The sequence below is a fragment of the Cupriavidus sp. GW823-FHT06D04 genome (genome assembly GCF_058795055.1).
The window spans coordinates 1-55664 of the sequence record NZ_JBXAHL010000008.1; the positions used below are offsets into that span (position 1 = coordinate 1).

52 protein-coding genes and 2 pseudogenes (1 of these 54 running past the window's edge) are annotated in these 55664 nt (G+C 68.3%); 23 read left to right on the top strand and 31 right to left on the bottom strand.

The genetic code is table 11. The annotated features are described in order from the left end of the window. From AC1Q7H_RS12835 to argG, 4 genes and pseudogenes are all read right to left on the bottom strand, one after another. Positions 1-300: pseudogene (locus AC1Q7H_RS12835) on the bottom strand (IS110 family RNA-guided transposase); the annotation flags it as partial. 124 nt (positions 301-424) lie between these two features. Then, positions 425-1018, bottom strand: a complete 594-nt coding sequence (locus tag AC1Q7H_RS12840) for an RBBP9/YdeN family alpha/beta hydrolase (protein WP_211979500.1) — start codon at positions 1016-1018, stop codon at positions 425-427. Positions 1019-1035: 17 nt separating this feature from the next. Continuing rightward, positions 1036-2376 carry an MFS transporter gene (locus AC1Q7H_RS12845; RefSeq protein ID WP_013954051.1) on the bottom strand — a complete coding sequence of 447 codons (1341 nt, stop codon included), beginning with the start codon at positions 2374-2376 and terminating at the stop codon, positions 1036-1038. Positions 2377-2607: 231 nt separating this feature from the next. Beyond that, complete coding sequence (argG, locus tag AC1Q7H_RS12850; protein WP_013954052.1) at positions 2608-3933, bottom strand: argininosuccinate synthase; 1326 nt, start codon at positions 3931-3933, stop codon at positions 2608-2610. 302 nt (positions 3934-4235) lie between these two features. Here argG and AC1Q7H_RS12855 point away from each other — a divergent pair, with 302 nt between their 5' ends. The 3 genes and pseudogenes from AC1Q7H_RS12855 (at position 4236) to AC1Q7H_RS12865 (ending at position 7207) form a co-directional block, all read left to right on the top strand. Beyond that, positions 4236-5399: a CaiB/BaiF CoA transferase family protein gene (locus AC1Q7H_RS12855; protein WP_013954053.1), complete on the top strand. Its 1164-nt coding sequence runs from the start codon at positions 4236-4238 to the stop codon at positions 5397-5399. A gap of 49 nt (positions 5400-5448) precedes the next feature. Continuing rightward, a pseudogene (locus tag AC1Q7H_RS12860) lies at positions 5449-6415 on the top strand (tripartite tricarboxylate transporter substrate binding protein). Positions 6416-6430: 15 nt separating this feature from the next. Next, positions 6431-7207: an enoyl-CoA hydratase gene (locus AC1Q7H_RS12865; protein WP_013954055.1), complete on the top strand. Its 777-nt coding sequence runs from the start codon at positions 6431-6433 to the stop codon at positions 7205-7207. Between the two features lie 15 nt (positions 7208-7222). On the opposite strand, the gene AC1Q7H_RS12870 is transcribed toward AC1Q7H_RS12865, so the two are convergent. Beyond that, positions 7223-8170, bottom strand: coding sequence for a LysR family transcriptional regulator (locus tag AC1Q7H_RS12870; protein ID WP_011617941.1), 948 nt, complete (start codon positions 8168-8170; stop codon positions 7223-7225). Positions 8171-8433: 263 nt separating this feature from the next. Between AC1Q7H_RS12870 and AC1Q7H_RS12875 the strand changes: the two genes are divergently transcribed. The 3 genes from AC1Q7H_RS12875 to AC1Q7H_RS12885 all read left to right on the top strand — a co-directional run bounded on the left by AC1Q7H_RS12875 (position 8434) and on the right by AC1Q7H_RS12885 (position 9809). After that, on the top strand, positions 8434-8859 hold the full coding sequence (locus AC1Q7H_RS12875) for a VOC family protein (RefSeq protein ID WP_013954057.1): 426 nt from the start codon (positions 8434-8436) through the stop codon (positions 8857-8859). An 86-nt stretch (positions 8860-8945) separates the two neighbouring features. Continuing rightward, complete coding sequence (locus AC1Q7H_RS12880; RefSeq protein WP_010811191.1) at positions 8946-9149, top strand: SlyX family protein; 204 nt, start codon at positions 8946-8948, stop codon at positions 9147-9149. Between the two features lie 105 nt (positions 9150-9254). After that, a complete protein-coding gene (locus AC1Q7H_RS12885) occupies positions 9255-9809 on the top strand; it encodes a DUF1439 domain-containing protein (protein ID WP_013954058.1) in 555 nt (184 codons plus the stop codon). A 40-nt stretch (positions 9810-9849) separates the two neighbouring features. Here the strand turns inward: AC1Q7H_RS12885 and AC1Q7H_RS12890 are convergent, their stop codons facing one another. The 5 genes from AC1Q7H_RS12890 to AC1Q7H_RS12910 all read right to left on the bottom strand — a co-directional run bounded on the left by AC1Q7H_RS12890 (position 9850) and on the right by AC1Q7H_RS12910 (position 12860). Next, positions 9850-10749: a DMT family transporter gene (locus AC1Q7H_RS12890; protein WP_492379703.1), complete on the bottom strand. Its 900-nt coding sequence runs from the start codon at positions 10747-10749 to the stop codon at positions 9850-9852. Positions 10750-11109: 360 nt separating this feature from the next. Then, complete coding sequence (locus AC1Q7H_RS12895) at positions 11110-11973, bottom strand: NAD-dependent protein deacetylase (RefSeq protein WP_153954289.1); 864 nt, start codon at positions 11971-11973, stop codon at positions 11110-11112. Continuing rightward, positions 11970-12152 carry an oxidoreductase-like domain-containing protein gene (locus tag AC1Q7H_RS12900; protein WP_153954290.1) on the bottom strand — a complete coding sequence of 61 codons (183 nt, stop codon included), beginning with the start codon at positions 12150-12152 and terminating at the stop codon, positions 11970-11972. The genes AC1Q7H_RS12895 and AC1Q7H_RS12900 overlap by 4 nt, the downstream gene beginning before the upstream one ends. Positions 12153-12250: 98 nt before the next feature. Beyond that, positions 12251-12577, bottom strand: coding sequence for a hypothetical protein (locus AC1Q7H_RS12905; protein ID WP_013954063.1), 327 nt, complete (start codon positions 12575-12577; stop codon positions 12251-12253). A gap of 46 nt (positions 12578-12623) precedes the next feature. Beyond that, positions 12624-12860: a hypothetical protein gene (locus tag AC1Q7H_RS12910; RefSeq protein WP_013954064.1), complete on the bottom strand. Its 237-nt coding sequence runs from the start codon at positions 12858-12860 to the stop codon at positions 12624-12626. 234 nt (positions 12861-13094) lie between these two features. On the opposite strand from AC1Q7H_RS12910, the gene AC1Q7H_RS12915 reads away from it, so the two are divergent. From AC1Q7H_RS12915 to AC1Q7H_RS12930, 4 genes are all read left to right on the top strand, one after another. Continuing rightward, a complete protein-coding gene (locus AC1Q7H_RS12915) occupies positions 13095-15389 on the top strand; it encodes a patatin-like phospholipase family protein (RefSeq protein ID WP_492379705.1) in 2295 nt (764 codons plus the stop codon). A 246-nt stretch (positions 15390-15635) separates the two neighbouring features. Then, positions 15636-15770 (top strand): hypothetical protein, encoded by a 135-nt coding sequence (locus AC1Q7H_RS12920; protein WP_256449231.1) that lies wholly within the window; start codon positions 15636-15638, stop codon positions 15768-15770. A 156-nt stretch (positions 15771-15926) separates the two neighbouring features. Beyond that, positions 15927-16052 carry a hypothetical protein gene (locus AC1Q7H_RS12925; protein WP_013954067.1) on the top strand — a complete coding sequence of 42 codons (126 nt, stop codon included), beginning with the start codon at positions 15927-15929 and terminating at the stop codon, positions 16050-16052. Positions 16053-16180: 128 nt separating this feature from the next. Continuing rightward, positions 16181-17029 (top strand): IclR family transcriptional regulator domain-containing protein, encoded by an 849-nt coding sequence (locus AC1Q7H_RS12930; protein ID WP_013954068.1) that lies wholly within the window; start codon positions 16181-16183, stop codon positions 17027-17029. Between the two features lie 104 nt (positions 17030-17133). Here the strand turns inward: AC1Q7H_RS12930 and AC1Q7H_RS12935 are convergent, their stop codons facing one another. Together AC1Q7H_RS12935 and AC1Q7H_RS12940 are read right to left on the bottom strand one after the other, a co-directional pair. Beyond that, entirely contained in the window at positions 17134-17892 is a 759-nt protein-coding gene (locus AC1Q7H_RS12935) for a flagellar brake protein (protein WP_041228754.1), read from the bottom strand. 174 nt (positions 17893-18066) lie between these two features. Then, positions 18067-18960: a LysR substrate-binding domain-containing protein gene (locus AC1Q7H_RS12940; protein ID WP_153954292.1), complete on the bottom strand. Its 894-nt coding sequence runs from the start codon at positions 18958-18960 to the stop codon at positions 18067-18069. Positions 18961-19092: 132 nt separating this feature from the next. Here AC1Q7H_RS12940 and AC1Q7H_RS12945 point away from each other — a divergent pair, with 132 nt between their 5' ends. Further along, positions 19093-19716, top strand: a complete 624-nt coding sequence (locus AC1Q7H_RS12945) for a LysE family transporter (protein WP_153954293.1) — start codon at positions 19093-19095, stop codon at positions 19714-19716. Here the strand turns inward: AC1Q7H_RS12945 and thpR are convergent. Genes thpR through AC1Q7H_RS12960 form a run of 3 tightly spaced genes read right to left on the bottom strand, consistent with a single transcriptional unit; the run spans position 19700 to position 22267 of the window. Next, positions 19700-20269 carry an RNA 2',3'-cyclic phosphodiesterase gene (thpR, locus tag AC1Q7H_RS12950; protein WP_013954072.1) on the bottom strand — a complete coding sequence of 190 codons (570 nt, stop codon included), beginning with the start codon at positions 20267-20269 and terminating at the stop codon, positions 19700-19702. The genes AC1Q7H_RS12945 and thpR overlap by 17 nt on opposite strands. 19 nt (positions 20270-20288) lie before the next feature. Further along, positions 20289-20789, bottom strand: a complete 501-nt coding sequence (locus AC1Q7H_RS12955) for a methylated-DNA--[protein]-cysteine S-methyltransferase (protein WP_013954073.1) — start codon at positions 20787-20789, stop codon at positions 20289-20291. Continuing rightward, on the bottom strand, positions 20786-22267 hold the full coding sequence (locus tag AC1Q7H_RS12960) for an AlkA N-terminal domain-containing protein (protein ID WP_492379707.1): 1482 nt from the start codon (positions 22265-22267) through the stop codon (positions 20786-20788). The genes AC1Q7H_RS12955 and AC1Q7H_RS12960 overlap by 4 nt, the downstream gene beginning before the upstream one ends. A gap of 163 nt (positions 22268-22430) precedes the next feature. Here AC1Q7H_RS12960 and AC1Q7H_RS12965 point away from each other — a divergent pair, with 163 nt between their 5' ends. Further along, positions 22431-25277, top strand: a complete 2847-nt coding sequence (locus AC1Q7H_RS12965) for a M16 family metallopeptidase (protein WP_492379708.1) — start codon at positions 22431-22433, stop codon at positions 25275-25277. A gap of 171 nt (positions 25278-25448) precedes the next feature. Then, a complete protein-coding gene (locus AC1Q7H_RS12970; RefSeq protein ID WP_010811174.1) occupies positions 25449-25823 on the top strand; it encodes a hypothetical protein in 375 nt (124 codons plus the stop codon). A gap of 102 nt (positions 25824-25925) precedes the next feature. On the opposite strand, the gene AC1Q7H_RS12975 is transcribed toward AC1Q7H_RS12970, so the two are convergent. From AC1Q7H_RS12975 to AC1Q7H_RS12985, 3 genes are all read right to left on the bottom strand, one after another. Then, positions 25926-26501, bottom strand: coding sequence for a hypothetical protein (locus tag AC1Q7H_RS12975; protein WP_041228757.1), 576 nt, complete (start codon positions 26499-26501; stop codon positions 25926-25928). Between the two features lie 32 nt (positions 26502-26533). Further along, positions 26534-27691 carry an acyl-CoA dehydrogenase family protein gene (locus tag AC1Q7H_RS12980; RefSeq protein ID WP_013954077.1) on the bottom strand — a complete coding sequence of 386 codons (1158 nt, stop codon included), beginning with the start codon at positions 27689-27691 and terminating at the stop codon, positions 26534-26536. Between the two features lie 123 nt (positions 27692-27814). Continuing rightward, positions 27815-29602: an OPT/YSL family transporter gene (locus AC1Q7H_RS12985; RefSeq protein ID WP_013954078.1), complete on the bottom strand. Its 1788-nt coding sequence runs from the start codon at positions 29600-29602 to the stop codon at positions 27815-27817. A 194-nt stretch (positions 29603-29796) separates the two neighbouring features. Here AC1Q7H_RS12985 and AC1Q7H_RS12990 point away from each other — a divergent pair, with 194 nt between their 5' ends. The 3 genes from AC1Q7H_RS12990 to AC1Q7H_RS13000 are packed head-to-tail and all read left to right on the top strand — an operon-like array spanning position 29797 to position 32163. Then, a complete protein-coding gene (locus AC1Q7H_RS12990) occupies positions 29797-31479 on the top strand; it encodes an FAD-dependent oxidoreductase (protein WP_492381378.1) in 1683 nt (560 codons plus the stop codon). After that, positions 31469-31648, top strand: a complete 180-nt coding sequence (locus AC1Q7H_RS12995) for a hypothetical protein (protein WP_013954080.1) — start codon at positions 31469-31471, stop codon at positions 31646-31648. Before AC1Q7H_RS12990 ends, AC1Q7H_RS12995 begins: the two co-directional genes overlap by 11 nt. Before the next feature lie 44 nt (positions 31649-31692). After that, entirely contained in the window at positions 31693-32163 is a 471-nt protein-coding gene (locus AC1Q7H_RS13000; protein WP_013954081.1) for a MarR family winged helix-turn-helix transcriptional regulator, read from the top strand. Positions 32164-32167: 4 nt separating this feature from the next. Here the strand turns inward: AC1Q7H_RS13000 and AC1Q7H_RS13005 are convergent, their stop codons facing one another. After that, on the bottom strand, positions 32168-32623 hold the full coding sequence (locus tag AC1Q7H_RS13005; protein ID WP_013954082.1) for a YccF domain-containing protein: 456 nt from the start codon (positions 32621-32623) through the stop codon (positions 32168-32170). Positions 32624-33009: 386 nt separating this feature from the next. On the opposite strand from AC1Q7H_RS13005, the gene AC1Q7H_RS13010 reads away from it, so the two are divergent. Further along, positions 33010-33945 carry a 2-hydroxyacid dehydrogenase gene (locus tag AC1Q7H_RS13010; protein ID WP_013954083.1) on the top strand — a complete coding sequence of 312 codons (936 nt, stop codon included), beginning with the start codon at positions 33010-33012 and terminating at the stop codon, positions 33943-33945. 123 nt (positions 33946-34068) lie between these two features. On the opposite strand, the gene AC1Q7H_RS13015 is transcribed toward AC1Q7H_RS13010, so the two are convergent. Genes AC1Q7H_RS13015 through zwf form a run of 5 tightly spaced genes read right to left on the bottom strand, consistent with a single transcriptional unit; the run spans position 34069 to position 39335 of the window. After that, positions 34069-35397 (bottom strand): sensor histidine kinase, encoded by a 1329-nt coding sequence (locus AC1Q7H_RS13015; RefSeq protein WP_153954300.1) that lies wholly within the window; start codon positions 35395-35397, stop codon positions 34069-34071. After that, entirely contained in the window at positions 35397-36110 is a 714-nt protein-coding gene (locus AC1Q7H_RS13020) for a response regulator transcription factor (protein ID WP_153954301.1), read from the bottom strand. The genes AC1Q7H_RS13015 and AC1Q7H_RS13020 overlap by 1 nt, the downstream gene beginning before the upstream one ends. 2 nt (positions 36111-36112) lie before the next feature. Next, positions 36113-37126, bottom strand: coding sequence for a glucokinase (glk, locus tag AC1Q7H_RS13025; protein ID WP_492381379.1), 1014 nt, complete (start codon positions 37124-37126; stop codon positions 36113-36115). Between the two features lie 36 nt (positions 37127-37162). Further along, the gene (pgl, locus tag AC1Q7H_RS13030; protein ID WP_211979510.1) at positions 37163-37843 is read right to left on the bottom strand and encodes a 6-phosphogluconolactonase; all 681 of its coding nucleotides are present in this window, start codon (positions 37841-37843) and stop codon (positions 37163-37165) included. A 34-nt stretch (positions 37844-37877) separates the two neighbouring features. Continuing rightward, the gene (zwf, locus tag AC1Q7H_RS13035; RefSeq protein WP_211982230.1) at positions 37878-39335 is read right to left on the bottom strand and encodes a glucose-6-phosphate dehydrogenase; all 1458 of its coding nucleotides are present in this window, start codon (positions 39333-39335) and stop codon (positions 37878-37880) included. Positions 39336-39563: 228 nt separating this feature from the next. Between zwf and edd the strand changes: the two genes are divergently transcribed. Beyond that, positions 39564-41411: a phosphogluconate dehydratase gene (gene edd, locus AC1Q7H_RS13040; RefSeq protein WP_492381380.1), complete on the top strand. Its 1848-nt coding sequence runs from the start codon at positions 39564-39566 to the stop codon at positions 41409-41411. Here the strand turns inward: edd and AC1Q7H_RS13045 are convergent. Next, entirely contained in the window at positions 41408-42346 is a 939-nt protein-coding gene (locus AC1Q7H_RS13045; protein WP_211979512.1) for a mechanosensitive ion channel family protein, read from the bottom strand. The two genes, edd and AC1Q7H_RS13045, sit on opposite strands and share 4 nt — an antisense overlap. 465 nt (positions 42347-42811) lie before the next feature. Then, entirely contained in the window at positions 42812-44059 is a 1248-nt protein-coding gene (locus tag AC1Q7H_RS13050; RefSeq protein WP_010811158.1) for an MFS transporter, read from the bottom strand. Positions 44060-44411: 352 nt separating this feature from the next. On the opposite strand from AC1Q7H_RS13050, the gene AC1Q7H_RS13055 reads away from it, so the two are divergent. Beyond that, complete coding sequence (locus AC1Q7H_RS13055) at positions 44412-46580, top strand: TonB-dependent receptor family protein (protein WP_041228759.1); 2169 nt, start codon at positions 44412-44414, stop codon at positions 46578-46580. 85 nt (positions 46581-46665) lie between these two features. Here the strand turns inward: AC1Q7H_RS13055 and AC1Q7H_RS13060 are convergent, their stop codons facing one another. Further along, positions 46666-48267: a peptide chain release factor 3 gene (locus AC1Q7H_RS13060; protein WP_211979513.1), complete on the bottom strand. Its 1602-nt coding sequence runs from the start codon at positions 48265-48267 to the stop codon at positions 46666-46668. A 173-nt stretch (positions 48268-48440) separates the two neighbouring features. Continuing rightward, a complete protein-coding gene (locus AC1Q7H_RS13065) occupies positions 48441-49514 on the bottom strand; it encodes a YihY/virulence factor BrkB family protein (RefSeq protein WP_013954094.1) in 1074 nt (357 codons plus the stop codon). 102 nt (positions 49515-49616) lie between these two features. Between AC1Q7H_RS13065 and AC1Q7H_RS13070 the strand changes: the two genes are divergently transcribed. The 3 genes from AC1Q7H_RS13070 to AC1Q7H_RS13080 all read left to right on the top strand — a co-directional run bounded on the left by AC1Q7H_RS13070 (position 49617) and on the right by AC1Q7H_RS13080 (position 50996). Next, positions 49617-49811, top strand: coding sequence for a hypothetical protein (locus tag AC1Q7H_RS13070; protein ID WP_228772433.1), 195 nt, complete (start codon positions 49617-49619; stop codon positions 49809-49811). Positions 49812-50235: 424 nt separating this feature from the next. Then, positions 50236-50460 (top strand): hypothetical protein, encoded by a 225-nt coding sequence (locus AC1Q7H_RS13075; RefSeq protein ID WP_226797972.1) that lies wholly within the window; start codon positions 50236-50238, stop codon positions 50458-50460. Between the two features lie 146 nt (positions 50461-50606). Continuing rightward, positions 50607-50996, top strand: coding sequence for a hypothetical protein (locus AC1Q7H_RS13080; RefSeq protein ID WP_153954304.1), 390 nt, complete (start codon positions 50607-50609; stop codon positions 50994-50996). Between the two features lie 130 nt (positions 50997-51126). Here AC1Q7H_RS13080 and AC1Q7H_RS13085 read toward each other — a convergent pair whose 3' ends face one another. The 3 genes from AC1Q7H_RS13085 to AC1Q7H_RS13095 all read right to left on the bottom strand — a co-directional run bounded on the left by AC1Q7H_RS13085 (position 51127) and on the right by AC1Q7H_RS13095 (position 55178). Further along, positions 51127-52494: a sigma-54 dependent transcriptional regulator gene (locus AC1Q7H_RS13085; protein WP_013954097.1), complete on the bottom strand. Its 1368-nt coding sequence runs from the start codon at positions 52492-52494 to the stop codon at positions 51127-51129. 125 nt (positions 52495-52619) lie between these two features. Continuing rightward, on the bottom strand, positions 52620-53090 hold the full coding sequence (locus AC1Q7H_RS13090) for a hypothetical protein (protein ID WP_013954098.1): 471 nt from the start codon (positions 53088-53090) through the stop codon (positions 52620-52622). Positions 53091-53801: 711 nt separating this feature from the next. Beyond that, positions 53802-55178, bottom strand: a complete 1377-nt coding sequence (locus AC1Q7H_RS13095; protein WP_153954305.1) for an NCS2 family permease — start codon at positions 55176-55178, stop codon at positions 53802-53804. Between the two features lie 419 nt (positions 55179-55597). Between AC1Q7H_RS13095 and AC1Q7H_RS13100 the strand changes: the two genes are divergently transcribed. After that, on the top strand, positions 55598-55664 hold the 5' end (the start) of the coding sequence (locus tag AC1Q7H_RS13100) for a cold-shock protein (RefSeq protein ID WP_010811149.1). The gene runs 137 nt beyond the window's last position; 67 of the gene's 204 nt are visible here — the first part of the coding sequence; its start codon is at positions 55598-55600; its stop codon lies off the right edge, out of view.

A 55664-nucleotide genomic window follows, 5' to 3' on the forward strand; every position in this document is an offset into this window, starting at 1 on the left:
GCTGGCCGGATCGATGACGTAGCACTTGATGCCGTGCGCCTGAAGCGCGCGACAGATCCAGAACCCGTCCTGGCCGGACTCGTAGCTTACGACGACGCGCACCCCGGCTGGTAGGGACCACTTCTTTTTGTGCTGTTCGATCAGGTCCAGCACCGCCTGCAGACGCGCTGAGGCTTGCGGCTGCGCGACCGTATGCACCGCAGGCTGCTCGCGGTGACCGTCGTGTAACGCGACCTTCCACTTCGCGGCCGCCAGTTCGAGCGATACCGCCAACACCCGATCCTCGATATCTGTACGCATGATGTCTCCCCTGTGAGCCAAGCACGACACGCTGATTTTAAGCATCGGTTTGTCCTGTCTCATAGGATCTTGGTTGCCCGGCCTTTGCGGCCGGATTCTTTTGTTGTGCCGCGGACGCGGCGGGTCACGAATCGTGCGTGACCAGGGTGCCCAGCTCCGCCAGCAAGTCATGGGCACGCGGCCACGGGCCGTAGCCCGCGGCAGGGTTGAGGTGGCCGACGTTGCCCAGGTCCACCAGCCGGCTGCCCCATGCGGCGGCCATCTCCGCGACACGCGCATGGCTGGCCAGTGGGTCGTTTCCGCTGGCAGCAACCAGGCTGGGGAACGGCAAGGGCGCGAGCGGCGTCGGCAGCCAGCCCCCCTGCACCAGCGTGTCCTGCGCCGGATAGCCGGGCGGCAGCGGCTGCGAAAAATCCGGCGGCGTCACCAGCAGCGCGCCCAGGATTCGGCGCTGGTGCCGCGCCGCCCAGTGCACGGTGATCATCACGCCGGCGCTGTGCGCGACCAGCACGACCGGCTTGTCGATGTCCGCCAGCGCGGCATCGAGCGCGGCGACGCGGGCCGCGCAACTGAGCTTGTCGTGCTCCAGCGGCGGCACGCAGCGGACGTCGCGCCCCTGCGCCTGCAGTTCGGCTTGCAGCAGCGTTTGCCAGTGCTCGGCGACGTGGTCGCGCAGGCCCGGCACCATCAGGACAGTGTGGGTGGGTGTAGCAGTCATGGTCGGATTGGAAGGAGTCAGGCAGGAACAACGTCAGGCACAGCGTGGCCATCCAGGCGGCGCAGGTCCGCCGCATAGCGCCGGCGGCCGAGGCAGAACAGCAGGGCCGCGGCCGCACCGGCAAGCGGAATCCATTGCAGCGCGCCGGTCAGGCCGATGTGGTCGGCCAGCACGCCGGTGAGGAACGGACCCGGTGCCAGCCCCAGCAGGTTGTTGATCAGGGTCAGCGTGGCAAACGCGGTCGCATGGATGGCAGGCCGCGTCAGGTTGGCCACCATCGCGCTGGCTGGGCCGGCGGTGCCGCCCACCACCAGCATGCCCGCGCCGATCAGCACCAGCTGCGCATGGCCCGCGGGCAGCCGGAACGCCGTCATCAGCAAGACGCAGCAGATCACGCTGTAGGCGATGGCCATCTGCCATTTGCGCGCGGGCACGCGCCGCGCCACGCGGTCGGTCAGCGCTCCGCAGGCCACCATGCCCACGCCGGCCATCAGCACCAGCATTGCCGCAGCCACGCCGGCGCGTCCGGTCGCCATGCCGTAGTCGCGCGACAGGAAGCTGGGCAGCCAGCCCAGCAGCGCCGCCATCACCAGCAGCTGCAGCGCACTGCCGGCGCAGGCGCAGAGCATGGAAGGCACCGTCAGCAGCTCGCGCACGATCCGGCGCGGCTCCAGTTGCCGGGCCGGGACCGCCGCGTCGCCGTTGGCCGCGCTCACGCGTTGCTGGAGCCCGCGCAGCCGATGCTCGCTGATGGTCAGGTAGTAGAGCGCCACCATCACCAGGCCGAAGCCGGCGATCCCGGCAAAGGCAATGCGCCAGCCAAAGTGGGCCGACAGGACACCGCCCAGCCCCATGCCAAGCACCGAGCCGAAGGCACCGCCGGCAATGAAGGCCGCGCTGAGGCTGGCGCGCAGATGGCGCGGGAACACCGACACCACTACCGCGATACCCACGCTGCCATACGCCGCCTCGCCGATGCCAACGCAAAGCCGCGCCAGGAACATCTGGCCGAAGCTGTCCGCCACCGCGCAGCCCAGCGTGGCCAGGCTCCACAGCGCCGCCATCAGGATCAGGCTGCGCACGCGTCCCCAGCGGTCGGCCAGCAGCGACAGCGGAATCGCGAGCACGCCCACCATCAGCGCCACCACGCCGCCGAGCGCGCCCAGCTCCGTATCACCGAGCTGCCATTCGGCCTTCAGCAGCGGAAACACCGCGTTGAGCACCTGGCGCGACATATAGTCCGACAGCAGCAGCGCGAACGTCAGCGCAAAGACGAGCCACGCATAGCGCGGTCCGGCAGCAGCCGGCAGGGCCGGCGTGGCCGACTCTGCGGCAAGGGCAAGGCGGGGTCTGGACATGGGCGTCTCCGGAAGCAGACCGGCGGTCTTCGCGCCGCCGTGCGTTCACAGCCCGCCGCCGAAGGGTGACGAGCGCAGGCAGTATCTGGCGATCGGGACCGTGCGGTTTGATATTCCGGGACGTACGTTTGACATTCCGGGACAGCTGGGGAAAACGCCGAGACAAAAAAAACCGGCACCCGAAGGTGCCGGTTTCTCGCTGGCCCGCCGTCAGGCGAGGCGCGGCGAAGCTCAGTCTTCCAGCTTCGGCAGCGAGGCGCTGACCTTGGTCGACAGCAAGCCGCTCTTGGCATAAGTCTGCAGCTTCTCGCGCGTGTCGACGATATCCAGCGTGCGCATGGTCAGCTGGCCGATCCGGTCCAGCGGCGTGAACATCGACTCGCCCTTCTCCATGGTCAGCCGTTCCGGCTTGTAGGTCAGGTTGGGCGAGGTGGTGTTCAGGATCGAGTAGTCGTTGCCGCGGCGCAGTTCAATGGTGACTTCGCCGGTGATGGCGCCCGCCACCCAGCGCTGGGCGGTTTCGCGCAGCATGATGGCTTGCGGGTCGAACCAGCGGCCCTGGTACAGCAGGCGGCCCAGGCGACGGCCGTTGTCGCGGTACTGCTCGATGGTGTCTTCGTTGTGGATGCCGGTGATCAGGCGCTCGTAGGCGATGAACAGCAGCGCCAGGCCCGGGGCTTCGTAGATGCCGCGGCTCTTGGCTTCGATGATGCGGTTCTCGATCTGGTCGCTCATGCCCAGGCCATGGCGCCCGCCGATGCGGTTGGCCTCCATGAACAGGTCGACGCTGTTGGCGAAGGTCTGGCCGTTCAGCGCGACCGGCTGGCCTTCCTCGAAGCGCACGGTGACTTCTTCGCGCTTCACTTCCACGTCATCGCGCCAGAACTGCACGCCCATGATCGGCTGGACGATGCGGATGCCCGAATCCAGGTGCTCCAGGTCCTTGGCCTCGTGGGTGGCGCCCAGCATGTTGGAGTCGGTCGAGTATGCCTTTTCGGCCGACATCTTGTAGTCGAAGCCGTTCTGGCGCATGAACTCCGACATCTCGGCGCGGCCGCCCAGTTCGTCAATGAACTGCTGGTCCAGCCACGGCTTGTAGATCTGCAGGCCGGGGTTGGTCAGGAGACCGTAGCGGTAGAAACGCTCAATGTCATTGCCCTTGAACGTGCTGCCATCGCCCCAGATGTTGACGCCATCTTCCTTCATTGCGGCAACCAGCATAGTGCCGGTGACAGCACGGCCGATCGGGGTGGTGTTGAAGTAGGTGATGCCGGCAGTCGAGATGTGGAACGCGCCGCACTGCATGGCGGCGATGCCTTCAGCCACCAGTTGCGTGCGGCAGTCGACCAGGCGGGCTTCCTCGGCACCGTAGGCCTTGGCGCGGCGGGGGATGTCGTCGTAGTCGGGCTCGTCGGGCTGGCCCAGGTTGGCGGTGTAGGCGTAGGGGACGGCGCCCTTCTGGCGCATCCAGAGGAGCGCCGCGCTGGTGTCAAGGCCGCCGGAGAAGGCGATTCCGACGCGCTGGCCGGAAGGAATGTGCTGAAGGATGGTAGTCATCGCCAGAAAATCTAAGTGAATTTGTCGGCTCTTGGGCGGGCTTCCAATACGCGCGCCGGGGCGGCGGGAAGCACGGCGACGCGGCCGGCCGAGTCACGTGCCGAGTCAGTGCCAAACGCGAATTGTGACACGGCAGCGCCCACGCGCCAAACGCCGGGACTGGCGGGGGCGTCGGCGCCACCTGCATCCGGGCCCGCCGGACCATTCAAATCCCGCGAACGCGCCTTTCAAAACTCTCGACTGGTTCGCGCCTGGGCCCCTCCCTATACTCCGCCGCACTGTTGTCTGAAAGCGGAGTCGTCATGCTGCATCGCGCCCTGGAAGGAGTCCGGGTCCTGGACTTGTCGCGCATCCTGGCCGGTCCCTGGTGTACCCAGAACCTGGCCGACCTGGGCGCCGAGGTGACCAAGGTCGAGCACCCGGAGCGCGGCGACGATACCCGCGGCTGGGGCCCGCCCTACCTGGAAGCGCCCGAGGGCAGCGGAGACACGCAGCGCCTGTCTGGCTACTTCATCTGCTGCAACCGCGGCAAGCGCTCGGTCGCGATCGACTATGGCACGCCCGAGGGCGCCGCGCAGGTACGTGAGCTGGCGCGCGAGGCCGACGTGCTGGTCGAGAACTACAAGGTCGGCACGCTGCGCCGCTACGGGCTGGACTACGACACGCTCAAGGCGATCAATCCGCGCCTGGTCTACCTGTCGATCACCGGCTTCGGCCAGAGCGGGCCGATGGCGGACAAACCCGGCTATGACTATGTGTTCCAGGGCATGGGCGGGCTGATGAGCTACACCGGCCAGCCCGACGGCACGCCCGGCGCCGGGCCGCTGCGCACCGGCGTCGCCGTGGTCGACCTGAGCACCGGCATGTATGCCACCTCCGCCGTCCTGGCCGCGCTGTACCAGCGCCAGGCGACCGGGCTGGGTGCGCACCTGGATATCGCGCTGCTCGATGTCGCGGTGGCGATTAACGCCAACCAGGCTGCCAACTACCTGGTGTCGGGCCAGAACCCGCAGCGCAGCGGCAATGCCCATCCCAACTGCGCGCCCTATGAAGTGTTCCGCTGCGCCGACGGCCACCTGATCCTGGCGATCGGCAATGACAGCCAGTTCGCGCGCTTCTGCGCCGTGGCCGGCATGCCGGATCTTGCGCAGGACCCGCGCTACGCCACCAACTCCGCGCGCATTGAGCACCTGCCCGCGCTGCGCGCCGTGCTGACCGATCTATTCCCCACACGCACGCGCGCTGCGTGGACCGATGCCTTCGATGCGGCCGGCGTGCCCTGGGGGCCGATCCACACTATGGATGAAGTCTTCGCCCACCCACAGGTGCAACACCGCGGGCTGATGCAGGTGGCCGAACACCCCGTCATGGGCAAAGTGCCCATGGTGCGCAACCCGATGCTGGCCGGGCACGACCTGCCGCTGCCACCGCCGCCGCTGCTGGGCGAACACAGCCCGGCAGGCTGAACGGCGCGCAGCGACCCACAAGACCGAAAACACTGACACGGAGACACCGATGAAACCAACCTTCACCGCCATCGCGCTGCTGGCTGCATGCGCAAGCGGCGCCGCGCATGCAAGCGCGTATCCCGACCGGCCGATCAAGATGATCGTCCCCTATGCCGCCGGCGGCACCACCGACATCATCGCGCGCATCGTCGGCACGCGCCTGGGCCCGGTGCTGGGGCAACCGGTGGTGGTCGAGAACCGCCCGGGCGCCGGCGGCGCGGTCGGCAGCGCCTACGCGGCCAAGCAGCCGGCCGACGGCTACACGCTGGTGATGGAGGTGGAGAGCTCGCACGCGGTCAACCCCAATGTCTACCTGAAGACCGCCTATGACCCGGTCAAGGACTTCGCTCCGGTCAGCAACCTGGCCGACGTGCCCAACGTGCTGGTGGTCAACCCGGCGTTCCCGGCCACGGACCTGCAGTCGTTCATCAAGCTGCTGAAGGCCAACCCCGGCAAGTACTCGTTCGGCTCGTCCGGCAACGGCGGACTGAGCCATATGAACGGCGAGCTGTTCATGAACGCCACCGGCACGCGCATGCTGCACGTGCCGTACAAGGGCCTGGGCCCAGCGCTCAACGATGCGGTGGCGGGCCAGATCCAGGTGGTGTTCGACAATATCCCATCGTCGTCGGGCCTGATCCAGGGTGGGCGCCTGAAGCCGCTGGCGGTCGCCGCGAAGCAGCGCCTGAAGGTGCTGCCCAATGTGCCGACCTATGCCGAGGCCGGGCTGCCGGCGATGAACAACCCGTCGTGGTTCGGCCTGGGCGCACCGGCGGGCACGCCCGCTGCCATCCTCGACAAGCTCAACGACGCGGTGCGCCAGGTATTGGCCGAGCCGGAGGTGATCGCCGCCATCGAGAAACAAGGCGCGGTCCCGGCACCGACATCGCGCAAGGCCTTCGGCGACCTGATCCGGGCAGAATGCGCACTGGAAGCAAGTCGTCGAGGACATCCACTTCACCAAGCTCCAGTAAGCCACAAGGAACGACATGAGCGCACTTCAGCAAGAACCGCACGCCGGCGTCGAGATCGACGCGCGCGGCATCGCCACCGTCACCATCCGCGAGGCGGGCTCGCTCAATATCCTGAGCACGCCGGTGATCGCATCGCTCACGCGCGCCATCGAAGCGCTGGCCGGCAATGACGCGGTACGCGTGCTGGTGCTGCGCGGCGCCGGCGAGAAAGGCTTTGTCGGCGGTGCCGACATCAAGGAAATGGCCGCGCTGGACCGCGCCAGCGCCGAGGCCTTCATCAGCGGCCTGCGCCGCCTGTGCGACGCCGTGCGCCACCTGCCGGTGCCCGTGATCGCGCGCATGCCGGGCTGGTGCCTGGGCGGTGGGCTGGAACTGGCGCTGGCGTGCGATATCCGCATCGCCGCCGACAACGCGCAGCTGGGCATGCCGGAAGTGAAGGTCGGCATCCCGTCGGTGATCCACGCCGCGCTGATGCCGCGCCTGATCGGCAATGCGCGCACGGCATGGATGCTGCTGACGGGCGAGATCTCCGATGCCGCCGAGGCGCTGCAGTGGGGGCTGGTGAGCCGCGTGGTGCCACTGGCGGAGCTGGACCTGGAAATCGAACGCGTGGCCGCGCTGCTGGCCGGCTTCGGCCCGGTCGCGGTGCGTCAGCAGAAGCGCCTGCTGCGCGAGTGGGAAGATGCGCCGCTGGAAGTGTCGATCAACAACAGCGTGACCGAGTTCGGCAGCGCCTTCGACACCGGCGAGCCGCAGCAGCACATGGCCACCTTCCTGAACCGCAAGCGCTGAAGCGCGGGGAAGTGCTTACGGCGCCGTGGCCGCGACGGCGCCGCCTTCGCGCGTGGCCACCACGCGCGGATCGTTCAGCAGGAACTGCGCAAAGGCCTCGGCAAACGCCGGCAGCTTGCCGTCGGCGCGCACGATCAGGTTCAGTTCGCGCAGGGCCCACGGCTCTGCCAGCCGCACCCCCACCACGCGCGCCTCACGCAAGGCCTGCGCCGCCACGCTGCGCGGCACCAGCGCCACCCCCACGCCGGCCTCGGCCAGCGACAGCACCGCATCGAAGCTGTGCGCATGCAGCCGCACGTTGGGCCCCTTGCCCGCGCGCTGCGCCATGTCGCGCAGGAACAGGAAGTTGCTGCTGGTGCGGCTCATGCAGACAAAGTCGAAGGCCAGCGCCGCGCCGAAACGCACTTCAGGCTCGCGCGCCAGCGGGTGATCCGCGGCCACCGCAAGGATCAGCTCGTCGCGCGCATAGCGCACCGAGCGCACGCCGGTGGCTTCGCCGCCCGTCTGGAAATCTCCCGCCAGGATGCCGACATCGGCTTCGTGCGCCGCCACCGCCGCCAGGATCGACTGGCTGGCGCGCTCCTCCAGGTCGATGTTCACATCCGGGTTGGCCAGCAGGAAGCGGCTCACGCTCGGGATGATGAAACCGTTGAGCGAACTGCTGTTGGCCAGCAGCCGGATATTGCCCTTCAGCCCGGCAGAAAAGCGTCCCACCTCGCCATGCATGCGCTCCACGCCAAGCAGCAGTTCGCGCACATGGACCAGCAGGGTTTCACCGGCGGGCGTCAGTTCCATGCCGCGCGCGGTGCGCACGAACAGCGGCGTGCCCATCGCGTGCTCCAGGTTCTTCAGCCGGTAGCTCGCCGCCGACGCGGTGATATGCGTGGCCGAAGCGCCACCTGACAGGCTTTGCGCATCGGCAATGGCCTGGAACAGGCGCAGGTCGGTCAGTTCGTAACGCAAAGCAACTCCGCTTAGGTCGGGACGGTCGAAGGGATTGGCGCTGGTGGTGTCGCGGCCATTCTAGTGCAGCACTGTGGGCTCCCGCCCGCCACCCGGTCCGCACACACTCCACTCACTTGATGTGGACGTCGTCCATTTTCTTTGCTAAGGTATTGTGGACGGCGTACACAAGAGCGTGCGCCAGTTGCCAGCGCGCCGCCTGATTCGCGCGCCATGCCGATATCCACGGCCGCCCGAGCGGCGGCCTACCTACAGGAGTTGTCATGCAAGTCCAACCCTATCTGTTTTTCGAAGGCCGTTGCGATGAAGCCGTTGAGTTCTACAAGAAGATTCTCGGCGCCAAGGTCAACATGCGGATGACGTTCAAGGAAAACCCGGAGGCCGACAAGGCCAGCCCGGGGTGCCAGCCCGGCGCCGGCACCGAAGACAAGGTCATGCACATGGAGTTCCAGATCGGCGACAGCGTGATCATGGCCTCCGACGGCCGCTGCTCGAACCAGCCCAACTTCCAGGGATTCGGCCTGTCGATCAACTACCCGGACAAGGCCGCGGTCGAAAAAGCCTTCAACGGCCTGAAGGAAGGCGGCCAGGTGGTGATGCCGCTGGACAAGACCTTCTTCGCCGAGCAGTTCGGCATGGTCACCGACCGCTTCGGCATCATGTGGATGCTGCTGACGGCACCGAAGTAAGCAAGATGTAACGCCGTTTCCCGGCCGGCGGAGCGCCATGTGGGCCGATAGGCTTACAATGCGCCGCCTGCCGGAGAAACCACGCCATGGACGATCGCATCAACGAACTCGAAATCAAGCTCGCCTTCCAGGAAGACCTGCTTGATACCCTGAACAGCACCGTGGCGCGCCAGCAGCAGCAGATCGACCTGCTGCAGGAACAGTTCCGCGCGCTGTACCAGCAGGTGCGCAGCGCCGCCACCACCGCGGCCGAAGCCGATCCCCAGCAGGAAATCCCGCCGCACTACTGATGGACGCGGGCCGATCGCCGATGTGACGGAACGCCACCCCGCCCGCGCGGTCTGACAGGCTGACCCATCCATCGCTGCCCTCGACAGGCGCGCCCCATCCGCCACATGCGTGTGAAACCTTCCCTGCTGATTGCCGCCGCCTGCGTCGCTGGTGCCTCCTCGGCGCTGGCCGGCTACAACATCTGGACCGGCGAGTACTCCCTCTCCCGGCAGGAACTGCAGACCGCCCTGGACCAGCGCTTCCCCGCCACGCTGCGCTACGCCGAAGTCGTCAGCGTGCAGCTCAGCCATCCCCGGCTGGTGCTGGACGAAGCCAACAACCGCGTCACCACCCACGTCGACGCACGCCTGACCAACGCCTTGCTGCCCTCCCCGCCGGTAGACGGCAAGCTCGCGCTGAACAGCGGCGTGCGCTATGACCCGGCCAAGCGCGCGGTGCTGCTAGACAACCCGACCGTGCAGCAGGTGGAAGTTGCCGGCATGGGGCAATACCGCGAACAACTCAATGCGATCGGCGCCGTGGTTGCGCAGCAGCTGCTGAAGGACTATCCGGTCTACACCTTCAAGCCCGAGGAGCTGCGCGTCGGCGGCAAGGATGTGGAGCCGGGGGCGATTACCGTGGGCAAGGATGAAGTGCGGGTGGAGGTGAAGCAGCGGTAGGCATAGCCTGCGGGCCAGGCTCGCTCCTTCTTCCTCTACCTCATCCCCGCCCACCTCTGAACACCACCCCCAACCCCGCCAGCACCGCCCCCATTCCCGCCATCGCCAGCGGCGCCATGCGGTTGCCCAGCAGCAGGTAGTCGAGCACCGCCGTACCCGCCGGCACCAGGTAGAACAGGCTGGTAACGTTGACCAGGTTGCCCGCGCGGATCAGGCGGTAGAACAGCAGCGTCGCACCGATCGAAATGACCAGTGCCAGCCACAGCAACGGCGCAGCGAACGCCAGCGAAGCATCGAAGGCGAAGGGCTGGAACGGCAGGCACAGCAGGCAGGCCGCGAGGCTCGCGCCGTACTGCAGCGGCAGCACTTCAGCCGGTGCACGCGTGATGCGCTTCTGCAGGATGGCGCCGACGGTCATGCTGGCGAGCGAGGCCAGCGCGCACAGCATGCCCGCCAGCGACAGTCTGGCCAGCAGCAGGCTGTCCGCCACCACCATGGCCAGCCCGGCGAGCGCGAAGGCCAGGCCCGCCATGCGTGCGGCGCTGAAGCGCCGCTCGGTCAGCAGCAGGGTCAGCATCGGCTGGGCGCCAAGCACGGTGGCGAGCACGCCGGGTGTCATGCCGTGGTCGAGCGCAAGGAAGTAAAAGACGGAGTAGCCGCCGATCAGCAGCAGGCCGGTCACGGCGGTGTACAGCCGCTCGCCGCGCGGCGGCAGCTGGCGGTGCCTGGCCAGGCCGATCGCGCCCAGCACGGCGCAGACCAGCGCGAAACGCAGCGTCAGCAAGGCGAAGGGCGCGGCGTGGTCGAGGGCCAGCCGGGCGGCGATGGCGCCGCTGCTCCACAGCAGCACGAAGAGGGGCGTGGCCCAGGCGAAGGAGTTGGTGGTGCGTGTGCCGGTGGCGGCGTCGAATTGCGCCACGCAGTCTTTGTCGGTTGTCATGGATGTCACCTGTCGTCAGCTTGGCAGGCTCCGGCGACGCGCATCGGCATGCGGCCATGGGACGGCGGCAGACGCGTACAGGCGTGCGGCTGCCGTGCGCGCAGGCACACGGATACGGGACTACCGGAGACGAATGAGGCTGGGGGGCGTACCCGTCAGCCGCGCGGCGGCGGCGGCGGGTGCGCACCGCCGATGAACGGCGGCGGCGCGACAGATGTGAACGCAGGCTGGCGACGCACGCATGGCAACGCGCGGCCCGGGGGCGCGGCGTTGATGGGGCGTTGGCGGTCTGCGGTCATGGTGGGAATCGAAGACTTTGAAGAAGCAATCTGGCGATGCTATGCCTGTGCGGCCATCGCGTCAACGAGGTTTTGTCGTGCCCTGCTCCAGCCGGGACACCAGCGCCTGCAGTGTCGGCGCGCATCCGGCTTCCACCTTCAGCGCGAACATCGCGTCCGCGCGCGTGGTGCCCAGGTTGAGCGCGGCCACGGGCTTGCCCATCTGTCCGGCCCAGACGCAGAAGCGGTAGCCGGAATAGACCATCAGCGACGAACCGACCACCAGCATGGCATCCGCTGCTTCCAGTGCCGCACGCGCGGCATCGACCCGCGGACGCGGCACAGATTCACCGAAGAACACCACGTCCGGCTTGAGGATGCCGCCGCAGCGCCCGCACTCGGGCACGCGGAACTGCGCGAACAGCGGCGATTCGAAATGCACGTCGCCATCGGCGGCGGGCTCGGCGATCACGTCGCGCAGCGCGGCGTTCTGTGCCAGCAGCCAGTCCTGCAGGCCGGCGCGGTCATGGCGCGTGCCACAGTCCAGGCAGATGGCGCTGGCCAGGCTGCCATGCAGTTCGATCACACCCTCGCTGCCGGCGCGCTGGTGCAGGCCGTCGACATTCTGCGTGACCAGCGCCGTGAGCCGGCCGTGCGCGCCAAGGCGCGACAGCGCATGGTGCGCGGCATTGGGTCGCGCCTGCCACGCCACCGGCCAGCCAAGCATGCTGCGCGCCCAGTAGCGCTGGCGCCCCGCGTGCGAGCCCAGGAAGGCCTGCAGCGTGATGGGCTGCGAGCGCTGCCACTGGCCGCGCGCGTCACGGTAGCCGGGAATGCCGGAATCGGTACTGATGCCCGCGCCGGTCAGCACGAACAGGCGCGGGTGGCGCTGCACGAAATCGAACAGCGCGGACGTCGGGTGCGGGGGTTGCAGCGGCTCGCTCAACTTGCCGGATCCTCGGCATGGCGCGCCGCCTGGCGCGCCTCCCAGGCGCGCAGCTCCTCGCGGTAGCGGTCCATCTCCTGGTAGTAGTAGTCGAAGATGCAGGGATCGCAGCCGGAGCCGCAGCACTCGTCGTCGCCGGGCCGCTCTGGCGGCACCGGGCGGGGGTCGTCGGGGGGCATGGCGGGGGACGCTTGGGACACTGACAGTTCGCGAACAGGCGCAATGGCGGATCAACCGCCAGTATATTCCCGCCAGCCCCGGCCTGCCGCCGGACCCCTCAGTGGCTGAGCAGCCCCTCGCCGACCGGGATCACCAGCGCCGTGCCCGCCAGGCAGGCGATGTCGTCCTCGGCAAGCCGGCGCGACACCACGCTGGCCAGCCTGGCGCCGATGCGGGCAAGTTCGGCGGCGTCGGCCAGGTAGACGGCGTCGATCACGCTCTGGTCGAACTGCAGGGCCGCGCTCAGGCGACAGCGCCCGGGCGAGCCGGCCGGCTCGGCCTGCCAGCTGACCTGCACCTGGTTGCCGTCGCTGCGATGGTATTCGGCCGACATCGGAAACAGCCGGCAGGTATGCTCGCGGGTCCACTCGACCAGGGCAGTCATGGCGATTCCCCCTTTGGCGGGACAGCGCGTCCGCCGGTGCGCCGCGTCAGCGGCTCAGTACATGGTAGAGCCAGTCGTGCGCGCGTGCCGGCACGCCCAGCGCGCTGGCATCGATGCGCTGCCCCTGCACCCGCAGGGTGCCTTCGTGCAGGGCATCCACCGCTGCCTGGGCATCCGGGAACCTCCCCATCACGCCATTGCCCAGCATCAGCATCCAGTCCTTCTCGCGGGGAATGAGCGTGAGCTGTCCCGCGGCGGTCTGGCAAAAGAAATAACCGTACATGCAACCCCCAAGCACCTCGCCTGTATCCATCCTAGTGCAGGGCACCGCGGGGTCGCGTGCCGATCTGCACGCTTCCGAACGGCGTGATGAATTGTTTTTGCACGGCCGCGAGCGGGCGGCCTGCATGCGGCATTTTGCCCGAAGATAGCCGGATGTCCCGCCCGGCGGCCGCCGGGCGGGGCCACTGCCGCGCGCTGCGGCCGTCAGCGAACCGATTGCGAACCCCACGGTGCCATGAAGGCAGCCCCATTCCATTGCTTGCGCGAACTGCTCGTACCGGCGGCCCTGGCGCTGGCTGCGGGCGCGGTCCTGGCCGCTGAGCCGGCCTCCATGCCGGCGGCGCCGGCGATTGAGCCGCCCGCGAACCAGGCCGCGGCAGCCACGCCGCAGCGGGCCGCGGGCGCGCGCCCCCGCATCTGCCTGGTGCTCTCGGGCGGCGGCGCGCGCGGCGCGGCGCATATCGGCGTGCTCAAGGTGCTGGAGGCGATGCGCGTCCCGGTCGACTGCATCGCAGGCACCAGCATGGGTTCACTGGTGGGGGGTGCCTATGCCACCGGCATGGTGCCCGCCGAAATGGAGCGGCTGGTCGGCGGCCTGAGCACCGACAAGATCTTCAAGGAACGCCCGCCGCGCCAGGACCTGACCATCCGGCGCAAGCAGGACGATTTCACCAACCTGTTCACGCCGGAGATCGGGGTGCAGGCCAGCGGCCTCTTGCTGCCTAAGGGCGCGGTCTCGGGCGTGCAGCTGGAGACCGTGCTGCGCCAGCTGGCAAACGCGCCCGGCTACCGGGACTTCGACCATCTGCCGATTCCCTACCGCGCCGTGGCCACGGACCTGGTGGCGGGCACGCCAGTAGTGTTCAGCCAGGGCGAGCTGGCCAACGTGATGCGCGCCAGCATGTCGGTGCCGGGCGCGGTGGCGCCGGCCGAGTATGAGGGCCGGCTGCTGGTCGACGGCGGCCTGACCGACAACCTGCCGGTGGACGTGGCGCGCAAGATGGGCGCCGATGTCGTGATCGCGGTGAACCTAGGCACGCCGCTGATGAAGCGCGAGGAGCTGACCTCGATCATCGGCGTGACCGGCCAGATGCTCAATATCCTGACCGAGCAGAACGTGCGTGCGTCGCTGGCCTCGCTGCGGCCCACCGACGTGCTGATCGAGCCGGCGCTGGGCGATTTCTCCGCGACCGACTTCGACCACCTTCCGGCAACCATCCCCATCGGCGAGGCCGCCGCGCGCAAGGTCGCCGACCGCCTTGCGCCGCTGGCACTGCCGCCGGCGCAATATGCGCAACTGCGCGCCAGGCAACAGGCGGTACAGCCGCCCGACACCCGCCCGGTCGACGAGATCCGGCTGGCGCCGCTGCAGCGCGTCAACCCGGACTACGCCACCGCGGTGATGGAAACCAAGCCCGGGCAGCCGGTCGACCAGGCCACGCTGGACCAGGACATGCGCCGCCTGTTCGGCACCGGCGACTTCGAGCACGTCAACTACGGCATCCTGGAAGAGCCCGGCAAGCGCGTGCTGGCGGTCAATGCGGTGGAGAAATCCTACGGTCCCGACTACCTGCGCTTCGGGCTCGGGCTGAGCTCGGATTTCCGCGGCGATGCCTATTTCAACCTGGTGGGCAGCTACCGGCGCACCTGGCTCAATGCGCTTGGCGCCGAATGGCGCACCGATGCGCAGGTGGGCCAGACCTCGTCGCTGATCAGTGAGTTCTACCAACCGCTGGATACGCGCCAGTACTTCTTTATCGCGCCACGCATCGAGCTGGAGCGGCGCCCGGTCAATGTCTTCCAGGGCAGCACGCGCATCGCCACCTACGACCTGCGCCGCTTTGACATCGCGCTGGACGCGGGCAGCCAGTTCACCAAGTACGGCGAGCTGCGCGTGGGCGTGCAGACCGGCTCGGAACACGCCACCCTGAGCACCGGCCCCGAGTCGCTGTCGCCAGGCCCGGGCAATATCCGGCGCGGCGCCATCACCGGGCGGCTCTTGTTCGACCAGCTCGACAGCGTCGACTTCCCGCGCTTCGGCTATGCGGCCCGGCTGCACATCTACGCCTCGCAGCCGGGGCTGGGTGCCGACCAGGCTTATGTCAAAGCGCAGGCGGAGGGCATCTATGCCCACTCGTTCGGTGACAACACGGTCTCGCTGGCCTTCAAGGTCGGCAGCAATCTTGGCGGCAAGCCGCTGCCGCGCTATGACCTGTTCCAGTGGGGCGGCTTCCTGCAGCAATCCGGTTATGCCACGGGACAGCTGCTGGGCGGCAACCTGCAGTTTGCGCGGCTGGTGTACTACAACAAGCTTGCGCGCCAGACCCTGCTGCAAGGCGTGTACGCAGGCTTTTCGCTGGAGGCGGGCCGCATGGGCGACCCGCTGGTGCCGGGAAGCCCGACCGGGCTGCTCAAATCCGGCTCGGTCTTCCTGGCGCTGGATAGTCCGCTGGGCCCGCTTTACCTGGCCTATGGACGCGCCGCCGCAGGCACATACAGCTTTTACCTGTTCCTGGGCAAACCCTTCTGAGCCGGCCAGCATAAGCGCTCACCAAATGTGAACCCGCCGTACCCTACCAAAGTTGTATGTAATGTCTTAATTCAAATATCTATACTTTTTACGTCACCAAGACCCCCTCTTGAATGACGACCTTCCCCGGTCGCCGCTCCCCAGCGGCGACATTTTTTTTGGGCGCCCGCTTGGCATGCGGCGCCCATAATCCGGGCCTCGGTCTGCACTTGCGGCCGCTCCGCGCCCCTTCGCGCGCCTCCTCCCATGCAGATTGATTTCACCCATTTCACGCCGTGGCTGTCGCTGGCCGGCGGGCTGGTCATCGGCCTCGCGGCGGCGCTGATGATCCCGGGTCTCGGCCGATTGCCGGCATCAGCGGCATTGTCGGCGGCCTGCTGAAGCTGCCGCACGGCGACAGCGCCTGGCGCGCCGCCTTTGTGATCGGGCTGTTGCTGGCGCCGTGGCTGGCGGGCGCGTTCGATGCCATGCCCGCGGCGCAAATCGATGCCGGCTGGGCCGAGGTGCTGGCGGCCGGGCTGCTGGTAGGCATCGCTGGTGCTGGGCAGCGCGGCGTTCGCACTGGTAGCGCTCGGTGCCGGCTATGCCAAGGCCTGGGGCTTTGTCGGCGCCATGCTGGCAGGCATGGCGCTCTACGAGATCGCGGAGCGGCGCGGGCGCTGACGCAGCGCAGCATCCGGCCCTCGTGCCGTGCGGGCGATGCGCGAATGCAGCAAAGGCTGGCCCCTGGCGGCCAGCCGGTTTAAGATTGCGCGATTATCGGACAACAAGCCCAGACAACACACCTCCCAATGGATGTCCTCCGCCCCCTCGGTCTTGGCCATGCACAGGCCGACACCGTCCGCGTTGCCCGGCCCCAGGCCGACCTGCTCGCCAGTTTTGCCGGCGATCCCAACTTCATGCTGTCGCTGGCGCGCGGGCTGACCGTGCTGGAGGCCTTCTCGGAACGCAAGCGCCCGCTGACGATCTCGCAGGTGGCGCAGCGCACGCAGCTGTCGCGCGCCTCGGTGCGCCGCTGCCTCTATACGCTGGAACAGCTCGGCTACGTCAGCCAGCAGGATGGGCAGTTTGCGCTGCGGCCGCGCGTGCTGCACCTGGGCCACGCCTATTTCTCGTCGACCTCGCTGGTGTCCCTGGCGCAGCCGATCCTGGACAACCTGAGCGCACGCATCCACGAGACCTGCACGCTGGCGATCCTGGACGGCACCGACATCCTGTACCTGGTGCGCTCCGAAGTGCAGCGGGTGCTGAACTATTCGCTGGGCATGGGCAGCCGCCTGCCGGCCTACTGCACCTCCAACGGCCGGCTGCTGCTGGCGCACCAGCCCGCCACGGTGCTGGACGGCTTCTTCGAGCATGCCGAGCTGCGCCCGCGCACGCTGCAGACCAAGGTCTCGCGCCAGGAGCTGGAAGCATGCTTCGAGCGCGCCCGCGAAGTGGACTACGTGATCGTCGATGAAGAGCTGGAACCGGGCCTGCGCGCGATGGCCGTGCCGGTGCGCTCGGCCTCCGGCATCGTGCTGGCGGGGCTGAGCGTGAGCGTGCGCGCCGCGCGTGTCTCCGAAGCGGAGATGATCTCGCGGCTGCTGCCGCCGATACGCGAAGCCGCGGCGGCAATCGGCCGGCTGATCGGCTCCTGATTGCCGCTTACTAGTCCGCTAACTACCCGCGCAGCCGCGCGGGTCTGAGCATGGCCGCGGTCACGCCGTGGCCGGCAATATGCCGCGGCATCCGCTACGGTGCATCAGCCCCGGTGCGCCAGTTCCAGCGCAAATACCAGCCGCTGCAGGAAGTTCTCTATGCGCCCGTCCGGATGGATGAAGGCGCAGCCGAAATGGTGGATGGCGCTGTCGTCATGGCCCACCAGCCAGTGGCCAACCACCTGCAGGTCCAGCTCAAGCTTGCCCAGCTCGCGGAAGTCCAGCCGGCACTTGCCGACCGTGGTGCCGACCGGCAACTGCTCTGCCGAGACCGTCTTCGAGCGCAGCCCCACGCCCGACAGCGACAGGTCGGCGATATCGAGCCCCAGCACGGTCTTGTCTGACATGTGGATCTCGCAGCGGTAGCCCCTGGTCACCAGCGTGCGCGCGCGGAAATGACGGCGGCGCTGGAAGTGGTAGAGCTTCTCCGGGAATTCGACAACGAAGGCCGGGCCTTCCTCATAGCGCGTGGCGCCCGGCTGGCCCACCACGAAGTTGACCGGCACGCCGCGCAACAGCCCCGAGAAGGCGTTCTCCTCCGAGGTCAGCAGCGACATCCGTTCGGGCTCTGTATTGCACCAGTCAAACACGAAGGTGCGGTCGACCGGGTCGACGTGCAGGACCGACGTGACGAACTGGTGCCCGGTGCGGGTGCGCACGCTCAGCATGCACTTCTGCCAGGACAGGTCGCGCAGCACGGTGCCGATCTGCGAGTTGTGCGTCAGGCGATAACGCTCATCCGCCGGCTCAATGTCGGATTCGGCGCCGTTATCGGCTGGCCCGGAGGCATCGTGCTGATTCATGGATTCACGCAACGTCTGAAGTGGCTGGGATCGCCGGGTACGGGGGCTTGGGCCTGCCGGCCGCGCGCATGTTAAGCGCCTGCCCCATTGCCCGGCAAGACTCATGGTCTCACTTCGGCAGATCTGTGGCAGAACTTAAGCACAGACTTCCGGGGGGTAGCGCGCACGCCGCTTTCAGGCGTCCAACGGCGATGGCGGCGGCGCAGCAAGCGTTGCCTGCGCCTCTTCGCGCAACCAAGCCAGCAGCACCAGCCGGCGCGTGTCGTGTTCAAACGGTGCGGGCGACAGCAGATGATAGGCCGATCCGTCGGCCACAAAGTCGAATGGCGCGGCCAGCCGGCCATCGGCGATCTCGTCAGCGGCCATCAGCTGCGAGGCCATGGCCCAGCCCAGCCCCGCGGCGGCGGCCTGCAGGCTGAGGTAGAAATGCTCGTACCAGGCGTCGCCTTCGCACTGCACGACGGCGGCGGCATCGCCGCGCACCGCCTGCCAGCGCTGCCATGCCTCGGGCCGCGTGCGCGTATGCAGGCGCGCCGGGACCGTGGCCGCCCCCTGCGCAAGCTGCGGCCGACACACCGGCCCTACCCGTTCCTGCGCCACCTCGCGCGCGTGCCAGCGCGCATCGAAGGCAAAGTCATTGCGCCGCAGTGCCAGGTCGGCGCCGCTGCGGGTGAAGTCGATCGGCCCGCCCGCGGCCATCAGGTGCAGCGGGATATCGGGATGGCGCGCGGCAAAGCGCGGCAGCCGCGGGATCAGCCAGCGCATGGCGATGGTCGGCTCGCATGACAGCACCAGCGCCCGCCCCGGCGGCTGTGTGCGGATGCGCGCGGCGGCGCCGGCCAGCACCTCCATCGATTGCGTGGACGCCGCAAACAGCGTGCGCCCCGCCTCGGTCAGGAAAACCCCGCGGTTGCGCCGCTCGAACAGCGCCACGCCCAGCGTGTCCTCGAGCTGGCGGATCTGCCGGCTGACCGCGCCATGGGTCAGGTGCAGTTCCTCCGCCGCCCGGACAAAGCTTTCGTGGCGCGCCGCGGCCTCGAAGAATCGGATCCAGCCCAGCCAGTGCATCAGTCAGTTTTTCTCACGTAATTGCGCGAGTATATATCGGTTGTGGCGGTCCTTTCCGGCCCGCAGAATTGGGTACGCCCGGATCTCCCGATGTGGCGATCTCCGGATAACTGCAACGTAATCTGACAGAAAATGCCCCCAATCGCCGAATCCCTGGCGGTCGCCGCCGTGACCGTGCTGGCCGTTGTCAGTCCGGGCCCGGACTTCGCCATGGTGACCCGCAACAGCTACCTGTACGGTCGCCGCGCCGGCCTGCTCAGCGCGTTCGGGATCGCGCTGGGGGTACAGGTGCATGTGCTCTATACGATGTTCGGGGTGGCGCTGCTGATGACCCATGCGCACAGCGTGCTGACGGTGGTGAAGATGCTGGGCACGGCCTACCTGGTGTGGATCGGTATCCAGACGCTGCGCAACCGCGAGGCGCTGGCAGTAGACCTGCAAGGTGCGCGCACGCTGCGGCCGTGGGCGGCGCTGCGCATGGGCTTCCTGACCAATGCGCTGAACCCGAAGACCACGCTGTTCGTGGTCAGCACTTACACCCAGGTGGTCGATGCGCGCACGCCGGTGCCGGTGCAATGGGCTTATGGCGGGTTCATGTCGATGGCGCACCTGGCGTGGTTCAGCCTGGTGGCGTGCGTGTTCACCGCGCCCGCGCTGCGCGCGGCGATGCTGCGGCGCCAGCGCCTGCTGGACCGCGCCATCGGCTCGGCCTTGTGCGGGCTGGGCGTGGCGCTGGGGCTCAGCAACCTGGCGTAGGGCCAGCCTGCGTCAGTGGCCAGGCCTGGCGCACGAGATGCTGGGGGCCTTGCGGGCCGAGCCGGCTTTCGAACAGCACCAGCCGCCGCACGTGCCAGGACTCGCTTGCCAGCGTGCGGTGCGTATCGAGCCAGGCGCGCAGCACGCTTTCCGGCACGGACGGCTTGCAGCGCGCCAGCGTCAGGTGCGGATGGAAGCGCCGCCGCTCCGGGGTAATGCCCGCGGCCTCGGCCAGCGCCTGCCCGACATCCGCGTGCAGGGCGCGCAGCGCGTCCAGGCCGGGACCTGGCGCCAGGCCTGCCCACAGCACCGAACCCTGGCCGCTGCGAAAGCGCCCGGTGCCGGCCACCTGAAGCAGGAAGGCGGGCGCGCGGATGCTGTCGAGCGCGGCCTCCAGCGCTGCGCCAGGCACGTTGCACTCACCCAGGAAGTGCAGGGTCAGGTGGACCTGCTCTGGCGCTGCCGGCCGCACGCCGTGCGCGGGCGGCAGGGTCGACAACAGCCATGCCGCCTGCGCGGGCGGGACTTCCACGGCAATGAACAGGCGCGGCATGGCAGCGCAGCCAGCGCGATCAGCCTGGCGTGGTGCCGATGCCTTCGCGTTGCAGCAAGGCGCGCTTGCGCTCGATGCCGCCGGCGTAGCCGGTCAGTGCGCCGGCACTGCCCAGCACGCGATGGCAGGGCACGATCACCGACAGCGGGTTGCGTCCCACCGCGCCGCCGACTGCGCGCGCATGCGTGGGCGGCAGCCCCAGGGCGCGGGCCAGTTCGCCGTACGACGCGGTCTCGCCGCAGGGGATGGCCAGCAGCGCCTCCCACACGCGCTGCTGGAACGGGCTGCCGGCAAAGCGCACCGGCACGGTGAAAGTATCGCGGCGGCCGGCGAAATAATCGGCCAGTTCCGACGCGGCGCGGTCGAGCACGGCGGCATCGGCCGGCCGCACGTCGCGGCTGTCGGCAATGCCCGTGGGGTGGTATTTCTGCCCGGCGAAGAAGAGGCCGGTCAGGTGTGCGCCTTGCACGCGCAGCAGGATGGTCCCGAGCGGGCTGTCAATATGGCGATAGCTGGTCATGTGATCGTCTCCGGTTCGGCCGCGGCGCTGGCCGCGTCCTTCATCGCTTCATAGCGATGCCACAGGTGGATGGCGGCGTAGGCACGCCACGGCGCCCATTGCGCGGTGCGCTCGTGCATCGCACGCACGGTACTGACGCCCAGCACCTTGCGCAGCGCATAGTCAGTGCCCGGGAAGGCATCGGGCCAGCCCAGCGCGCGCATGGCGACATACTGCGCGGTCCAGTCGCCGATGCCGCCGACCTCGCGCAGCGCCGCCACGGTCTGCTCAGGCGGCGCGTGCGCATCGAGCGCCAGCGTGCCGTCGGCCACGCGCTGCGCCAGCGCCAGCAGCGTGCGCGCCTTGCCAGCTGAGACCCCGGCATCGCGCAAGGCTTGCCCTGGCAGGGTGGCAATGGCGGCGGCAGTCGGGAACGTGTAGTGCAGGCCGTCGGGGGGCGTGCCGTCCAGCGCCTGCCCCGCATGCTGCGCCAGCGCGCCCAGGATGCGCCGCGCCTGCACCACCGAGATCACCTGCCCCACCACCGCGCGCACGGCGATCTCAAAACCATCGACGCTGCCCGGCAGGCGCACGCCCGGCATTGCCTCGGCAAGCTCGCCCAGGTGCCGGTCCACCACGTCCGGGCGGCAGCCCAGGTCGCACAGGCGGCGCACCTTGCCCAGCGCCTGCGGAATCACGCGCGCCAGCGAGGCCGACAACGTGACGCGCAGCACCAGCCGGCGCGGCACGTGTTCGATGCGTACCCAGCCGGTGTGCGTGCTGCCGCCGGCATCCACCAGCAGCGTGCGCATATAGGTGCCGTCCCCGATGGCCTCGATGCCGTCCACCGCGCGCGTAGCCAGGAAGCGCAGCCATGCGTCCCAGGCAAACGGCGGACGGTAGCCCAGGTCGAACACCAGCCGGTCGGCCACGCCGTCGGCGGCGCGGCGCCGCAGCGCCAGCGGCGTCAGGCCGTAGCGGGTCTTCAGCACATCGTTGAAGCGGCGCACGCTGCCGAAACCCGCCGCCAGCGCCACTTCGGTCACCGGCAGCGCGGTGTCGGCCAGCAAGCGCTTGGCCAGCAGCAGCCGCTGCGTCTGCGCGTACTCCAGCACCGACACGCCGAACTGTGCATCGAACAGGCGCCGCAGGTGGCGCTCGGTCACGCCGATGCGCGCTGCCAGTGCGGCCACGCTGCCTTCCGCCATGAAGCCCTCGTCGATCAGCGTGGCCGCGGCCTGCGCCAGCCGGCCTGAAATATCGGCCAGCCCATGCCCGGGCGCCAGCTCCGGACGGCAGCGCAAGCAGGGGCGGAAGCCATGCTTCTCCGCCGCCGCGGCGCTCTCATAGAACGTGCAGTTTTCGCGCTTGGGCGTGCGTACTGCGCACACCGGCCGGCAGTACACGCCCGTCGACGACACGCCCACGAAGAAGCGTCCGTCGAAGCGGCGGTCGTGCGAGGCCACGGCCTTGTAGCAGGTATCGGGATCGAGGTGCATGACGGCATGCTACCGCTACCTGCAACGACTTACCCGCTGGATTCGGACATTTCCCTCTGGCGCGGAGGCGTGGGCTGCGGCACAGTTCCTGGCAGGGGCGGCGGCTAGAATGCGCTTCGTGCCTCACCCACCAACTCACTGCCACCGCCCGCCCGGAGACGCCATGCGCCGCACTGCCCTGCACCTGTCCTTGCTTGCTTCGCTTGCCTGCGCGCCGGCGTTGGCGCAGCCAGTGCAGACCGCCCCCGCGGCGACGCCTGCCAGGGCCACGCAGGTGGCGTCGGTCGAAGGCATCACCGAATACCGCCTGCCCAACGGCTTGCGCATCGTACTGGCACCGGACGCGGCCAAGGCCACCACCACCGTCAACATCACCTACCTGGTCGGCAGCCGCCATGAGAACTATGGTGAGACCGGCATGGCCCACCTGCTCGAGCACCTGCTGTTCAAGGGCACGCCAGCGCTGCCGGACAAGACCATCCCGACCGAGTTCGCGCGGCGCGGCATGAGCGTGAACGGCACCACCGCGCAGGACCGTACCAACTTCTTCGGCACCTTCAGCGCCAACGACGACAACCTCGACTGGGCGCTGCGCATGGAAGCCGACCGCATGGTCAACAGCGTGATCTCGCGCGCCGACCTGGACAGCGAGATGACGGTGGTGCGCAACGAGATGGAAATGGGCGAAAACAGCCCCGGGCGCATGCTGATGCAGCAGACCATGGCCGCCGCCTACCGCTGGCACAACTACGGCAAGGCCCCGATCGGCGCGCGCAGCGACGTGGAGCAGGTCAGCATCGACAACCTGCGTGCCTTCTATCGCCGCTACTACCAGCCCGACAACGCGGTGCTGGTGGTGGCCGGCAAGTTCGATCCCGCCGCCACGCTGGCACGCATCGAGCGCTACTTCGGGCCGATCCCGCGCCCGACGCGCGTGCTGCCGCCCGAGCATACCGTCGAGCCCGCACAGGAAGGCGCGCGCGAGCTGGTAGTGATGCGCCCCGGCGACAACAGCCTGGTCGCCGCGCAGTACCACGTCAGCCCGGGCGCGCATCCGGACAGCACGGCACTCTCGCTGCTGACCATCATCCTCGGCGACACGCCGGGCGGGCGGCTGTACAAGGCGCTGGTCGAGCGTGGCCAGGCCGTGTCGGTCGGCACCGCGCTCTATGCGATGAAAGACCCGGGCGCGCTGCTGCTCATGGTCGAGACGTCCAAAGACCAGCCGCTCGCGGCCGCGCGCGCCGGGCTGATCACGCAGGTCGAGGGCTTTGCCGAGGCGCCCGTGACCGAGGCCGAGTTGGAACGTGCGCGCGTGCGCATGCGCAACGCGTACGAACACTACATGAACGATCCCGGCGCGCTCGGCATTGCGCTGTCCGAGGCCATCGCCAAGGGCGACTGGCGCCTGTTCTTCCTGGCGCGCGATCGCATCGAGACCACCACGCTTGCCGACGTGCAGCGCGTGGCGCTGAACTACCTGCAGGCATCGAACCGCACCGTGGGCGTGTTCCTTCCCGTCGAGCAGCCGTCGCGCACGCAGGTGCCGCCGGCGCCCGATGTCACCGCCATGGTCAGCGGCTACCAGGGCAGGCAGGCAATGGCCGCGGTGGCGGCGTTCGATCCCAGCCCCGCCAATATCGAGGACCACACCACGCGCCAGACGCTGGCCAACGGCATGCAGCTGGCGCTGCTGCCCAAGCCCGCGCGCGGTGAAGTGGTGCACGGCACGCTGGTGCTGCGCATGGGCGACGTGCAGAGCCTGCAGGGGCTGACCACGGTGGGCGCGCTAACCGCCTCCATGCTCCGGCGCGGCGCGGCTGGCATGGACCGCCAGCAGATCGCCGACCGCATCGAGGCGCTGCGCGCGCGCGTCGGCATCTCTGGCGGCTCTGAGCGCGTGACCGTCAGCTTCGATACGCGCCGCGCGCACCTGCCGGAACTGCTGGCCTTGCTGCGCGACCTGCTGCGCGCACCGACCTTCCCCGAGGCGGAGTTAGAAACGCTGCGCAAGACCAGCATCGCGGAAATCGAAAGCATCCAGCGCGAGCCCGGCGTGATGGCGTCCAATGCGCTGGGCCGCCATGGCGACCCCTACCCCGCGGGCGACCCGCGCCATGCGCGCACCTTTGCCGAGAACATCGACGACCTGCAGGCCGTCACGCTGGCGCAGGTGCGTGATTTCCACGCGCGCTTCTACGGCGCGGGCCACGCGCAGCTGAGCCTGGTGGGCGACTTCGATGCCCCGGCCGCGGCCGCGCAGGCAGCGCAGTTGTTCGGCGACTGGAGCGCGCCACAGCCCTACGCGCGCGTCGAGCGCCCCTATGTGCCGATCCCGCCGGCGGAGTTCACGCTGCCCGCTCCGGGCAAGGCCAATGCCATCTACCTGGCCGCCGCGCCGATCGACCTGACCAACGACGCGCCGGACTATGCGCTGATGATGATTGCCAACCGCGTGCTCGGCGGCGCCAGCCTGCGCGGCCGCCTGGCTGACCGGCTGCGCCAGCGGGAAGGCCTGAGCTATGGCGCGAGCAGCTGGGTGCAGGTGGGCGCGCTCGACCGCGCGGGACGCTTCGGCCTGCAGGCGCAATACGCACCGCAGAACCTGGCGCGCCTGCAACGCGCCATGGCCGAGGAGCTGGAGCGCTTCGTGCGCGACGGCATCACCGCGCAGGAACTGGCCGAGGCCGTCAGCGGCCTGCTGCAGCAGGGCATGGTCAGCCGCAGCAACGATGCCGCGCTGGCCGGCGCGCTGGCCAACCAGCTCTACCTGGGCCGCACCATGGCCTTCACCGCCGAACTCGAAGAGCGCCTGCGCAACGCCACGCCGGAAGCCGTCAACGCGGCCATTCGGCGCTACATGCAGCCAGGCACGCTGTCGCGCGTCTATGCCGGCGACTTCAGCGGCGCACCGGCGCAGGCGGGCACGACCGGCAGCGGAAGTGGCGCCGGCGCGCCCGGGAGCACAGGCAACGAAGCGGCCGGCGCGGCACCGCAGGTGCAGCCCTGACATACGCGGGAAACAATATTCGGCTGCACTGGCGAAAGGCCGCAGGCGCGGCCTGCGCAACATCGCGGCGGCAAGGCAGGGAGCGGTCGGCAGGCGTCCGGTGCAAGCCCCTTGCCGCGACCCCGGGTTGACTGTATATTCGTACAGTATAAGTCGATATAAGAGGTGTGGATGTCAATCGTGCGAGCTGGCAGCAAGGCAGAAGCGCTCAGGCTTCTGGCCTCGGAAGGCGTGCTGGCGCTTGAGCTGGACTACGAGACAGGATGGCAGGATGCCGTCGAACTCGGCAGGCTCGGAGAAAAGCGCGGTATCAAGGTGCAGTATCGCGGACAAGAAAGCATCGCCGTCCGTTCCCGCGAAGCCCTGATCGAAGGGCTGGCCAAACCCAAGGCCACGTTCCGTCAACGCAATCTCTATTGCCAGTTCGATCTGGGCACGCTGGCGGACCATGAACTGCTCGACCTCGAGGCCAAGGCCACGCGGCTCGGGGACTATATCCTCGCCGGCCACCTGCTGCGCGATGTCGATGGCGTGTGGCCGCAATAAGCGGCTTGCGCGCACGTCAGACCATTAGAAGAGAAAAAAGCCGCCATGCAGGCGGCTTCCGTCACATTGCGCTGAGCCCGTTCTTCGTGCCCGGTGCCCCGGTCAATGCCACACCCGCGTGGCGTTGGCCCAGCGCGCCGCGCACGACGACTGCGCCAAGGCTGCGTCGATCACTTCGTTGGCGGCCTCCGCCGCTGGCACCGCCGCGGCAGTATCCAGCGCCGCGCGCCACAGCACCGCCGACACCAGCGTCTTGCATTGCCGCCGTTCGCCATGCGCAAGCGCCAGCAGCCGCTCATAGCCGTCCAGCACGATCAGCCGGTCACCACGGCGCGGATGCAGCGACAGCGTGTAGAGGTGGTCAAACTCGCATTGCAGGCTGCCGCCGTTGACCGCGACCACGATGGCACCCGGCAACGCAATGCCGCTGGCCTGGACCTCGCCACGCAGGCGCGCCAGGTGCGCGTGCGCGCGTGGATCGCAGGTGCCGCCCACGCCGCCCGCCATCTCTGCCGGCAGCGCGCTGAGTGCCATCAACTCGGCCGGCGACACCGCCAGCGTATAGGCCTGCAGCGTGGGACGATAAGTTGCCACCACGGCGCGCAGCCGGTGCGGCGCGTCGCCATCATGCCCTGCCTGCAGCGGGCTGTCCGGCCCGCGTAACTGCATCGTGTTCACGTCGACTCCTGCCGCGCGGGGCGTTTACTGGGTCAGTCGCGCAGCAGTTGCTTGGCGATGATCAACTGCTGGATCTGCGTGGTGCCTTCATACAGGCGCAGCAGGCGCACGTCGCGGTAGAAGCGCTCGGCCTTGTACTCGGCGATATAACCGGCGCCGCCATGGATCTGCACCGCGCGGTCGGCTACGCGGCCCACCATCTCGGTACAGAACATCTTGGTGCACGAGGCCAGCATGCTGACTTCTGGATCGCTCTTGCCGGCGGGCTTGGCATCGTAGCGCTGGGCGCAGTCGCGCACCATCGACAGGCCGGCGTACAGCTCGGCCTGGCTGTCAGCCAGCATGCCCTGGATCAGCTGGAAGTCGCCGATGGGCTTGCCGAACTGCTTGCGTTCCTTGGCATACGCCACCGCGTCGGTGATCAGGCGATGCGCCATGCCGCAGGCCAGCGCCGAGAGATGCAGGCGGCCGCGGTCGAGCACCTTCATCGCGGTCTTGAAGCCGACGCCCGGCACGCCGCCGATGATGTTGGCGGCCGGCACGCGCGCGTTCTCAAGCACCACGTCGCAGGTCTTGGTGCCGCGCTGGCCCATCTTCTTGTCCGGCTTGCCCAGCGAGATGCCCGGGGTGTCGGCCGGCACGATGAAGGACGAGATGCCCGAAGCGCCCGCACCGCCGGTGCGCGCCATCAGCGTGAAGGCGCCGGCGCGCGGCGCGTTGGTGATGAAGCGCTTGGTGCCGTTGATGACGTAGTGGTCGCCGTCGAGCTCGGCCTTGGTCTGCAGCGAAGCCGCATCGGAGCCGGCGTTCGGCTCGGTCAGCGCGAACGAGATGATCAGCTCGCCGCTGGCGATGCGCGGCAGGTACTGCTGCTTCTGTTCCTCGGTGCCATCCATCAGGATGCCCTGCGAGCCGATGCCGACGTTGGTGCCGAACACCGAGCGGAAGGCAAAGGCGGTATGGCCCAGGTCATAGACCACATCGCATTCCTGCGACATCGACAGGCCGATGCCGCCGTAGTTCTCGGGGATGGAGATGCCGAACAGGCCCATCTCCTTCATGTCCGCGACGATCTCGGCGGGCACGTCGTCGGTTTCCTCCAGCGTGTCTTCGGCGGGCTTCAGGCGTTCGTCGATGAAGCGCTGCACCGAGGCGCGCAGCAGGGCAAAGGATTCTTGGTCAAGGGCCATGGTGATTCTCCGGGTCAAGCCAGTGCGTCAGTCTGGCCGCCTATGGTACGCCGGTCGCGAGATTTGACAATCCACTGAAACTTGGACAGAAGCGTCAATAAAATTTGACAATCGCAGCGGGCCTCAACCCCATGTGGCGGATAACAGGCCCGCCACACCGATGGCCAGCGCCGCCAGCGCATCGCCCGCGATCAGGCCGCCACCGACCAGCGATGCGGTGCTCATGTCCTGCGGCAAACCCTGGGCCGGCCTTGCGGGTCTGGCCACGGCAGCGGCCAGGCTCGCCATCACTCCGCCGGCCGCCATCCACCCGGCCGCCGCCAGGTTGACGAAGCCACCGAATGACGACGCATAGGGCGAGGGCAGGATCACCGCATCGAGCAGGAAATCGGCCACCCGCCCGCGCCGGCTGGCTTGCGCAAAGCGCTGCCATGCCGGCCGGCCGAGGATGGCCTTGCGCAATACCGCGGTGGCCAGGCCGAGCCCCAGGCCCGTTGCCACCGCCACATGCTGGCCGGCACGGCTTTGCGCCAGCCCGTGCAGCACGCCCACGATCTTGTATGTCATGGCCGAGGTCCAGCGCGCCGGCTGCTGGTCGGCCGGCAGGCTGGTCTGGTCCAGCGCCAGCACCGGGTAGGCATGCATGAACAGCCGTGCCATCGCCACCGCAACCAGCGCACCCACAACGATGCCCGCCACCTGGTAGCCGAACTGCACTATGCGGTCGCTGCCCAGGCGCCAGCCGGTGGAGCGGTCCTGCTGCATGTCGCTCGCCTCGGCCGTGGCCACCAGCAAGACCGTGGCGGCGATCAGCCCGACATGGGGCGCGCGCAGCCCGGCGGCGGCCATCAGGATCACGGACAGCACGAAGGCGGATGAGATCGGGTTCTGGTCGACCATGCCGACCGAGATACCGTTGACCAGCGCAAACACCAGCACCAGCAGCACCGCCATCAGCTGGAAGCCCAACGGCTGGCCGAACCAGGCAACGCCCGCCGCCACCGTGGCCGCGCCCCATAGCAGCGCCCAGGCCGCCACCCAGCCCATGCCCGGCCCGCGCCGCGGCGCAGAGTGCCGCGGCGCGGGCCCCGCACGCCACTGGCGGCACGCCTGCGCCAGCAGCAAGGCCACATCGACGGCTGCCGCCCCCATGATCATGCCCAGGGCTACCAGGAAGGTTGCCTTGCGATAGGGCTCGCCAGTCGCCATCCAGCCCGCGGCGACAAACCACGGGGTCATGGCCCAGCCGGCCAGCCCGCCCACCAGCGCGGCAATGCCCACGCGCGCGCCGACAATCATCCCCGCGCCGAAGGTCGCAGCCGACAGGTCCAGCGCCGCCAGCCACGGCATGCGCGCCGCGCCCAGGCCGCAGCCCAGGCCCAGCGCCATGCCGCCCCCAAGCCGGGCCACCGAACGCCGCAGCAGCGCCGGATCGGTCAGCGCGCGCAGGATATTGGCCACGGCCAGCCCCGACGGAAAGGTCAGCTGCATCCGGTCCACCAGCAATGGCGTGTACAGCATGCCCACGCCCACCCCGAACATGCCGATGCACAACATGTACAGCACCAGCTGCCACAGCGGCGGCTGCGCCATGCCCAGCCACGCCATCGCCTGCAGCACCACGGCCATGCCGCCCATGCCCGCCACCGACGCCGCGGCGGTCTGGATGTAGTTGGCGCCGTGGCGCCCGGGCGCGCCATAGCCCGCCGTCACCACCGAGCCGAGGATGCCCGCCAGCACCTGCCCGCCGACAAAGAAGCCCAGCGAGAAATTCATATACGCGGCAGCGATGCCGCCCAGCGGCCCCAGCACAAGCATGCCTGCCGCGCCCAGCAGCACGTGATACTGCCAGCTGCCCGGCGAGGGCAGCCAGGTGGCACGGGGTGCGGCATCGGTCGGGAGCGTTGGCATGGCGCGGCGCGCGGGCTGAGGCAGTGTGCCTCTTGCGAAGCATAGGCCAAGGCCGCCCTGCGGCGATGTGCGACTTGTCTCCGACTTTCGCCGGACGGTCGATGCCCGGCCGGGTTAACACTAGTTTCGCGCGCAACCATCCGGCCGATATAGTTGCGTACACAACTACATCGCAGAGACACCACAGCCCCGCCATGCCAGACTCCACTGCACCCCACGCGGCCGTGCCGCCGGCACCGCCGCCCTCGTCATCGCGCCCATGGCCGCAGCGCGTGCCGGTACTGATTGCCGGCGGCGGCCCGGTCGGCCTGACGCTGGCCGCGTTGCTGGCGCGACAGGGCATAGCCGCGCTGGTGGTGGAAGCCGACGACGGCTACTGCGCCGGCAGCCGGGCCATCTGCATGGCGCGGCGTTCACTGGAGATCCTCGGCTGGGTGGGCGCGGACCGCACCACCATCGAAACCGGCCTGCCGTGGGTAGGCGGGCGCAGCTACTACCGCGATGCCGAGGTGCTGCATTTCCGCATGCCCAGCGAGCCCGGCGAGCGCTTCGCGCCGATGGTCAATATCCAGCAGTACTACCTGGAGGCCTTCGCCCATGACGCCGCGCTGCACGGCGCCGCGCCGGCGGATGTGCGCTTCGGCGCGCGCGTGCAGGCAGTGCGCCAGCACGGCAGCGGCGTCGTGGCCGAGATCCAGACAGGCGCAGGCGTGGTGCAGGTCGACGCGCAATGGCTGGTGGCGTGCGACGGCGGGCGCAGCACCGTGCGCGAGCAACTGGGCCTGCGCATGGAAGGCACCCAGTACGAAGGCCGCTACGTGATCGTCGATATCGTGCAGAAGACGCGGCGCGAGGTGGAGCGGCTGGCCTGGTTCGACTCGCCCTCCAACCCCGGATCGACCATCCTGATGCACCGCCAGCCTGACGACGTCTGGCGCATCGACTACCAGATCCGCGACGACGAAGACCCCGACGAAGCCGTCAAGCCGGAGAACGTGCTGCCACGCGTGCAGAGCCACCTCGACATGATCGGCGAGACCGAGCCGTGGCGCCCGCTGTGGATCTCGATCTACAACGCCAAGTGCCTGACGCTGCAGGACTACCGCCACGGCCGCGTGCTGTTCGCCGGCGACGCCGCGCACCTGGTGCCGATCTTTGGCGTGCGCGGGCTCAACTCCGGGCTGGACGATGCCGGCAACCTGGCCTGGAAGCTGGCGTGGGTGCTGCGCGGCCAGGCGCCCGACAGCCTGCTCGATTCCTATTCGACCGAACGCGTGCATGCCACGCGGCAGAACATCGCCTACGGCGCCAAGAGCACCGAGTTCATGGCGCCGCCCGACTTCGCCTTCCGGCTGATGCGCGAGGCCACGCTGCGTCTGGCGCAGCATGAGCCCGCGGTGCGGTCGCTGATCAATCCGCGGCAGTCCGCACCGATTGCCTATACGGATTCCGCGCTGAACGGTCCCAGCGACTTTGGCGACGACTGCCCTGGCACCGCGCCCGGCCTGCCCGCGCCGGAAATGCGCGTGGCAGGCCCCGACGAGGTCGTGCACCTTACCCAATGCTTCGGTCAACGGTTCACGTTGCTGTACTTCAGCGATGCGCCCACGTTGCCCGAGCCGCTGGCCGCGTTCGCGCACGCGCATCCGGACGCCGTGCAGGCACGCGTGGTGGTCACCGGCGGCAACGTCGCCGGCGCCACGGCGCTGGCCGACGTCGCCGGCCAGGCCCACGCCCGCTACGGCGCACGACCCGGCACGCTCTACCTCATCCGCCCCGATGGCTATGTCCTGGCACGCTGGCGCGAACCGTCATGGGACGCCGTGCGCGCCAGCCTCGACCCCCTGTTGCAAACCGGAGCCCGACATGCAAGCTGAAGACCTCGACCTCGCCTACACCCGCCTTTGCGAGGCCATGGGCCGTGCCGGCGAAGCGCACACCCCGCTGCTATTGGCAATGGTGTGCCTGGGCCTGATGAGCCGGCAGGAGGCGCTGGCGCCGGTGCTGGCGCTGATCGACGAAGCCGAGGCGCACAGCCGGCAATAGGGAACATAGGACACTAGAATGCCGACGCCTGACAAGGACACGCCATGAAGCCACTGCCACGCCTCGAACAGTTCCTGACCTACCGCCTGCACCAGGTCAACAAGCTCAGCGACAAGGACAGCGCCGCCGCCTACCTGGAGCAATGCGGCCTGCCGCTCAGCGAGGGCCGCTGCCTGGCCGCGATCGGCGCCTTTGCGCCGCTGTCGGTCAACGAGCTGGCGCAGGGCGCCAACCTGACCAAGGGCCAGGCCAGCCGCTCGGCGCAGGCGCTGGTGGCGCGCGGGCTGGTCAGCAAGGAGGCCAGCGAGGCCGACGGGCGCGGCGTGGTGCTGTCACTGACTGCACAGGGCAAGCCGCTCTACCGGCAGGCGATCGCGATGATCGCCAGGCGCAATGCGGAGATCTTCGGCTGCCTGAGCGACGCCGAACAGGCGCTGCTGGGCAGCCTGCTCGACCGGCTGGTCGCGCACGCCGGCCAGCAGCACGAAGACGGCGCCGAAGACGCCGGCGCCTGAGCCTTCAGCGGCGCAGGTTGTCCACCTGCACGCGTGCGCCATCGCGGCGCGCGGCGTCGGCCACCTCATTGGTGACCACGGTCTGGCCGATCGGCGCCAGCGCAATGCCGGCCAGCTTCAGGTGCTGGATCGCAAACGGAATGCCGATGATGGTCACGAAGTTGGCGACCGCCGCCATCACGTGGCCGATGGCCAGCCACACGCCGGCAACGACAAACCACAGCACATTGCCGACCAGCCCCAGCGCACCGGTGCCGACATCGTCGCGCCCGGTCAGCTCGCGCCGGCTGATGGCCTGCTTGCCGAACGGGAAGAACGTGAACGTGCCGATCACGAAGCAGGCCTTGCCCCAGGGGATCCCGATGATCGAGATAAAGGCCAGCAGCCCGGCCAGCCACCATGCCAGGCCCATGACCACGCCGCCAAGGATGAACCAGAGGAAGTTGCCGATTGCGCGCATGCCGTTCGTTCACGAGTGAGGAAGAGAACACGCATGATACGCAATGGTGTTGTGCCGGCATGGCGGCGAGGGGGTCGTGGCCGCAAAGCGTACCTGTTTCTGCGTGCCTTGCCGGGACCGGCTGAACGGCGTCGCCGGTCCTTCGGGAAACGCGTTCGAGCCTTGTTTATAGGCATATTGCACTCTGCAAGGCCGGTCGCAAACCCCGCTTCCGCAGGCAAAGCGTACCCGTTTCTGCGTGCCTCCGCGCGTGCTGGCGCCTTCGGCAAGCACGACGCCGCAGCGCTAGAATGTGACGCTGGCCCGCTATCCGCGCGCCAGCCCCCTGGGCAGCCAACACGCTGTCACCCTTCTCCGACTCCACCGTCTACTCCGCTGTCCCCGCCATGAAGCCCACGCTGCTGATCCTGACCCAGATCGCTACCCACCACCGCGACGCCATTGCCGAACGATTCGAGATCCTCTATGCGCCGGACGCGGAAGGCCGCGCCGCGCAGATCGCCACGCAGGGCGAACGCATCCGCGCGGTACTGACCATCGGCTCCACCGGCCTGACCGCGGCGGAGATCGACGCGATGCCGGCACTGGAACTGGTGTGTGCGCTGGGCGCGGGCTTCGAGAATATCGCCGTGGCCCACGCCCGCGCACGCGGCATCGCCGTGGCCAATGGTGCCGGCACCAACGACAGCTGCGTGGCCGACCACGCCTTCGCGCTGCTGCTGGCGACCGTGCGCGCCGTGCCGCAACTGGACGCGGCCACGCGCGCCGGCACCTGGCGCACCGCGCTGCCGCTGCGGCCCAATGTCTCGGGCAAGCGGCTGGGGATCGTTGGGCTAGGCACCATCGGCAGGCGTATTGCCCGGCGCGGCGAAGGCTTCGACCTCGAGATCGGCTATCACAACCGCAAGCCGCGCGAAGACGCGGGGTACCGGTACTTCGACAGCATCGGCGCGCTGGCCGCGTGGGCGGACTACCTGGTGATCGCCACGCCGGGCGGGGCGGGTACGCGGCACCTGGTCGATGCAAGCGTGCTGGCGGCGCTGGGGCCGGCCGGGTTCCTCGTCAATATCGCGCGCGGCAGCGTGGTGGATACCGAGGCGCTGGCTTCAGCGCTGCGCGCCGGCAAGCTTGGCGGGGCTGGGCTGGATGTCTATGAGAGCGAGCCGGCGCCGCCGGTGGTGTTGTTCGACTGTCCTAACGTCGTGCTGACACCGCATGTGGCAGGCTGGTCGCCGGAGGCCATCACGGCGTCCGTGATGCAGTTCCTGGAGAATGCGCGGCGGCATTTTGCGGGGGAGGGGGTGTTGACGCCGGTGGGGTGAGGGGCAAGCTTTTGCATTGGCCAACGGTACGCCGTCGCTCTTGGCTGCGTGGGCTGTTTCGCTGGCGTAGCCGGCGACCTACTTTCTGTCCGAGCGACAGCAGCCCAACCAGCAGCTCAAGACCTACCCGGCCCCAAACACCACCCTCACCCGCAACCCTGGCCCCGCATCCTCCAGCACCACCCGCGCCCCATGCGACTGCGCAATCTCCGCCACGATGGCCAGCCCGAGCCCGCTCCCGCCGGTGGGTGCATCGGCCACCCGATAGAAGCGATCAAACACACGCGCACGCTCTTCAGCGGGTATCCCCGGCCCGTTGTCGCTGACCACCAGTTCAACGGCACGCCCGTCGGCACTGCGACCCACCAGCACATCGATACGGCTTCCGGCAGGGATATAAGCCAGCGCGTTATCCAGCAGGTTGGTCAGCAGGATGCGCAACGCATCCACATCGCCCCGCACCACCGCCGGCGATGTGTCCTCGCTGCCGTCGAGCCCAAGGTCGATATTGCGATCCAGCGCGGCCTGCGCCATGTCCGCGACCACGCTTGCGGCCAGTTGGTGCAGCTCCACCGGTTCGTGCGGAGGAATGGCTGCGCCCGGCTCCTGCCGTGCCAGCGTCAACAGCTGGGTGACCAGGTGGGTCAACCGCTCCAGTCCCTGGCGCAGCTTGCCGATCGCTTCGTCACGCGCTGCGCCGTTCTCAGCCCGTTCCACCAGCTGTGCCTGCAACTGCAGCGCGGCCAGCGGCGTGCGCAGCGCGTGGGCGGCGTCGGCGACGAAGGCGCGCTGGGTGTCGATGGCGTGCGAGAGCCGCGCCAGCAGCTGGTTCAGCGCGGCGCTCAGCGGAGCGATCTCGTCCGGCATCTGGCGCACGGCCAGCGGCGCCAGTGTGTTGGCGTCGCGCGCGCGCACCTCGGTGGCGATTTCGCGCAGCGGGCGCAGGCCGCGCCCCACTGCCATCCACACCAGCCAGCCCAGCAACGGCAGCAGCAACAGCAGCGGCGCCACGGTGCGCAGCGCCATGCGCGCGGCCAGCGTGCGCCGGGCGCTCATCGGCTGCGCGATCTGCACCACGGTGGGCCCGAGCTGCATGCTGTACAGGCGCCATTCGCCCTGCTGCGTGGTCACATTGGAAAAGCCCAGCTCCGCGCGCGCGGGCAGCGCCGGGTGCGAATGCGACAGGTACAGGCTGCGGCCGGAGCCGTCCCAGATATGGATGACCACATCCTCGTCGGCGTGCGCCAGGTCGTCGGGCGCGCCCAGAAAAGGCGGCGCCACCGGGTCGGCGAACTGGCTGGGCAATGCCGCGGCCATCTGCTTCATCTGGTAGTCGAACAGCGCGTTGGCTTCCTGCCGTGCCTGCCCGTAGATCAGCGCCGTGGCGACGGCGATGCCGGCAAGCAGGCCCGCGGCCAGCCACCACAGCAGGGTTCGCTGGATGGAGCGCATCAGGGGGTGTCTCCTTCGCCTGCGGATGCAGCATCCCCATCGAGGCGCGGCACCACGTAGCCCACGCCGCGGATATTGCGGATCAGCGCCGCGCCGAACTTCTTGCGCAGCGCGTGGATATAGACCTCGACGGTATTGCTGCCGACCTCGTCGTCCCAGCCGTACAGCCGCTCCTGCAATTGCGGCACCGACCAGACCTTGCCGGGCCGCGCCATCAACGCGGACAGCAGCGCGAACTCGCGCGCCGACAGCCGCACCGGCTCGCCGCGGTGGGTGGCCTCGCGGGTCGTGGGGTTGAGCACGATGTCGCCGTAGCTGACCAGCGGCTCCGCCCGGCCGGCGGCGCGGCGCGCCAGCGCGTGCATGCGCGCCGCCAGTTCCTGCAGGTCAAAGGGCTTGACCAGGTAATCATCGGCGCCGGCATTGAGCCCCGCGACACGGTCCGCGACGGCATCGCGCGCGGTCAGGATCAGCACCGGCGTCGGCACGCCGCGCGCGCGCAAGGTGCGCAGCACGTCGAGGCCCGGGCGCCGCGGCAGACCGAGGTCGAGCAGAATCAGGTCATAGCACGCCTGGCCGCCCTGCGCGGTGCTGGCCGCGGCCAGGCCCGCGTCGCCGTCGCGCACCCAGTCGACGGTAAAGCCTTCCTGGCGCAGCGCCAGCTTGACGCTGTCGCCGATCATGGCGTCGTCTTCCACCAGCAGCACGCGCATGGCTATGCGTTCCCGCCGGAACCGTCAAGCCGCTCGGCCAGTGCGCGCGCCAGTCCCGGCAGCGCGGGGTGGCTGGCGGTGATGACATAGACCGGCACGGCCTCCAGCCAGCCGCGCATGCGGCCCTTGGCGACGAAGCGTTCGGCAAAGGCCGAGGCCTGCAGCGCCGGCACGAAGCGTGGCAGGATGCCGCCGCCCAGGTAGACCCCGCCACGTGCGCCCAGCACCAGGGCGATGTCGGCCGCAACCGAGCCGAGCAGGCCGAAGAACACCGTCATGGCGCGCTGGCACAGCGGGTCGTGACGCTCGAAGGCGCCGGTGGTGACCTGCTCCGGCAGCAGCGGCGCAAGCAAAAGCGTACCCGTTTCTGCGGCGAGCGCGGCATGGATATGCGACAGGCCGCTGCCGCACAGGAGCCGTTCCGCCGACACCCGGCCGACGTTGCGATGGGCAGCGCGCCAGGCGCCCCATTCGTCGTCAGTGTCGGGCATCAGCTCGATATGGCCGCCTTCGCCGGCCAGCGCCACGGCTGGTCCGCCCGGCACCGGCACCAGGCCGGAAACGCCCAGCCCGGTGCCCGGCCCGATCAGCGCAAGCGGCGCGGTGCGCACCGCGGTGCCGGCGCGCACGGGCACCAGCCCGTCGGCAGGCAGATGCGGCAGGGCCAGCGCCAGCGCGGAGAAGTCGTTGATGGCCACCAGGGTCTGCAGCCCGAGCGCGCGCCGCATGCCGTCGATCGAGAACGACCAGTTGTGGTTGGTCAGCCGGACCTGGTCGCCGGTCACCGGGTTGGCCAGGCCGATCGCCGCGTGGCGCGGCACGGGCTTGCCCGACGCGGCCAGGCCGTCGAGATATTGGCGCAGGGCCGCTTCGAGCGACGGGAAATCGGCCACCTTCAGCGCGGTCACCGGGCCGATCCGCATTGGTGCGGTTTCCAGTGCAAAGCGCACGTTGGTGCCGCCCACATCGCCGAGCAGGCGGGGGAAGTCAGCGCAGGAGGATGCAGTGGTGGCCATGGCGTCGGGTATCGCTCCGCTTGGGAATCAGATCTGTCAGGTCTTGAACACGTCAAGCCCGTGCCGGTGCCGTGACAACACCAGGCTGACCGGCAACGACGGCGCAGGTCCCTGCAGCGCGCGTTCGAGCACCTCGGCCTTGGCTGCGCCGGACACTGACAGGAACACGCGCTCGGCGGCCAGCAGCGCCGCCAGGTTCAGCGTGATGCGGGCATGGGGCGCGACTGACGGGTGCGTGATCACGTAGCCGGGCTGCGGCTCGCTCAGCGCGCTCTGCAGTTCGGGCGCATCCGGGAACAGCGAGGCGGTATGGCCGTCCTCGCCCATGCCCAGCACCACCACGTCGGGCTGGCGAAATGCGCTGTTGGCCCGCGCCACCGCCTGTGCCGGCGCGGCAACGTCCTGCGCATCGGCAATCAGCGGTACGAAGGCGGCGCTGGCAGCGGCCTCGCGCAGCAGGTGCGCGCGCACCAGGGCGGCGTTGCTGTCCGCGTGGTCGGGCGGCACCACGCGCTCGTCGACCAGCGTGATGGTCACCGCCTCCCAGCGCACATGCCGGTGGCGCAGCCGCTCGAACATCGCCACCGGCGAGCGTCCGCCCGAGACCGCCAGCACCGCCCAGCCCTTGACGCGGATGGCCAGCTCCAGCGCATTGCCGATCGAGATGGCCAGCGCCTCGGCCTGGTCCATCGGGGTGGGATGTTCAAACTGGCGCATGATGGTTTCCTTTGCGATTCTGCGGGCGCATGGCTCAGGCTTCCTCGTGCCACAGCCCGCCGTCGCGCGACATCAGCGCCGACGACGCGGCCGGCCCCCAGGTGCCGGCGGTATAGGGTTTGGGCGGCACGGTGCTGGCTTCCCAGGTGTCGATGATAGGTTCGACCCAGCGCCAGGCCTGCACTTGTTCATCACGGCGCACGAACAGGCCCAGCCGGCCGCGGATCACGTCGAGCAGCAGCCGTTCGTAGGCGCCGGCGCGGCGCACCTTGAACGAGTTGGCAAAGTCCAGGTCGAGCGAGGTCGGCGTCAGCTCCAGCGTGTCGCCGGGCTGCTTGACCAGGCAATACAGGCGGATGCTTTCTTCTGGCTGCAGCTGGATCACCAGCCGGTTCTGCGGCGACAGCGTCAGCGGCCGCGGGAAGATCGCGTGCGGCACGTCGCGGAAATGGATCACGATCTCGGCCACGCGGGACTGCATGCGCTTGCCGGTGCGCAGGTAGAACGGCACCCCTTCCCAGCGCCAGTTGGCGATCTCGGCCTTGATCGCGACAAAGGTCTCGGTGCGGCTGTCGGGCGCGATGCCCGCTTCTTCCAGGTAGCCCGGCACCGGCTTGCCGCCGATGGCACCGGAGCGGTACTGGCCGCGCACGGTCTTCTCGGCCACGTCCTGCGGCGTGATCGGCTTAAGCGCCTTCAGGATCTTGATCTTCTCGTCGCGGATGGCATCTTCGCTGAGGCTGGCCGGCGGCTCCATCGCCACCATGCACAAGAGCTGCAGCAAGTGGTTCTGCACCATGTCGCGCAGTGCGCCGGTGCGGTCGTAGAAGTCGCCGCGCGCTTCCACGCCGAGTTCTTCGGCGATGGTGATCTGCACGTCCTGCACCCACTCGCGCCGCCACAGCGGCTCGAACAGCGCGTTGCCAAAGCGGATCGCCATCAGGTTCTGCACCGACTCCTTGCCGAGGTAATGGTCGATGCGGTAGATCTGCTCTTCGGCGAAGAACTTCGCCACTGCGGAGTTGATCGCCTCGTTCGATTCGAGGTCATGCCCCAGCGGTTTTTCCAGCACGATGCGCACGTTGGGCGCCTGGCGCGTGTTCAGGCCGGTGCGTGCCAGCTGCTCGCAGATCGACACGAACAGGTGCGGTGCGGTGGCGAGATAGCACACCACCACTTCAGGCTTGCGTGCCAGCACCTGCTCCGCCAGCGCATCGAAATGCGCGGGCACGCGTGCGTCGGCCTGCACGTAGACAATGCGCGCGCAGAACTTGTCCCATGACTCGGGCGGCGCATGGGCCAGCCCGGGGCGCACGGTCTGTTCCAGCGAGGCGAGGTAGTCCGCGGTAGAGAGCGGCAGGCTGCCGGTGGCGAGGATGCGTGCGGCCGGATGCAGCAGGCCGGCGTGGTGCGCATCGAACAGGGAAGGCAGCAGCTTGCGCCGCGCCAGGTCGCCGGTGCCGCCGAACAGCACCATGTCGAAATCAGGCATGCTCACCCTGGGACTCCTTGTGCGGTTGAGGACCCGCCATGGGCGGGTTTGCATGGTGGCAAGTTTACGTGACTCGCCCCGGCTTGGCGAGGCGCAGGCTGCGGCACATGCCGCGGCAAATGCATGACCCGGGCCCAAAGCGTACCCGTTTCTGCGTGCATCGGTCAGTGCACCGTGCGGTACGCGGCAAAGTGCGCTAGGCTGAAAGCTCCCCCGCAGGAGAACCCCATGCCACGTCATCCAGTGCTCGAGCGGGTCACCGCCCGCATCGTCTCCCGCAGCGCCGCCTCGCGCCAGGCGTACCTTGACCGCACCCGCGCCATGGCCGGGCAGAAGGTCGAACGCGCGCAGCTTTCCTGTACCAACCTGGCCCATGCGGTGGCTGCCATGCCTGACGCCGCGAAGATTCGTCTGAAGGCCGACGAGCGGCCCAACCTGGCGATCGTCTCGGCCTACAACGACATGCTGTCGGCGCACCAGCCGCTGGCGGCTTTCCCCCAGTGGCTCAAGGAAGCGGCGCTCGAGGCCGGCGGCACCGCGCAGTTTGCCGGCGGCACGCCCGCGATGTGCGACGGCGTCACGCAGGGCCAGGACGGCATGGACCTGTCGCTGTTCTCGCGCGATGTGATTGCGCTGGCCACGGCAGTGGCGCTGTCGCACCAGATGTTCGATGCCGCGCTGTACCTGGGCGTGTGCGACAAGATCGTGCCCGGGCTGGTGATGGGCGCGCTGTCGTTCGGCCACCTGCCGGCCGTCTTCGTGCCGGGCGGGCCCATGACCACCGGCATCAGCAACGACGAAAAGGCGCACACGCGCCAGCTCTACGCCGAAGGCAAGATCGGCCGCAAGGAACTGCTCGAGGCCGAGACCCGCTCCTATCACGGCCCCGGCACCTGCACCTTCTACGGCACTGCTAATTCCAACCAGATGCTGATGGAAATGATGGGCCTGCACCTGCCGGGCACGGCCTTCGTCAACCCCAACACGCCGCTGCGTGAGGCGCTCACGCGCGAGGCCGCGCGCCAGGCGCTGAAGCTGGTGCACGGCGGCGAGCGCTATACGCCGGTGGCCGAGGTGTTGGACGAGCGCGCCTTCGTCAACGGCATCGTCGGGCTGCTGGCCACCGGCGGCTCCACCAACCACACGCTGCACCTGATCGCGATGGCGCGCGTGGCCGGCATCGTGCTGGGCTGGGACGACTTTGACGAGCTCTCGGCCGTGGTGCCGCTGCTGGCCCGCGTGTACCCGAACGGCAAGGCCGACGTGAACCAGTTCCAGGCGGCCGGCGGGCTGCCCGTGGTGATCCGCGGGCTGCTGTCGCTGGGCCTGGTGCATGACGACGTGACCACCATCGTCGGCCGCGGGCTGCAGGATTACACGCGCGAACCCGTGCTGCGCGACGGCAAGCTGACGTGGATCGACGGCCCGGCCGCGCCGCTCGATGACAGCATCGTGCGTGGCGCCGACGCGCCCTTTGCGCCGGACGGCGGCATCAAGGTGCTGGACGGCAAGCTGGGCCGCGCGGTGATCAAGACCTCGGCGGTCAAGGCCGAGCACCAGGTGGTGGAGGCACCGGCGATCGTGTTCGAGCATCAGGACGATGTGCTGCACGCATTCAAGCGCGGCGAGCTGGAGCGCGACTTCGTTGCGGTGCTGCCGTGGCAGGGCCCGGCCTCGTGCGGCATGCCCGAGTTGCACAAGCTCACGCCCACGCTGACGGTGCTGCAGGACCGCGGCTTCCATGTGGCGCTGGTAACCGACGGGCGCATGTCGGGCGCGTCGGGCAAGGTGCCGGCAGCCATCCATGTCTGCCCCGAGGCGCTGCACGGAGGCTCGATCGGGCGCGTGCGCAGCGGCGACATGATGCGCGTGGATGCGCCCGCGGGCGTGCTCGACGTGCTGGTGCCGGATGACGAATGGCAGGCGCGCGCGCCTGCCCGTCCGGACCTGAGCGCCAATCGCCACGGCGTGGGCCGCGACCTGTTCGCCACCTTCCGCCGCCATGTCAGCACTGCGGAAAGCGGTGCCTGCACGCTGTTTTCGGACGAGGGCGACGAAAACAATCTGCAGCGCTAGCCCAGGTGCTGTACCGGCTGGCGCGGCGCCGCGCCGGTCGGGTGCGGCGCGCCCGCCGCTGGCGCGCTGTCGGCCACCTTCACCGCACCCGGCACCGAAGCGGCGCCCGGCACGTGCAATTCCTGGATCGGCACCGCCAGCTTGCTGCCGGCCTGTTCCAGCGCGTGCTTGATGCGCTCGTAGAACGCGAAACGCACGTTCCAGTAGTCGTCATTCGAGGTCCAGTAGCGCACGTTCAGCGTGATGCCCTGCTGCGTGTAGTTGACCACCATGGTCTCGGGCGTGGGGTCGGCCAGCAGGCGCGGCTCGCGCGCGAGCATTGCGCGCAGCGCTTCCAGGCTGCGCTGCACATCGCTGTCGAAGGTCACCGTGGCTTCGATGTCAGCGCGCCGCGTGGCGTTCTCGCTGTAGTTGGTGATGGCGCTGCCCCACAGCTTGCCGTTGGGCACGCGCAGGCACACGCCGTCGAAGGTGGTCAACTCAGTCATGAAGAGGCCGGTCTCGCGCACGGTGCCGGCCACCCCCTGCGCATCGATGTACTGGCCTACGCGGAACGGCCGCAGCAGCACCAGCATGATGCCGGCGGCAATATTCTGCAGGGTGCCCTGCAGCGCCAGCCCGATGGCCAGGCCCGCGGCGCCCAGCATGGCGATGATGCTGGCGGTCTGCACCCCGAACTGCGACAGCACCAGCACGATGGTCAGCACGCGCACCATCCATTGCAGCGCGTTGGCCAGCAGCGGGCGCATGGTTTCGTCCACGTGCGTGCGGCTGAGCGCGCGCCGGGCCGCCCGGCCCACGCGGGCCGACAGCCACCAGCCGGCCATCAGGATCAGGATGGCTGCCAGGCAGTTCATGCCCTGGTTGATGGCGAACTGGACCAGGTAGGTCCAGCCCGCCTCCAGCTTGTTGGCATCGATGAAGTTCAGGTCCATGGGAGCGGCTCCGTTTGCGGTTGTTATTGAGGAGACAGGCGGTGCTGCGTACCCGTTTCTGCGTGCGGCAGCGGGCTGCCAGGTTACCCTCAGGCGGCTGGCAGAAAACTTCCCGCCGGGGAAATTGCCGTACGTTGCAAACGCGATGTAAGACGATCACCGACAATGCCGACACGGCAACCCAGTTAGGGAGACAAATAAGGCGGGAATTGGTTTCCGGCGATTGCGGTTCGCGCTTGCGTGCCGACGCGCCAGCCCTTGTGCAATCAAGGCTGGCGGCGGATCAGAAAAATCCGAGCGAGGGAGGGACCAGGAGCAGCCAGGCCAAGCCTGGTGCGGCGGGCCAGCTGTGCTGGCACAACTTTCAGCGACGAAAGTTGGCGAAGGGGTGTCGGCGATACCGCCGTGCGGGCACCGGCAGGGACGCAGAAACGGGTACGCTCCCTGCCCTGCCCCGGCAACGGGTCAGGCAGGATGGTCGTGCAGCCGGTCGCGCGCGGCCAGCGCAGGAAAGAACCGCATCCACAGCGCCACCACCAGCAGCGTGCCGACGCCGCCCAGGATCACCGCGCCCACCGGGCCCAGCAATGCCGCGGTGACGCCGGACTCGAACTCGCCCAGCTGGTTCGAGGCGCCGATAAACACCGAATTGACGGCACCCACGCGCCCGCGCATGTCGTCCGGGGTGTCGAGCTGGACCAGTGTGGAGCGCACCACCACGCTGATCATGTCCGAGGCCCCCAGCACCACCAGCGCCACCATCGACAACGGCAGCCAGGTCGATACGCCGAACACCACGGTAGCCACCCCGAACAGCGCCACCGCGCCGAACATGATGCGCCCGGCGCGCCGGTTCAGCGGATGGCGCGCCAGCCACAGCGCCATCACCAGCGCGCCGACTGCCGGCGACGAACGCAGCAGCCCCAGGCCCCACGGGCCGGTGTGCAGGATGTCGCGCGCGTAGATCGGCAGCAGTGCCACGGCGCCGCCCAGCAGCACCGCGAACAGGTCCAGCGAAATCGCGCCCAGCAGCACCGGGCGGCTGCGGATATAGGCAAACCCCGCAAACACCGTTCGCACGCTGACCGGCGCCGTCAGGCGCTGCGCGGCCTGGCGCAGCGTGATGCCGCTTACCAGCACGGCAGCAATGGCAAAGAGCGTGGCACTCAGCCCATAGACCACGCCCGGCCCGGCCACGTAGGCAAAGCCGCCGATGGCCGGGCCGATGATGATGGCGGCCTGCCCGGCGGAACTGGCCAGCGCCACCGCGCGCGGCAGCTGGCGTGGCGTCACCACGCTGGGCAGCAGCGCCTGCAGCGTGGGGGTCTCGAACGCGCGCGTGGCGCCGATCAGCGCGACGAAGACAAAGATGTGATGGCTGTCGATCCATCCGCTCAGGCTGGCCACGGCCATGCCGGCGGCCAGCAGCGCCTCGATGGCCTGGCAGGTGCGCACGATGCGGCGCCGGTCGAAGCGGTCGGCCACGTGCCCCGACATCAGGATCAGCACCACCGACGGCAGGAACTGCACCAGCCCGACCATGCCGAGCATCAGCGGGTCGCGGGTCAGGTCATACATCTGCCAGCCGACCGCCACCGTAAAGATCTGGTAGCCAATCGTGGTGCACAGGCGTGCGAACCAGTAACGGCGGAAAACGGCGTCGCCGAAGACGCTGTCCGGCGCGGCGGCCTGGACGGTGGCAGGGGAAGACATGGATACGGGAGGGAGGCGGAGATGGCTGCGCACCGCACAGCGCCGCCGTGCCATTGAGGACGCCACGACAGCCTTTGCAGTGCACAAAGGCAAGATTCTAAAGCGCCTGCTGAATACCTGCATACAGATGCCCACACGCGCACACCTACCGAAAAAATCGTTGGTAATTCACCTCTTCTAGGTGTCCGGATGTCTGCACATTGATGCACAGAAACCACAATCCCGGGCGGCGGGTGCTGGCCGTTTCGCTTCTGAGAATCACTCGCATTTATAATCGCGGCCCATTGGCGCGGCCGCCCACGACGTCCCTCCCCTTGGCTTGCGGAACGCGCTGCTTCTCAGGAATCTCATCTTGCAGCCCGCTTTCCGCCTTTCCGGGGGTGCCATCGGCGCCGCCCTGCTGTTCGCCCAGCTTGCCGCCCTGCCGGCCCACGCCGCTGATCCCGCACCTGTCTCCGCGCCTGCCGCCAACCCCGAAGCCACGCTGAACACCGTCACCGTGGTCGGCAACTGGCTGGAGAACGCCAACGAGGCCAAGGTGCTGGAGCACCCCGGCGCGCGTACCATCGTCGACCGCGAGACCTTCCAGGAAGCCGGCGCCAACAATGTGCGCGAGGTGCTGCGCCGCATCCCGGGCGTGCAGGTGCAGGAGAACAACGGCACCGGCGGCAGCGATGTGTCGCTCAACGTGGGCGTGCGCGGGCTGACCTCGCGCCTGTCGCCGCGCTCGACCATCCTGATGGACGGCGTGCCGCTGGCAGTCGCGCCCTACGGCCAGCCGCAGCTGTCGATGGCGCCGCTGTCGCTGGGCAACCTGGAAACCATCGACGTGGTGCGCGGCGCCGGCTCGGTGCGCTACGGCCCGCAGAACGTGGGCGGCATCATCAACTTCGTGACGCGCCCGGTCCCGAAGCTGTTTGCGGCCGATGCATCGGTATCGACCGACATCTACAGCCATGGCGGCAGCGTCAAGACCAACCCGACCGCATTCATCGGCGGCACCAACGACAACGGCCTGGGCGGCGCGTTGCTGTACTCGGGCATCCATGGCAACGGCTATCGCGAGAGCAACGACCACGTCAATATCGACGACCTGATGCTCAAGGGCGCGTACCGGATCTCGAAGACCGATGAACTGAGCGCGGCCTTCCACTACTACGAGGGCAGGGCCGGCATGCCCGGCGGCCTGACTTCGGCCCAGTATGCGGCCGACCCGTTCCAGTCGGTGCGGCCCTACGACAATTTCGACGGCCGCCGCAGCGACTTCAGCCTGAAGTACAGCCACAACGACAACAACCGCAAGTTCGAGGTGCTGACGTACTACACCGACAGCTTCCGCGGCAGCAATATCGAGCAGCAAGGCACCGGCGCGCAGGCCAACCTGCGCCGCCTGACCGCGGCGCCGCGCAACTACCATACGTTCGCGATCGAGCCGCGCTACTCGCAGCTGTTCCGCGGCGAGAGCATGAGCCACGAGGTCAGCGTCGGCTACCGCTTCCTGCGCGAAGCCAGCGACGAAAAGGCATCGCGCACGCTGTTCTACACCCCGGGCACCGTCGACCCCACCACACTGCCGTCACCGGTGTACCAGTCGCGCACGGGCGGCACCACCGCCAATGCGGTCTATCTCGACGACACCATCAACGTCGGCAGCTGGACCATCACGCCGGGCTTGCGCTACGAGTTCATCCGGTCGTACGTGACCGACAACTTCAGCGGCGCGCGCAACGACGTCTCGTCCAACGAGCCGCTGCCGTCGCTGGCGGTGATGTACCACGTCAGCGACCAGTGGAAGCTGTTCGCCAATGCCGGCGTCTCGTTCGGGCCGCTGCAGTACTTCCAGATCGCGCAGACCACCAACGGCCTGACCCCCGAGAAGGCCAAGACGTATGAGGTCGGCACGCACTTCAACGCCAACGGCTGGGGCGGCGAGCTGACGCTGTTCAATATCGATTTCGACGACGAGCTGCAGCTGCGCGGCGGCACCGGCGGCGCGCCGGATGCGTGGACCAACCTCGGCGCCACCACCCACCGCGGCGTGGAATCGTCGCTGCGCTATGACTTCGGCGCGCTCGACAAGTCGCTGGCCGGCCTGTCGGCGTACGCGACCTACACCTTCACCGAAGCCACCTACAACCAGGGCAACTTCGCCGGGCGCGACCTGCCGTTCTATTCGCGCCACGTGGCCACCGTAGGCATGCGCTATGCGCGCAACCGCTGGGCGCTCAATGTCGATGGCTTTGCCCAGTCGAAGCAGCATTCGCCGGGCGATCCGAGCACGTCGACCAGCTACCAGACGGCGGAAAGCGCAAACGGTGCGCTGGGCGATATCCCGGGTTATGCGCTGCTGAACATGCGGCTGGGCTATGACTTCGGCAAGTCGGCGCAGAATCTGAAGGTTGCGGTCGGGGTGAAGAACGTGTTCGACAAGCGCTATTTCACGCGCTCGACGGACAACAATGCGGGCAAGTATGTGGGGATGCCGCGGACGTTCTATATCCAGGCGTCGCTGGCGTATTGAGGCGCTGTTCAGCGCCACCGCCCCCTTCAGGAATACAAAACGGCTCGCCAAGGCGAGCCGTTTTGCACGTTCAGCGATGGGATCGTTAGACGATCTCGCGCGTCTCCAGGAACTGCAGCTCCGGGAACCGCTCCTGCGTCAGCCTCAGGTTCACCATGCTCGGCGCCAGATACACATGGTCGCCCGCGCCATCCAGCGCCACGTTATGCCCCGCCTTGGCGATCAGCTTCTCGATCTCCGCGGGCGCGCCCTTGAGCCAGCGCGCGGTCGCGCATTCATGCGATTCGAAAATGGCATCGACGCCGTACTCATGCTCGAGCCGGTGCGCGACCACGTCGAACTGCAGGATACCGACCGCGCCCAGCACCAGGTCGTTAGAGGCAAGCGGGCGGAACATCTGCGTGGCGCCCTCCTCGGCCAGCTGCTGCAAACCCTTCTGCAGCTGCTTGACCTTGAGCGGGTTGTTCAGGCGCGCGCGGCGGAAGAATTCTGGCGCAAATGACGGGATGCCGGTGAACTTGAGCGGCTCGCCCTCGGTGAAGACATCGCCCAGACGGATGGTGCCGTGGTTGGGCACGCCGATGATGTCGCCGGCGTAGGCTTCTTCCGTCGTGTTGCGGTCCTGCGCCATGAAGGTGATGGCGTTGTTGATCGCCACGGTCTTGCCGGCGGACACGTGCAGCAGCTTCATGCCGCGCTCGAAACGGCCCGAGCACACGCGCACGAAAGCGATGCGGTCGCGGTGGCGCGGATCCATATTGGCCTGGATCTTGAAGACGAAGCCGGTGAACTTGGGCTCCTGCGGCTCGACCACGCGCGAATCCGTATTGCGCGCCAGCGGCGGCGGCGACAGCTCGCACAGCGCATCCAGCAGCGACTGCACGCCGAAGTTGTTGATGGCCGAACCAAAGTAGACCGGGGTCTGCTTGCCGTTGAGGAACGCATCCTTGTCGAAAGTGTGCGAGGCACCGCGCACCAGCTCGATCTCGATGCGCAGCTCTTCGGCCTGGCTGCCCAGGATGCGGTCCAGCTCCGGGTTGTCCAGCCCGTCCAGGATCGCGGCCGTGCCCTTCTCGCCGTGCGGATCGAACAGCTGCACCTTGTCATCGATCAGGTGGTACACGCCGCGGAAGGCCTTGCCCATGCCGATCGGCCAGGTCATCGGCGCGCACTGGATCTGCAGCACCTCCTCGATCTCGTCGAGCAGCTCGATCGGCGAACGGCCTTCGCGGTCGAGCTTGTTGATGAAGGTGAGGATTGGCGTGTCGCGCAGGCGGCAGACGTTGAGCAGCTTGATGGTCTGCGCTTCCACGCCGTTGACCGAGTCGATCACCATCACCGCGGAGTCCACCGCGGTCAGCGTGCGGTAGGTGTCTTCAGAGAAGTCCTCGTGGCCCGGGGTGTCGAGCAGGTTGACGATATTCTCCTGCGCCTTGCCATTAGCGGTCTCCCGGCGGTAGGGGAACTGCATCACCGACGAGGTCACCGAGATGCCGCGCTGCTTTTCCAGCTCCATCCAGTCCGAGGTGGCGTGGCGGTCGGCCTTGCGCGCGCGCACTTCGCCCGCGACCTGGATGGCGCCGCCGAACCACAGCAGCTTTTCGGTCAGGGTGGTCTTGCCCGCATCGGGGTGGGAGATGATGGCAAAGGTGCGTCGACGCGCAATTTCAGAAACGAGCGAGCTCACGGCAGCGGAGTTTGACTGGGAAATATTGGATGGCCCGGCGGGCGGCCGGGCCAGGGCCGGCAGCGCCCGCAGGCGATGGCGGGGCCGGGCTCTGCGGGCACGCGAAGGGAATGGGGCGCTATTTTACCGGTTTTGCGCACCGCTCCGGGTTTGTGGCGGCCCGGTTCGCCAAGTTATTCCGCCAGCTTATCCGCCGGCTTGCCGCGCAGGCTGCCGAACTGCAACGCGTACTGGCGCGTCAGTTCCGCGCCGAAAAAGAAGATCTGTGCCGAGTAATACACCCACAGCATCAGCGCCACCACCGAGCCCGCGGCCCCGTACGACGAGGCCACTGCGCTGTTGCCCAGGTACAAGCCGATCAGCCGCTTGCCGACCGAGAACAGCAACGCGGTGATGACCGCGCCCATGGTGACGTCGCGCCAGGCAATGCGCGCGTTGGGCAGCATCTTGAAGATCACCGCGAACAGCGCCGTCACCACGGCAAAGGAAAAGGCGGTGGAAATCACATCGGCCACCGGCGCGAACCACGACTGCGTCCACAACTGGCCCCAGAGGCGCTCCACCACGGCCAGCGCCGCGTTGACGATCAGCGACACCAGCAGCATGAAGGCCAGCACCAGCACCAGGCTGAACGACAGCAGACGCGCGCGCAGCAGTTGCTGCCAGCCCGCGGTCGCGGGCACTGGCACATGCCAGATGTCGTCCAGGCTGCTCTTGAGCTCGGCAAAGGCGCTGGTGGCGCCCACGAACAGGATGGCCGTCGCCACCAGCGCCGCCATGCCGCTGCCGCCGGCGCGGTGCGTGGCCGCCAGGATTTCCTGGATGGCCGCGGCGCCCTGCTCGCCCACCAGGCCTTCAAGCTGCGAGAAAATCTCGCCGCGCGCCGCCTCGGCGCCGAAAAACAGGCCGGCGATGGAGATCACCAGCACCAGGATCGGCGCCAGCGAGAACAGCATATAAAAGGAGAGCGCCGCCCCCTTGCTGGCCGCCCGATGCGCGAACCAGGAGTTGATGGCGGCGGCGACCACGCGCAGGGTGCGCGTGCCGGTATGGCGGTCCGGCAGCCAGTGCGGGCGGCGCCGGCGGGGCTGTGGCGCCGCGTTGCCGGCGGAAGTGGACGGGCGTTCGGTGTTGTCGGTCACGGCCTGGTGCTGGCGCGATGCGCCAGGCGGATCGCGGGTGCGTTGCGCATGCCTTCGCGTCACGGTCTGTGCGGCGAGGGCCCGTGCGTTCATCATACTGCGCATTGCACGCTGCCCCAAGCCGGCGTAGCGGGGCAACCTGCTACAGTAGGACGAGGCACACCTGCCGGCGCAACCCGTGCCCGCGCGCCGGCGCAAGGAGGCACCGTGACCTGCAACCTCCGCACGCGCCCAGCGGCCGTGCTACTGATCATCGGGATGCTGGGCTGCGCTGGCTGCGAACGCAGCCAGCCGGGGCCCAAGCCCATCTCCGGCACGGCGGCCAGCGCCGCCCCGGGCGCGCCCGCCACGCTCAATCCCGCCGACACACCAGGTGCGCCGGCCTCCGGGCAGCCACGCTGACGGTGCTATAGGCACTGCAGGCACCGACCGGGGCGTACCCGTTTCTGCGTGACCCATCGGCGGCCGGCGCAGGTGTTGTCGGGCCGCGCCCGCTGCAACACCGGTTTCAGGCGTGCAACGCGTTGCAAGGCCGCGCCTGCGGGCGTGGCGCAGCGCGTTATCCCGCACCCCGCGTACGCAACGGGCAGCCTGCGCCACACCAGCGCGGCCATCACGCGCGCGGCCGCGCGCAGGGCGCGTTGCAGTGGCGAAACCGATTGGTCTGCCACTGCGCCCCGGAGCCTGCCCGCGCTCGCCACGCACGCCGCAAACCCGCGTGGCATAAGCCTTTGCGGCCCTTGGCACACTTGTCGCTCAGGCTGGACAGGGGCACATGCGTCCGTGTCCGTTGAACCCGTCATTGCATGCAGGAGAAAACCCAGCCATGCGTCATCCGCCATCACGCATGACGGCGCGCCGGCGCTCCTACCGGCTCGCAGGTCCGCCACCGTCGGTGGTGGATCTGCTGTCGTCGCCGCTGTTGCCCCATCCGCGTGCGCGCACGCCGCCCGCCGCGCCAGCCGCACAAGGCGCGGGCTGCGCAGCGACGGCAAGGCAGGGGGTTGCCAGGACTGCCTTCCGGCGCCACGCGGGCAAGCGGCGCGCGTGACCGCAGGCTGCATCGGCGACGCAGGCATTCGCGGCAGGCTGGCGCCGCAAACAGAATGATGGCGGGCACACGCGCCAGCGTGCCCGCGCGGATTTGGTGCTCCGTCCCCCGGCGGGCACCGTTTTTTCCACAGGGAGGCACCCACCATGACAGCCGGAATGCTTGCCGCCACGGTGCTGGCGGTGTTCTCAAGCAGCGCCGCGGCGGCAAGCTATGCCTGGTTCGACCGCCCCGAAGCGGCCAGCGCCAACAGCCACGCGGCGGTCAGCAATGATGTCTACGTGCGCGGCTTTGGCTGGGCCTGGGGGGAACTGCAGCTATCCCCGGACACATCGTCCGGTGCCGCCATGCCAACGCCAGGGCGGCAAGCGCGCGACAAGCCGGAGCGCGGCGCGATCGTGCCGTGGCGCCAGCAAGACGAGAACGGGCCGCCGCGCCATCCGCGCGGCAAGCTCAGCATGAACCTTGCCGCCGAGCCGATGGATGCGGCCAGCGGCAGGTCCGGGGCCAGCCAGCCCCGTGCGGTGGTGCGCTGACGTGCCGACGGGCACGAGGAAAGGCGGAACCGGCGAGCGGACGTCGCCTGTTCCCCTTTCCTGCGGCGCCTGGGATTGCGCCCGGCCAGCGGCGACCTGCGCCGGCTGAGGCCCGCCAACCGCCAACCGTTTACTCGCCCGCCGTCGGCTGGCTCTCCACGCGAATGTTGTGCTTGTGCATGAGCCGGTACAGCGTCACGCGCGAGACATTGAGTTCGCGCGCGGCCGGCACCACGTGAAAGCCGTGGCTGGCCATCACGGTGCGGATGGCCTCGCGCTCGGCCTCTTCGCGGATCGCGTCGAGGGTCTTGCGCGGCAGTTCCGCCCCGCCATGCAGCTGCAGGTCTTCGGCGGTGATCTTGCGGTTGTCGGTCATCACGATGGCGCGGCGCACGCGGTTGATCAGTTCGCGCACGTTGCCCGGCCACGCGTACTGCATCATTGCCTGCGTTGCGCAGGCCGAGAACCCACGAATGCGCCGGTGCGCCTCGTGTCCGTGCTCGGTCAGCACCGCGTTGGCCAGCTGCAGGATGTCTTCGCCGCGCTCGCGCAGCGCCGGGATGGTCAGCGTCAGCACGCACAGCCGGTGGAACAGGTCGGAACGGAAACGCCCGTCGGCCTGTGCCGCCACCAGGTCCACGTGCGTGGCCGAGATGATGCGCAGGTTCAGCGGGATCGACTGGTGTCCGCCCAGGCGGGTGATCATGCCCTGCTGCAGGAAACGCAGCAGCGCCACCTGGCTTTCCAGCGGCAGGTCGCCGATCTCGTCCAGGAACAGCGTGCCGCCCTGCGCCTGCTCGATCCAGCCGATCTTGCGCTGGTTGGCGCCGGTGAACGCGCCCTTTTCATACCCGAACAGCTCGGACTGCACCAGGTGCGACGGAATCGCACCGCAGTTGATGGCGATGAACGGTCCCTTGCGCCGGCTCGAGGCATCGTGGATCGCCTGCGCGGCGAGTTCCTTGCCGGTGCCGGACTCGCCGGAAATGAACACCGGTGCCTCGTTGTGCGCCACCTTGGCCAGCGAGCGGAACATCGCCCGCATGGCCGCGCACTCGCCGATCATGGTGCCGCGCGAGGCGGTCTCCTGCGGGCGCACGCCGTGCAGCGATGCCATGCCCTGCGCATGCTTGAGCGTGTAGAGCAACTCTGGCATCGAGAACGGCATGCGCACGTAGTCGACGCAGTAGTCGCGGATCAGCCGGCGCACGCGCTCCTGCGCCAGCATTTCATCGGAGGTGATGGCCACCCACGTAATGTGCAGGTACTGCAGTGCCTGTTCGAGCTGCGCGAACTCGGCATCGCTGTAGTCGGACTGCAGGTCGATCACGCCGGCCATGGGCGGGCAGGCCCGCACCACGCGTTCAAGGTCGCGAATCTGCTGGACCCGGCGGATTTCCCATCCCGTGGCGCTGCCAGACGGGTCAAAACCAAAATCTTCATGACGCGACACGACCACGATCTGTGCAGTGCGTGACGCCTTGCACAGTCGGTCCATCACGATCTCCCGGACGTTAGGCTTGTTTTTGGTTCCGGCACCCGTGTCCGCCGTCGCGGTCTGGGGCCGCGGCGGACGGTGGGGCTGAACTGGCTGCGGGCACGCACCCGCGCGCGACGTCGGTATCACGAGCTGGACAGACTGCGGAGTTGCTCATCGGGCGCGGCAAGGTAGTCCGCACCTGCCTGGAGCTGATCGCGGATACGCCGCCGCACAGTCTCCTTTTCACGCATCAACTCCAGGCGCGGCGCCTGCGGCGACTGGCCGGAGTATTGGTAGTAGAGCGTCTTGTAGGTCAGCTGGCTCAGGATCCATTCCTGCAGCAGCGTGCGCTGGCGTGCCAGTTCGCCCTCGAGCAGGCGATGGCGGCGCAACAGGTTGGCCACGGCCGCGCGCGCGCTGTCGCTGAGTTCGCTGTCTTCGGCAAGCAGGGCGGCCACGTCGGCCGTCGCGCCCTCTTGGACTGCCCGCTTGCTGGGCGCTTCGCCTGCGGCTTCCCCCACGGCAGCCCAGGCATGATGGATGGATCGGATGGAGCGGTTATTAGTCTCCCTGACAGGCCCGATGGCGGGTCGCCGGATCTCTCCTGCGGTCATGATAATCCCCGTTGAACAACATCCCCCGGCACTACACGTCTGCGGTTACCACTTGTCAGTCTTTGAGCTAGTTTTTTGTCTGCGTGGCGCGCGTGTTTCCCGCACGCTCCCGGATGGTGGCTATGCCGCCTTGTTGACGGTCTGGTCCGAAAGGTCCCCCGACTGGCGAACGGCGCTCAAGCGCTCTCGGTTGGCTCCGACATCCTGCCGCATGCACCGGAGTCAAGAAGGGGCGCCTTGCCGCGCCCCTCTTTGCCACGTCTATAGTTCAGTGCATTTGGGGCACTTTGTCCAGCCCCGCGTGGGTGGCTTACAGCCAATCTCATACTTTGGTATGAGGCCGCGCGCACACTACCCGCTGGCCTGCGAATACACACTTTTCCGGCACATTCCCGGCGGCCAACGTTAGCACATATGCTACGCAGAAACGGGTACGCTTTCACACCCCCGAACGGGTGATAACGGCCCCGTCTCCGCGGGGAATGGCAAGCCGCGCCCCATGCCGCGAGGGCGTGGCGGACTGTCACGCAGAAACAGGTACGCCCGGCCTGTGGGCCCGCCTGCGCGGCACGCAGAAACGGGTACGGCTGGCGAATGCGGGACGGCGCTGAGGCACCGCCCAGCATCACGATGGCGATATCATGACAGCGGCGCACCATGAAAAAAGGCGGCCCTGGCCGCCCTTCCTTCATCCCATGCCGGCTGGCACGCTCAATGCCCTGGCAGGTAGTAGAACTTGAAGATGAACACCGCCGCGATGATCCACACCATCACGGGCACGCTGCGGGCGCGGCCAGTCAGCAGCTTGAGCGCCGCGTAGCTGATAAAGCCGAACGCAACGCCGTTGGCGACCGAGTACGTGAACGGCATGCCAAGCGCGGTCATCACCGCGGGCACGACTTCGGTGACGTCATTCCAGTCGACCTCCAGCAGCTCGCGCAACATCAGGCAGGACACATACAGCAACGCCGGCGCAGTGGCATAGGCCGGCACCGTGCCGGCCAGCGGCGCGATGAACAACGCCGCGAGAAACAGCACGGCCACCGTCACCGCCGTCAGTCCGGTGCGCCCACCCGCCTGCACGCCGGACGCGCTTTCGATATACGCCGTGGTGGAAGACGTACCGAGGAACGAGCCCGCCATGATCGCGGTGCTGTCGGACATCAACGCCTTGTTCAGCCGGTCCATTTTCCCGGCCTTGAGCAGGCCCGCGCGGTTGGCCACGCCCATCAGCGTGCCGGTGGCGTCGAACAGTTCCACCAGGAAGAACACCAGCACCACGTTGATGATGCCGATCGACAGCGCGGCGGAGATATCGAGCTTGAACAGCGTCGGGCTGAGCGCCGGCGGCGCGGAGAACACGCCGTGGAAGGTGTTGCCGGCAAACGCAAAGCTCAGCAGCGTGGTCAGCAGGATGCCGATCAGGATCGCGCCCTTCACCCGCAGGTGGTCCAGTGCCACGATCACGAAGAAGCCGATGATCGCCAGCACCGCCGAAGGCTGGTGCAGATCGCCGATGGTCACCAGCGTGGCCGGGCTGGCGGTGACGATGCCGGCGTTCTTCAGCGCGACAATCGCCAGGAACAGGCCGATGCCCGCGGTGATCGCCACGCGGATCGAATGCGGAATGCCGTTGACGATCAACTCGCGCACGCGGAACAGCGTCACCAGCAGGAACAGGCAGCCGGAGATAAAGACCGCGCCGAGCGCCGCCTCCCACGCAAAGCCCATGCCCTTCACCACCGTATAGGCAAAGTACGCGTTCAGGCCCATGCCCGGCGCCATCGCGATCGGGTAGTTCGCGTAGAAACCCATGATCAGCGTGCCGATCGCCGCGGCCAGGCACGTGGCGACGAACACCGCGTCTTTCGGCATGCCCGCATCGCCCAGGATCGACGGGTTGACGAAGATGATGTACGCCATCGTCAGGAAGGTGGTGACGCCGGCGAGAATCTCGGTGCGCACATCGGTCTGGTGTTCGCGCAGCCTGAACAGGCGCTCGATCAGCGAAGGCGCGGCCTGGGGCTGGCCGTGCGGCGGATTGGCGGTTGACGTGCCCGGCTTGGAAGCGGGTTCCGGCATCGACATGACTGGTCTCCTGATATCGTTATCGTGTGCGCAGCGACAAGGACGGCGCGGCCGCCGGTGGCTGGCTTCGGCCTGACGCAGCCTGCGACGCCCCGCTGTGCGGCAGGCGTACTCTGGTGCAGGTCAGCCCCGCTTCGCCATGGCACAGGCGAATAAGCGATATGCAAAAGGCGTGATGATCCCACAGCGCACACCGCGGAAGCCAGCGCCGCAACCGGCGCATTCCGGGGCGTCCCCAGCTTGACGCTTGCGGCAATCCCCCGTATAAAGCCGCCTAGATTCAAGCGACGAGGCAACAGTTCATTCGTTAGCCACCGTCTGGTACTTCGGTTGTCCATGGTGTCCTTTCCTTGAGTTCCCCGTGTCGGATGACGTTTTCGTCATGCGATGTTTTTTGTCCTTTTTCTGGAAAGCAAATCATGCAAACCGGTATCGTCAAGTGGTTCAACGACGCCAAGGGCTTCGGCTTCATCAAGCCGGACGCGG

Excerpts from the sequence above, each read along its gene's own strand:
- AC1Q7H_RS12840 (WP_211979500.1), bottom strand. The coding sequence starts at position 1,018 with ATGACTGCTACACCCACCCACACTGTCCTGATGGTGCCGGGCCTGCGC.
- AC1Q7H_RS12845 (WP_013954051.1), bottom strand. The coding sequence starts at position 2,376 with ATGTCCAGACCCCGCCTTGCCCTTGCCGCAGAGTCGGCCACGCCGGCC.
- argG (WP_013954052.1), bottom strand. The coding sequence starts at position 3,933 with ATGACTACCATCCTTCAGCACATTCCTTCCGGCCAGCGCGTCGGAATC.
- AC1Q7H_RS12855 (WP_013954053.1), top strand. The coding sequence starts at position 4,236 with ATGCTGCATCGCGCCCTGGAAGGAGTCCGGGTCCTGGACTTGTCGCGC.
- AC1Q7H_RS12865 (WP_013954055.1), top strand. The coding sequence starts at position 6,431 with ATGAGCGCACTTCAGCAAGAACCGCACGCCGGCGTCGAGATCGACGCG.
- AC1Q7H_RS12875 (WP_013954057.1), top strand. The coding sequence starts at position 8,434 with ATGCAAGTCCAACCCTATCTGTTTTTCGAAGGCCGTTGCGATGAAGCC.
- AC1Q7H_RS12880 (WP_010811191.1), top strand. The coding sequence starts at position 8,946 with ATGGACGATCGCATCAACGAACTCGAAATCAAGCTCGCCTTCCAGGAA.
- AC1Q7H_RS12885 (WP_013954058.1), top strand. The coding sequence starts at position 9,255 with ATGCGTGTGAAACCTTCCCTGCTGATTGCCGCCGCCTGCGTCGCTGGT.
- AC1Q7H_RS12890 (WP_492379703.1), bottom strand. The coding sequence starts at position 10,749 with ATGACAACCGACAAAGACTGCGTGGCGCAATTCGACGCCGCCACCGGC.
- AC1Q7H_RS12900 (WP_153954290.1), bottom strand. The coding sequence starts at position 12,152 with ATGCCCCCCGACGACCCCCGCCCGGTGCCGCCAGAGCGGCCCGGCGAC.
- AC1Q7H_RS12905 (WP_013954063.1), bottom strand. The coding sequence starts at position 12,577 with ATGACTGCCCTGGTCGAGTGGACCCGCGAGCATACCTGCCGGCTGTTT.
- AC1Q7H_RS12910 (WP_013954064.1), bottom strand. The coding sequence starts at position 12,860 with ATGTACGGTTATTTCTTTTGCCAGACCGCCGCGGGACAGCTCACGCTC.
- AC1Q7H_RS12915 (WP_492379705.1), top strand. The coding sequence starts at position 13,095 with ATGAAGGCAGCCCCATTCCATTGCTTGCGCGAACTGCTCGTACCGGCG.
- AC1Q7H_RS12920 (WP_256449231.1), top strand. The coding sequence starts at position 15,636 with ATGCAGATTGATTTCACCCATTTCACGCCGTGGCTGTCGCTGGCCGGC.
- AC1Q7H_RS12930 (WP_013954068.1), top strand. The coding sequence starts at position 16,181 with ATGGATGTCCTCCGCCCCCTCGGTCTTGGCCATGCACAGGCCGACACC.
- AC1Q7H_RS12935 (WP_041228754.1), bottom strand. The coding sequence starts at position 17,892 with ATGAATCAGCACGATGCCTCCGGGCCAGCCGATAACGGCGCCGAATCC.
- AC1Q7H_RS12940 (WP_153954292.1), bottom strand. The coding sequence starts at position 18,960 with ATGCACTGGCTGGGCTGGATCCGATTCTTCGAGGCCGCGGCGCGCCAC.
- AC1Q7H_RS12945 (WP_153954293.1), top strand. The coding sequence starts at position 19,093 with ATGCCCCCAATCGCCGAATCCCTGGCGGTCGCCGCCGTGACCGTGCTG.
- thpR (WP_013954072.1), bottom strand. The coding sequence starts at position 20,269 with ATGCCGCGCCTGTTCATTGCCGTGGAAGTCCCGCCCGCGCAGGCGGCA.
- AC1Q7H_RS12955 (WP_013954073.1), bottom strand. The coding sequence starts at position 20,789 with ATGACCAGCTATCGCCATATTGACAGCCCGCTCGGGACCATCCTGCTG.
- AC1Q7H_RS12960 (WP_492379707.1), bottom strand. The coding sequence starts at position 22,267 with ATGCACCTCGATCCCGATACCTGCTACAAGGCCGTGGCCTCGCACGAC.
- AC1Q7H_RS12965 (WP_492379708.1), top strand. The coding sequence starts at position 22,431 with ATGCGCCGCACTGCCCTGCACCTGTCCTTGCTTGCTTCGCTTGCCTGC.
- AC1Q7H_RS12970 (WP_010811174.1), top strand. The coding sequence starts at position 25,449 with ATGTCAATCGTGCGAGCTGGCAGCAAGGCAGAAGCGCTCAGGCTTCTG.
- AC1Q7H_RS12980 (WP_013954077.1), bottom strand. The coding sequence starts at position 27,691 with ATGGCCCTTGACCAAGAATCCTTTGCCCTGCTGCGCGCCTCGGTGCAG.
- AC1Q7H_RS12985 (WP_013954078.1), bottom strand. The coding sequence starts at position 29,602 with ATGCCAACGCTCCCGACCGATGCCGCACCCCGTGCCACCTGGCTGCCC.
- AC1Q7H_RS12990 (WP_492381378.1), top strand. The coding sequence starts at position 29,797 with ATGCCAGACTCCACTGCACCCCACGCGGCCGTGCCGCCGGCACCGCCG.
- AC1Q7H_RS12995 (WP_013954080.1), top strand. The coding sequence starts at position 31,469 with ATGCAAGCTGAAGACCTCGACCTCGCCTACACCCGCCTTTGCGAGGCC.
- AC1Q7H_RS13000 (WP_013954081.1), top strand. The coding sequence starts at position 31,693 with ATGAAGCCACTGCCACGCCTCGAACAGTTCCTGACCTACCGCCTGCAC.
- AC1Q7H_RS13005 (WP_013954082.1), bottom strand. The coding sequence starts at position 32,623 with ATGCGCGCAATCGGCAACTTCCTCTGGTTCATCCTTGGCGGCGTGGTC.
- AC1Q7H_RS13010 (WP_013954083.1), top strand. The coding sequence starts at position 33,010 with ATGAAGCCCACGCTGCTGATCCTGACCCAGATCGCTACCCACCACCGC.
- AC1Q7H_RS13015 (WP_153954300.1), bottom strand. The coding sequence starts at position 35,397 with ATGCGCTCCATCCAGCGAACCCTGCTGTGGTGGCTGGCCGCGGGCCTG.
- AC1Q7H_RS13020 (WP_153954301.1), bottom strand. The coding sequence starts at position 36,110 with ATGCGCGTGCTGCTGGTGGAAGACGACGCCATGATCGGCGACAGCGTC.
- glk (WP_492381379.1), bottom strand. The coding sequence starts at position 37,126 with ATGGCCACCACTGCATCCTCCTGCGCTGACTTCCCCCGCCTGCTCGGC.
- pgl (WP_211979510.1), bottom strand. The coding sequence starts at position 37,843 with ATGCGCCAGTTTGAACATCCCACCCCGATGGACCAGGCCGAGGCGCTG.
- zwf (WP_211982230.1), bottom strand. The coding sequence starts at position 39,335 with ATGCCTGATTTCGACATGGTGCTGTTCGGCGGCACCGGCGACCTGGCG.
- edd (WP_492381380.1), top strand. The coding sequence starts at position 39,564 with ATGCCACGTCATCCAGTGCTCGAGCGGGTCACCGCCCGCATCGTCTCC.
- AC1Q7H_RS13045 (WP_211979512.1), bottom strand. The coding sequence starts at position 42,346 with ATGGACCTGAACTTCATCGATGCCAACAAGCTGGAGGCGGGCTGGACC.
- AC1Q7H_RS13050 (WP_010811158.1), bottom strand. The coding sequence starts at position 44,059 with ATGTCTTCCCCTGCCACCGTCCAGGCCGCCGCGCCGGACAGCGTCTTC.
- AC1Q7H_RS13065 (WP_013954094.1), bottom strand. The coding sequence starts at position 49,514 with ATGCGCAGTATGATGAACGCACGGGCCCTCGCCGCACAGACCGTGACG.
- AC1Q7H_RS13075 (WP_226797972.1), top strand. The coding sequence starts at position 50,236 with ATGCGTCATCCGCCATCACGCATGACGGCGCGCCGGCGCTCCTACCGG.
- AC1Q7H_RS13080 (WP_153954304.1), top strand. The coding sequence starts at position 50,607 with ATGACAGCCGGAATGCTTGCCGCCACGGTGCTGGCGGTGTTCTCAAGC.
- AC1Q7H_RS13085 (WP_013954097.1), bottom strand. The coding sequence starts at position 52,494 with ATGGACCGACTGTGCAAGGCGTCACGCACTGCACAGATCGTGGTCGTG.
- AC1Q7H_RS13090 (WP_013954098.1), bottom strand. The coding sequence starts at position 53,090 with ATGACCGCAGGAGAGATCCGGCGACCCGCCATCGGGCCTGTCAGGGAG.
- AC1Q7H_RS13095 (WP_153954305.1), bottom strand. The coding sequence starts at position 55,178 with ATGTCGATGCCGGAACCCGCTTCCAAGCCGGGCACGTCAACCGCCAAT.